The organism is Corynebacterium intestinale, from assembly GCF_023574125.1.
Lineage (GTDB): Bacteria > Actinomycetota > Actinomycetes > Mycobacteriales > Mycobacteriaceae > Corynebacterium > Corynebacterium hesseae.
The window spans coordinates 286,362-341,831 of the sequence record NZ_JAMKFF010000002.1 but is presented as its reverse complement, the minus strand read 5'-3'; the positions used below and the strand labels follow the sequence as shown (position 1 = coordinate 341,831).

Below are 55,470 nucleotides of genomic sequence, written 5' to 3'. Positions count from 1 at the left end.
CAGTGTTCGGATCAACCTTCACACCATCCGGAGCATTCTCACCCGGGGCGAACTTCGTGCCCTCAGGAGCCTTGGTCTCCTTGCCGTCCTTGTCCTTAAACGTCGGCGCCGGAACCTTCACATTATCGCCCGGCTTACCAGAACCATCCTCGTACTTAGGATCGAAGTTCTCATTGTCCTTAGTTGCAGCAGGCGCAGCCAGGTTGAACTTCGCCGGTACTTCGCGGGTAACCGGGTTAGCACCCCCGGCAGGCGTCCACGTGACCTTTACGAGCGCCGAGGTTTCACCTTCAACCTGCTTATCTTTAGGCCAGGTGATTGCGCCGGTCTTAGGATCAATGTCCAGGCCCAGGGCCTTAGCGGCAGCAGGATCAGCGAACTCGAAGGTTGCGCCTTCCGGCATCTTCTCTTCGGCATCAGTATTCGAGTTGTCGAAGGAAGGCTTTACTACAAGGTCCTTCTCCTTGGCTGTGCCCTTGGTCTCGTCGTACTTAACGACGGTCGGGTCTGCCAAGAAGGAGTCGGCCAAAAGGAGCGTGCCGGTTGGCTTACCCGAAGCATCGGCAGCGAATACCTGAGAAGAGTACACGGTTGGCTTAGAGAGCTTTTCTGGGACGGTGAAGTCACAGGACTCCAGCTCTCCAAGCTTGTTAGCGGTAACGGTGCAGAACTTACCAGTGGATTCACCGTCGGCAAACCACTCAATTGCGTATTGCTGGTTCGGAACGAGGCCGGTCGTCTTCGACTTGGCGGTATCACCAGGGGCAGCAATAGCTGAGGCGTTATCGTAGTTGATAACGTCGTGAATCGGGCGCGGAGTCAGCAACGCGAAGTTCTGGACAGAAATGTTTGCTGACTCAAGCTCAATACCGAGATTTCCACCATGGGGGGGCTGGAACATGTTGTCCTGGTAGTTACCCATCCACAGATCACGGTTGTCGCCAACTACCGGATACAGGTACATGTAGTCCGTGTTGATGTGGCGATGACGCTGGCCCAGTGTGCCGTTCCACTGCATCAGCTTACCGTGCTCTTCGTCCTTGGCGGAGACGAGCGTGCCCCACTCTTTGTCAGTGGTTTTATTGCCCTTGTCGTTGCGGCTAATTCCATACAAGCCAGCAAAGGGGAGATAGAAGGAACCGTCATCCTTTACATAAGCTACGCGAGACTCTGCGATGTGGGAGCCTGCGCCGTGCTCAGCCTGATATTTGTCGACGATTTCTTTCTGGGCGACGCGGAACTGTTCGCGGCTGTAGTTTTTGTTTGCTTTCTTCCAGGCGTCAAACTCGCGTGCTACTTCATCGTTCACATAAGAGCCTACGACCTTAACATCAGTAGCGGCACGATCTGAAGATTTCTTGAAGTATTGGTTGGCGAGTGAGCCCTTGACCTCATTGTTTTCCCACCAAACATCGCCTCGTGCGGTACCATAATCACCACCGTCTGGCCACTTCTTATCAGCAGTCGGTGCCTCGGTCCACTCAGCTTCGGGCTTGGCAAGCCAACCGTCAATGTTTGGGCGCTCCTGGAATACAACCTTGCCGTCCACGATGCGGTTAATGCCGGCAGTGAAATCCCAGCTCTCCCACTTACGGGTAAGTCGGTCGTGGAATCGACCACTGTACATGTCGCCACCAGCTGCCAAGGTGTACTTTGCCGGATCTGGGTTTTCAGCCCACGTACGAACCTGGAACTTGTCATCACCAGCCAGTTTGAACTCGATTGGGTTGCCCAGGCCGTCCTTCGGTGCCTTGGACAGGTCAAAGACGAACTTACCTTCAGAGTCCGAGGTGGTGTAGTAGATCGGCGACACCTGTCCCTTGCCGTTGACGTACTGCAAGAAGACTTTGACACCGGACATAGATTCGTCAGCTTCATTCTGAGCCTCCGGACCTGAATCACGATCGAGATAGACCGTGCCTTCGTAGCCCTTCTTCTGACCCCAAGTGCCGTCTGCCTTAATGGCAGTGGCCTCCGAGGTGCCTCGGGTATCTACACTGCGATCCTGACCGGCTGCTGCCTCCTGAGCGATAGCAGCCGGCGAAGAAGCCGGGCTGACTACCGGGTGGACGAAGGGCGCAACCATAGCGACGGAAAGAGCGGCGGCTGCAATCGTCGTGCCGCGGCGACGAGCAGAACCGTTGAAACTCTTCATATCCATGAAGAATCCTTTCATAAGAACGATTAGGGAATCGGTCAACAGCTGCCCTAGGTCAGATTCTGAAGCATCTTGAGCGTTCCTGAAGGCAAACTGGACTCAAGCCGAGACGCTACTTCCCTCCGCTACTCTCCGCAAGGGCAAAACTCACCCCTGGCTAACGGTGTCCGTGCACGTCATGGCCATTCCGTTGATAAGAAATTCTAAATATGCAGCTCACAGCCAGTCTCAATGTTCATGATATTCACAGGGTTCTTTATGTCTGTAACTCTGGCCTCAAATAAAATACCCCGCCACTACCCTGTTTAAGGGGGGGCAGTGACGGGGGTAACGGAAAGACAGCCTTATTGGCTAACTTCGGCGAGCCTCACGCGGCTTTACACCTAGAAGGTGTAGTCCTCCTCCAGCGGGACAGAAGCACCGGTGAACTCACCGAAGCCATCGTCGCCGTAGATGGAATCGCCGTAAGTCGGGATGGAGTACGCAGCATTGCGTGCGGCCTCAGTCGGCTTCACGCTGATGTTGCGGTAGCGGGAAATACCCGTACCGGCCGGAATCAGCTTACCGATGATGACGTTCTCCTTCAGACCAATGAGCTGATCCGAGCGCTTGTTGATGGCGGCGTCGGTAAGCACGCGCGTGGTCTCCTGGAAGGAGGCCGCGGAGAGCCAGGACTCCGTAGCCAGGGAGGCCTTGGTGATACCCATGATCTCACTGCGCAGCTGTGCCGGCTGGCCACCCTCAGCAACCTGAGCGGCGTTAACCTGCTTGGCCTCAGAGAGGTCAATGAGGTTGCCCGGCAGCAGGTCGGTGGTACCGGCGTCGATGACGGTACCGCGACGCAGCATCTGGCGGATGATGATCTCGATGTGCTTGTCGTGGATGGCCACACCCTGTGCACGGTAAACGGCCTGAACCTCGTCGATGAGGTGCTTCTCCACACCGCGGCGGCCGAGGACCTCCAGCACGTCGTGCGGGTCAGCCGCACCGCGCATGAGGCGGTCACCGGTGGTGACGTGGTCGCCGTCGCGAAGCGAGCGCTCAATCATTGCGTCCGGGTTGGACTCCATCGGGCGGCGGACCTGAGCCAGGCCCTGGCGCTTCGACAGCTTCTCGTAGACCACGTTGTCGGAACCGTCATCCGGGGTGATGGTCAGCGTCCAGAAGTTGCCCTCATCGGACAGGGACACGGTGCCGTCGACGGAAGCGATAGGAGCGCGGTTCTTCGGGTTACGGGCCTCGAAGAGCTCCTGAACACGCGGCAGACCGCCGGTAATATCGCCACCGACACCACCCTGGTGGAAGGTACGCATGGTCAGCTGGGTACCCGGCTCACCAATGGACTGTGCGGCCACGATGCCGACTGCCTCGCCGATATCAACCAGCTTGCCGGAGGCCATGGACTTGCCGTAGCACTTCGCGCAAACACCGGCCGGGGTCTGGCAGGTCAGCACGGAGCGGACCTTGATCTCCAGAACGCCAGCGTTGACGATCTTGCGGCTGAGCTCCTCGGTCAGGTCGGCGCCTGCCTCAGCGATGACCTCGCCGTTGGCGTCCTTGACGTCGTTAGCCACGACGCGGCCGGATGCGGAGGTCTCCCACAGCTCGTGCAGGTCGTAGGAACCTTCGGCGATCTCGACGCCGAGCGGTACGCGCACGCCCTGACGGGTGCCACAGTCCTCCTCGCGAACGATGACGTCCTGCGCCACGTCCACCAGACGACGGGTGAGGTAGCCGGAGTCAGCGGTACGCAGAGCGGTATCCGCCAGGCCCTTACGGGAACCGTGCGAGTTGTTGAAGTACTCCAGAACCGACAGGCCTTCACGGAAGGAGGTCTTAATCGGACGGGTGATGTAGTCACCCTTGGAGTTCACAACCATGCCCTTCATGCCGGCCAGGGTCCAGATCTGACGCATGTTACCGGCAGCACCGGACTTCACGATCATCGGAATCGGGTTGTCGTCGGGGTACAGCTCCTCGACGGCGTTACCCACGGTGTCCGTGGCGTCCTTCCACAGCTCAACCAGGCGGTCGTAGCGCTCGCGCTCGGTCAGAGCACCCTGCTCCCAGTACTTGCGCTCGATGCGCTCGGCTTCCTTCTCGTAGGACTCGAGCACCTCGTGCTTGTTCGGGAGGACCAGCACGTCGTGCATGGTGATGGTCACGCCGGAACGGGTGGCCCAGTAGAAGCCAGCGTCCTTCATCTTGTCCAGAACCTGGGCAACGGTGATCATCGGGTACTTCGCGGCGAGGTCATTAATGACGTCACCGAGCAGCATCTTGTTGCCGGCGCCGCCCTTACGGACCATGACGCCCTCGAGGTACGGGTAGTTCCACGGCAGCAGGTCGTTGAACATGATGCGGCCCAGGGTGGTCTCAGCGAGCCATGCCTGGCCCTTCTGCCAACCATCGGGGAAGTGCTCTGCCTCGATGTCTGCCGGCGGGCGCAGGTGGGAGATGCGGACCTTGATCGGGGCCTGCAGGCCAAGAACGCCGCGGTCGCGGGCCATGATGGCCTCCGCGTAGGAGGAGTACACGCCCTGCTCCGGACGATCCTCCGTGGCGGGGCGGTAACGGCCCTCGCCGCCGATCTCGTCCTCACCCTTGTCCATGGTGAGGTAGTACAGGCCGGTAACCATATCCAGACGCGGCATAGCCAGCGGCTTACCGGAGGCCGGGGACAGAATGTTGTTGGAAGCCAGCATAAGGACACGTGCCTCAGCCTGTGCCTCGGCGGACAGAGGCAGGTGAACTGCCATCTGGTCACCGTCGAAGTCGGCGTTGAAAGCCTCACAAGCCAGCGGGTGCAGCTGGATGGCCTTACCCTCGACGAGCTTCGGCTCGAAGGCCTGGATACCCAAGCGGTGCAGGGTCGGTGCACGGTTCAGCATCACCGGGTGCTCGGAAATGGCCTCTTCGAGGACGTCCCACACCTCGGGGCGCTGGCGCTCCACCATGCGCTTGGCGGACTTGATGTTCTGCGCGTAGTCGTTTTCTACCAGGCGCTTCATGACGAAGGGCTTGAACAGCTCCAGAGCCATGAGCTTCGGCAGACCACACTCGTGCAGCTTGAGCTGCGGGCCGACGATAATCACGGAACGGCCGGAGTAGTCCACGCGCTTACCCAGTAGGTTCTGGCGGAAGCGGCCCTGCTTACCCTTGAGCAGGTCAGACAGGGACTTCAGCGGGCGGTTGCCCGGGCCGGTGACCGGACGGCCGCGGCGGCCGTTGTCGAAGAGGGCGTCGACGGACTCCTGCAGCATGCGCTTCTCGTTGTTCACGATGATCTCGGGAGCACCGAGGTCGATCATGCGCTTGAGGCGGTTGTTGCGGTTGATCACGCGACGGTAGAGGTCGTTGAGGTCGGAGGTGGCGAAGCGGCCACCGTCCAGCTGCACCATCGGGCGCAGCTCCGGCGGGATCACCGGGATGGCATCGAGCACCATGCCGGCCGGATCATTGCCCGAACGCAGGAAGGCCGCGACGACCTTCAGGCGCTTGAGGGCACGCATCTTCTTCTGGCCCTTGCCGTTGTTGATGATCTCCTTGAGAACCTCAGCCTCGGCCTCGAGGTCGAAGTTGCGGATGAGGGTCTGGATGGCCTCAGCACCCATGCCGCCGGTGAAGTAATCCTCGTAGCGGTCAACGAGCTCTTCGTAGATGGTCTCATCGATGATCATCTGCTTCGGAGCCAGCTTGATGAAGGTGTTCCAGATTTCGTCGAGGCGAGCAACCTCGCGCTCACCGCGCTCGCGGATGTGCTGCATTTCCTTGTCGGCAGCGTTCTGGACCTTGCGGCGGGCGTCGGCCTTGGCGCCGGCGGCCTCCAGCTCGGCCAGATCCTGCTCGAGCTTGGCAGCGCGCTCAGCGATCTCTGCCTCGACGTCATCCTCAACGTCCTTCTTCTCCAGAAGCATCTCTGCTTCCAGAGTGGACTGGTCATTGTGGCGAGCTTCCTCGTCGACAGAGGTAATGATGTTGGCAGCGAAGTAGATGATGCGCTCAAGGTCCTTCGGAGCCAGGTCCAGCAGGTAGCCCAGGCGGGAAGGAACGCCCTTGAAGTACCAGATGTGGGTAACCGGCGCGGCCAGCTCGATGTGGCCCATGCGCTCACGGCGCACCTTGGACTTGGTCACCTCGACGCCACAGCGCTCACAGATGATGCCCTTGTAGCGCACGCGCTTGTACTTACCGCAGGAGCACTCCCAGTCACGGGTCGGGCCGAAGATGCGCTCACAGAAGAGGCCGTCCTTCTCCGGCTTGAGGGTGCGGTAGTTAATGGTCTCGGGTTTCTTGACCTCGCCCTTGGACCAGCGACGGATGTCCTCGGCCGTGGCCAGCCCGATGCGGAGCTCGTCGAAGAGATTTACGTCAAACACGTAATGTCTCCCTTTCATCCCCCGTCAGGGGGAAGTTGATGGCTTTGTATGTAGGTGGTGTTTCGTTATGCCCGCCGCCAGTAAATGCGGCGGACCAAGAAGCTAGGCGATGTCTGCGTCGGAGCGCTCGTCGCGGGACAGGTTAATGCCCAGGGACGGAGCGCCGTCCATGTCATCATCGTCGGAGCCGGACAGTTCCATCGGGGTGCCGTCGGTGGAGAGAACCTCCACGTTCAGGCAGAGGGACTGCAGCTCCTTGAGGAGGACCTTGAAGGACTCCGGAATACCCGGATCCGGGATGTTGTCACCCTTGACAATGGCCTCGTAGACCTTGACGCGGCCGACCACGTCATCGGACTTGATGGTCAGGAGCTCCTGCAGGGTGTAGGCAGCGCCGTATGCCTGCATTGCCCACACCTCCATCTCGCCGAAGCGCTGGCCACCGAACTGTGCCTTACCACCCAGCGGCTGCTGGGTAATCATGGAGTACGGGCCGGTGGAGCGGGCGTGGATCTTCTCGTCAACGAGGTGGTGCAGCTTGAGCATGTACATGTAGCCGACGGAAACCGGGTACATGTACGGCTCGCCGGAGCGGCCGTCGAAGAGGCGGGCCTTACCGTGCTCATCCACCATGACGTCACCATCGCGGTTCGGCTTGGAGGAAGCCAGCAGTCGGGAGATCTCCTCGTTGGTGGCACCGTCGAAGACCGGGGTTGCGGTCAGGGACTCCGGCGGGACGTCGTAAAGCTCTTCCGGAAGGGTCTTGAGCAGCTCGGCGTTGGCCGGGTCCTCGGTGTCGATCTTCCAACCGGCGTGTGCCAGCCAGCCGAGGTGAACCTCGAGCACCTGGCCGATGTTCATACGACGCGGCACACCGTGGGTGTTCAGGATGATGTCCACCGGGGTGCCATCCTCCATGAACGGCATATCTTCCGGCGGGAGGATCTTACCCACAACGCCCTTGTTGCCGTGGCGGCCGGCGAGCTTATCGCCGTCCTGGATCTTGCGCTTCTGAGCCACGTAGACGCGGATCATTTCGTTGACGCCCGGGGCCAGGTCGTCGTCATCCTCGCGGGAGAAGCGGGAGACGCCGATGACCTTACCGGTTTCACCGTGCGGCACCTTCATGGAGGTATCGCGGACCTCGCGGGCCTTCTCGCCGAAGATGGCGCGCAGGAGGCGCTCCTCCGGGGTCAGCTCGGTCTCACCCTTCGGGGTGACCTTACCGACGAGGATGTCGCCCGCGCGGACGTCGGCGCCGATGCGGACGATGCCGCGCTCGTCGAGGTCACGCAGAACGTCATCGGAGACGTTCGGGATCTCGCGGGTGATCTCCTCCGGGCCCAGCTTGGTATCGCGAGCATCGATCTCGTGCTCCTCGATGTGGATCGAGGTGAGGATGTCCTCCTCCACGATGCGCTGGTTGAGGATGATGGCGTCCTCGTAGTTGTGGCCTTCCCACGGCATGAAGGCAACCAGCAGGTTGCGGCCGAGGGACATCTCACCGTTGTGGGTACCGGGGCCGTCGGCAAGCACCTGGCCCGCCTCGACGCGCTCACCCAGGGAGACCAACGGGGTCTGGTTGTAGTTGGTGTTCTGGTTGGTGCGCTCGAACTTGCGCAGCATGTAGGTATCGCGCTGGCCCTCGTCATCCATGATGGTGATGAGGTCCGCGGTGACGTTCTCCACCACGCCCGCCTTCGGGGTGATGATGAGGTCACCAGCATCGTAGGCAGCGCGCTGCTCCATACCGGTGCCCACGTACGGGGCCTCGGAACGCACCAGCGGCACGGCCTGGCGCTGCATGTTCGCGCCCATGAGGGCACGGTTAGCGTCGTCGTGCTCGAGGAACGGAATCATGGCGGTAGCCACAGAGACCATCTGGCGCGGGGAAACGTCAACGTAGTCAACGCCGGCGGCGTCGGTCACGCCGATATCGCCGTCCTTGAGGCGGACCTCGATGCGATCGCCGGTCAGGGTGCCGTCGGCATCCTTCTCCACCTCGGCCTGCGCGATGGCGTAGCGATCCTCTTCATCGGCGGTGAGGTACTCCACCTGGTCGGTGACCTTGCCGTCCACAACCTTGCGGTACGGGGTCTCGATGAAGCCGAAAGCGTTGACGCGGGCATAGGAGGCCAGGGAACCGATCAGACCAATGTTCGGACCCTCAGGGGTCTCAATCGGGCACATGCGGCCGTAGTGCGAAGCGTGAACGTCTCGCACCTCGATGCCGGCGCGCTCACGGGACAGACCGCCCGGGCCCAGCGCGGACAGGCGGCGCTTGTGGGTCAGGCCGGACAGGGAGTTGTTCTGGTCCATGAACTGCGAGAGCTGGGAGGTACCGAAGAACTCGCGGATAGCGGCGGAGACCGGGCGGACGTTAATCAGGGAGGTCGGGGTAATCGACTCCGCGTCCTGGGTGGTCATGCGCTCGCGGACGACGCGCTCCATACGGGACAGGCCCACGCGGACCTGGTTCTGGATGAGCTCGCCGACGGTGCGCAGACGACGGTTACCAAAGTGGTCGATGTCGTCGGTGTGGATGGCGATCATCTCACCGTTCGGGGCCTTCATCTCACGCTCACCGGCGTGCAGGCGCACGAGGTACTCGAGGGTGACGGCGATGTCTTCCTCGGTCAGGGTCATCAGACCGTCGTGGTCACCGCCCAGGCCGAGCTTGCGGTTGACCTTGTAGCGGCCAACCTTGGCCAGGTCGTAGCGCTTTGCGCGGAAGAAGGAGTTATCCAGCAGGGCCTGCGCGAGGTCGCGCGTGGGCTGCTCGCCCGGGCGCTGCTTGCGGTAGATCTCCAGCAGAGCCTCGTCGGTGTTGGCCACGCCATCGGACTCGAGGGTGGACATCATGAGCTCGGAGAATCCGAAGCGCTCCTTGATCTGCTCCTCGGACCACCCCAGGGCCTTGAGCAGCACGGTGACCGGCTGGCGACGCTTGCGGTCGATGCGCACGCCAACGGTGTCGCGCTTGTCGACGTCAAACTCGAGCCACGCACCGCGGGAAGGAATAACCTTCACGGAGTGCAGCGGGCGCTCGGTGGACTTGTCGATGGTCTGGTCGAAGTACACACCCGGGGAACGCACGAGCTGCGAGACGATAACGCGCTCGGTGCCGTTGACGATGAAGGTGCCCTTCTCAGTCATCATCGGGAAATCGCCGATGAAGACGGTCTGGGACTTAATCTCCTGGGTGTCGTTGTTGATGAATTCTGCGGTGACGTACAGTGGCGCCGAGTAGTTGATGTCCTTCTCTTTGCACTCGTCCACGGTGTTCTTCACCGGCTCGAAGCGAGGCTCCGACAGGGACAGGGACATGTTGCCCGAGTAATCCTGGATCGGAGAAAGCTCCTCGAGGATATCCTCAAGGCCGCTCGTCACGCGTGCGTCTTCGCCGCGCTCTGCCTGCTCGCGCTCGCGCCACTCGGGGGTGCCGATGAGCCACGCGTAAGAATCGAGTTGTAGATCAAGGAGGCCCGGGACAGCGATAGGCTCGCTGATTTTAGCGAAGGAGTATCGCTTCGGGGCTCCAGGGATGTTGGCCACTGACTTGGTCTGGCGGGAGACTGCCAAGATGGGTCCTTCCAGTACCTCTGGCGGATTGCCTCCCCACCCTGGCCGGTGAGGTGCAAAACCGCTGGTAGATTTAGCATTCGGTCTGCTGTGGAACGACTGGGTTTAGAATGCACAAAATCACCTTGTCAAGTCGGTTTTGCCATCACCGCTCGAAAGGCTAAATGTGCACTAAAGATCCAGATTCCAGCGCAACGAAATAGCCTATAGCATAATGGCGGCCTTGTAAAGGCGAAACGTGCCGTCGGCGTGTCGCTACGCAGATCCGCACGCGCGAGCCTCTAGCACGCGCGGCTAGCGGGAGTGGCGGTTGGTGGGACGGCGAAAAGCGCCCAGCGCCCCAAGCAGCACGAGAACGGCGCCGATGCCGAGGCCACCCCAGCGCACCCACTGCCCCACAGCACTCCGCGGGAAGCGCTCAGCTTGCTGGAGCATCTCCGCGCGAGATTCCTCATCAGTTGCACCATTGAAGGCGAACTGCACCTCGCGCTCGTTGCCTTCGCGGTCTGCCCAGTAGTCCTTGATATCGACGTCCATGCCCACGACGAGTCCGGTGGCCTGGTCTACAAAAAGGTCCCGGGTTGCGGCGTGGAAGAGGTAGCCCTGCTCGGTAGAGTCGTCCTCATTACTCAGCGTGGTGGTCGTGCTACCGGCATAGAGGGTGGCCACGTTGGTGGGCTCCACTTCCTGGTGGTAGCGGTAGACCGTGCGGCCGTCGATATCGAGGGATTCCTCGAAGACGGCGTCGGCCGCCTTGCGCAGGACCGGGTCGAAGACTGGGTAGGTGGTCTGCTCAGCATCGGCGGGCAGCTTCAGCCAGTAGCCCTCGACGGGCACCTCCGCCGTGGGCGAGCCCATGGTATGGGAGAGCGCCGCCGGTCCCGTGGCCTCACCGCTAAGGCGATCGACGGGATAGTTCCACACGCGCGCAAAGCTCAAGTCCTCCACGTTGCCCGTGCCGCCGCGGATGGCGGACTCCCCCACTCGCAACGTTGCGGTGTCCTTATCCGCCGGATCCTGGATGTCCATGTTGAGCTGATAGGTCATCGGCCCCTCGTACTGCGTAACGCCCTCTGCGGACAGCGCCTGCGCGGTGGCGCTGTCATCCTGCATCGTCCACGTGGTGTTCTTGATATCCAGCGGCAGGCGCGGGCTAAAGCTCAAGAAGCTCGACGCCGCCAGGCCGGCGGCGATCAGCGCAACGCCGAGGCCGAGCAGGAGGACGGAGAAGATGCGGGACTTGGGCAGCATGGTGGCTTATCCTACCGATTCGTTTGTTCAAAACACATTTCCCAGGAGGGTGCGTTTCAGTTTTGTGCAGCTGCGGTGAGACTGCACCGACCCCGAGGTGACCGCAAGTCAACTGATTCTATGAGTGAGAGTCGACTTCTTCTTTGTGATTCCACGGAACGATGGCGCTGATATCCGTGGTCTGGCGAGCTTTCCACAGATCGTATTCCTCTTGGAGTCCGAGCCAGAACTTCGCGGAATTCCCAAAGTAGGCCGACAAACGCAAGGCCATATCGGCACTGATACCAAGCGCACCGCGGGTAATTTTGGAAACTTGGGAACGGGTGGTGCCAATGTCACTGGCCAGGCGATACTGGGTTATTCCGCAGGGCTTAAGAAATTCTAGGAGAAGAATCTCTCCGGGATGCGGAACGGGAACAACATCAACATGAGCGCGTGCTTCAGTGGTAGTCGATAAAGTCAATGTCAACAGCTCCTTCGGGTGTCCACTTGAATATGATGCGCCACTGCGAGTTGACGCGAATTGAGTAGTAGCCCTTAAACCCACGCCAATAGTGTCAACTATTGACCCTAGTGTCAAGACCTGACACGCACTGCTTAGAATCCGCCGGGCCACCGGGGTACCGACAAAACGGGCACAACCCCGCACCGCAAGAAAGCGGAACGGGGTTGTTAGCGCGCAGCGAGTGCGCTGCGCGGGAAAGCTGAGTAATTCAGGTGAATTACTTGAGCTCGACGGAAGCGCCAGCCTCTTCGAGCTTAGCCTTAGCAGCCTCAGCGTCGTCCTTGGAAGCACCCTCGAGGATAGCCTTCGGAGCGGACTCAACAAGCTCCTTAGCTTCCTTCAGGCCCAGGCCGGAGACGATCTCGCGGACAGCCTTAATAACGCCGATCTTCTTAGCGCCAGCGTCGGTCAGAACGACGTCGAACTCGGTCTTCTCTTCCTCAGCAGCACCGCCGGCAGCCGGGGCACCAGCAGCAACGGCAGCAACCGGAGCAGCGGCCTCAACGTCGAAGACCTCCTCGAATTCCTTAACGAACTCGGAGAGCTCGATGAGGGTCATTTCCTTGAAAGCTTCAATGAGCTCGTCCTTGGTGAGCTTAGCCATGATTGGCATCCTTTCTCATTGTGCCTGGCCACCCTAGGCGGCCAGAAAAGTGTGTGTGTTTAAGTTGTGCGCCTTTAGTTGGCGTCTTAAGCTTCCGCAGCCTTCTTGTCCTGCAGGGCCGCAGCGGTGCGGACCATCTTGGTTGCAGGAGCGTTGAATACGGCGGCAGCCTTTGCCATAGAACCCTTCATGGCGCCAGCCAGCTTTGCGAGAGTGGTCTCGCGGTTGTCCAGCTTGGCGATGGCCTCAACCTGGTCGGCAGACAGAGCGTCGCCGTCCATGTAGCCACCCTTGATAACGAGTGCCTTGTTGTCATCAGCAAACTTGGTGATGACCTTCGCAGCATCCACTGCCTCGCCCTTGATGAACGCAATAGCGGTCGGGCCAGTCAGCTGCTCGTCAAGACCCTCGATGCCAGCTTCGTTGGCAGCGATCTTGAAAAGGGTGTTCTTGGCGACGGAGTACTCAACGTCAAAGCCGAGGTTGTTACGCAGCTCCTGGAGCTGACCCACGGTCAGGCCACGGTACTCGGTGAGCACGATGGAGTTAGCGCCTTCGAGCTTCTCCTTCAGCTTTGCCAGGTCTGCGGTGTTCTTCGGGTTTGCCATTTTCTACTACGCCTCCTTTCGAAACATCTCTTGTGTTTTCCGCCGGGGCCTTTCCCACCTCGGTTGTCGTTAACGACAACCGAAATAACAAAAGCCCCGTGCAAGAGCACAGGGCGCGCGCGGAAATCCGCGGTAATTCGCAAAGTGTCTCCTGCGTGGGCCGCCCTCTAGAGCGAGGGACCTTCGATCCGACATTCCGGATGACCGACGGTCTTCGGTGAACTTTGACTCGACCACTTCGGGGCCGTTCAAACTTCGCTAGACACTCTACAGCCCCCACGGGCCAACTCCAAATCGCGGCCCTGAGAGCTTTGCCCTAGCGCCCTTTAGTTCTTGAGCACACCGCGCGGAACGATGACGGGGGCATCGCTGCGAGGATCCTCCCAGATGTCCACATCGATGCCATAGGCCGCCGCCAGCACCTCTTTCGTCAACGCCTGCTGCGGCGTGCCCCGCGCGATGACCTCGCCGTTGTTCATGACCACCATGGTGTCTGAGAACTGCCCAGCCAGCATGAGGTCGTGCAGCACGACGACGACCGTCTTCCCAGCGCGCGCTTGCTTGCGGACGAGCTCCAACACACCCATCGCGTGGGCGGGATCGAGGAAGGTCGTGGGCTCGTCGAGAAGCAGCACCGGCGCGTCCTGAGCTAAAGCCAACGCGAGCCACACCCGCTGACGCTGGCCGCCCGACAGCGCCGCGATATCGCGGTCGATGAAATCGGTGATGCCTGTCTCCACGCAGGCCTGCGCGATGATCTCGTGGTCCTGCGCTGACAGTCCCCTTCCCCACCCAAGGTGCGCGTACCGCCCGCGGGCAACGAGCTCGCCGACGCGCAGCCCATCCGGCGCCATCGGGTGCTGGGGCAGCAAGGCCACGTGGGCCGCCGCTTCCTTCGGGCTCATGGAATGCACATCCAACTCGCCAATGCGCACGCTTCCCTGCCGGGGGCGAAGAATCTTCGACAAGGTCTTCAGCAACGTCGATTTCCCGCAGCCATTGGGGCCGATGAGCGTGGTGACCTCCCCTGGTTGGGCCGCGAGGTCAACCCCGGAGAGAATATCTTTCCCGCCTTGATAACCGGCATGGATGCCTTGGGCCTTCAGCTCGCAACTGTTCATGGTTTTCATCCTTTCCGCCTTGCGGCATTCCACACCACGATGACCAGGGCGGTGCCGCCGATCACTGAGGACACAGCACCCACCGGCGCGTCCATCGGGAGCGCCCCGGCCACCACGGCACAGGCGCTTAAGAGGGCCGCACCAGCAGCGCACGACACCACCGGCGAAGGAGTGGGTGTTCGGGCGATCATGCGTCCGAGGTGTGGGGCCAGCAGCGCGATAAAGCCGATGGGCCCCGCCACGGATACGGTCACCGCGCATATTCCGGTGGCCGCAATGAGGAGCGCGGTGCGCGTCCGCGTGATGTCCACGCCTAAGGAGAGTGCCGAGAGATCATCATGGGCTAGCAGCGGCAGCTCCCGGGCACGCCACGACCCAAGCAACACGAAAGGCGCCAGTCCCACGAGAAGCGGAACAATGACGTCCATCCGCACAAAGCCCGTGGTTCCCGCCAGCCACAGCTGGGACTGTGCTGCACGGAGGAGCTCCGCAGCGCGCAAGAGATAGGCCACCATGGCTTGGAACAGCAGTGATAGCGCGATGCCGACGATGACGATGCGGTTGCTCGTACCGAGCCCACCAAGCGCCACCAGCAAGATGGCCGCCAACACCGCTCCCAGCAGCGCGAGCCCCGCCCGCCACCAGAACACGGAGACACCCTCTGCGAGGAGTGGCCGGGACATCACCGTTCCGATGACCACCATCACCGAAGCCCCACCGGTCACACCAAGGATGTCGGGGGAGGCCAGCGGATTGCGCGACATCGACTGAGTCCACGACCCCGCCAGTCCGAGCGCGGCGCCCACGATGAGGGTTGCTAGCGCTACGGGCATGCGCAGATCCCACACAACGCGGATTTCACTTCGGCTTCCCCCGCCGTTGAGGATCTCCAGAACCCGCCCCGGACTCAGCCCCACGGGGCCTTGCCCGAGCATCAGGACGTAAGAGACTGCCGCGACCAGCACAAAGAAGCAGGTGGCTGACCATATCCATATCTGGCGCTGCCGCTGTTGGGAACGCAGGCGCTTGGCGACGTCCCCCTTCACCCCATCGCTCATAGCTTCTGCTCCCCTCGGCGCACGGCCCAGATGAGGAAAGGTGCGCCCACGAACGCCAGGACAATGGACATCTCCAACTCGGAGGGGCCAGCGATAAGCCGGCCTAAGATATCCGCGGCCAGCACGGAACAACCGCCCAGCAGCGCCGCAGGGGCAATCATGGCGGCAACCGCCGGACCTGTACACCGCCGGAGGAGGTGGGGGACGGCAAAGCCCACGAAAGCGATGGGGCCTGCCGCGGCGGTAGCGCATCCGGCCAAGACAACGATGCTTAAGGCCGCGCCACGGCGCGCCAGTGCCGGCGAGCTCCCCAAGGCAACCGAAGACTCCTCACCCATGGCCAACAGATCAAGCGGGCGCGCCACACTCGCAGCAATGATGAGCCCGACGAGCAGACCACCGGCTGCAATCGCAACCTCTCCGGGGCCGCGCCCAAAGGTGGAGCCGATGGTCCAGCGGCGCATGCTGTCGAGCACATCCGTGGAATACAAGCCGATCAGCATGGCGCCAGAGCTTAAGGCAGCCGATACTCCTGCACCCACGAGAAGCAGCGTCAGGGAATCAGGAAACCGCCGGGAAACACCCAGAACCACTACCGTGGCCAAACCGGCTCCCACCAGCGCGAGCGCCGTCCGCATCCCCAGCGAGGTGGCAAGCCCCAACGCCGTCCCGAGCGCAACAAGGAAGGAAGCTCCCGCAGTGATACCAATGAAGCCGGGATCGGCCAAGGGGTTCTTGGTCCACGTCTGGGCGATGACACCGGAGACCGCAATGGCTGCACCCGCGAAGTACGCCAAGAACGTGCGCGGCATACGCAAGTCCCACACGATATTTTCTATCTCCGGCTGGCTTTCATGGAGGAAGGCGGGAAGGAGCTCGGACAAGGCGATGGACCGCGAGCCCACCATCAGCGAGCAAACGAGGAGAAGCAGTGAAACTACAACCAGAGCGCTGGTGAGGAGCACGCGTCCCCTCCCCCGCGAATCTAGCTCGCCGCGGGTGGCCCCGGCGTTTCTCGGTAGTACGAGCACTTAGAGTTGCTCTTCGAACTTATCGACAGCCCAAGGAATGGTGAGCGGGTTCGGCATGCTCATGGCGTTGCCGGTATCCGTTTCTAGGTAGCGGACGCGGCCATCCTTGACCACGTCCAGGCCCTGGAACGTCGAATCCTTCTTCAGCTCGTCGACTGCACCGTTGTAATCCAAGACGAACAGGTAGTCCACGTTGTTGAGCTGGGAGTAGTTCTCTGGGGCGTAGTCCACGAAGAAGCTCGAGCCATCCCCCTCCAGCTCCTGCGGAATCTCAAAGCCAAGGTCTTCGATGAATTGACCGCGGCCATCATCGGAAGTGTAGAGGCCCAGCTTTCCGTCATAGGGCATGACGATGGCCGCGCGTTTGCCGTTAAGCTCCGGGTGAGATTCCTTGAATTTATCGAAGGCGCCTTGCGCCTTGTCAATAAGCTTGTCACCCTCCTCTTCCTTCTCAACGGCAGAGGCGATGGTCTTAACCTGCTCTTCCCAGGGGACCTGCCAGTCTTCGAAGCCCTCCGGCTTCATGGTCAGCGGCGCGATCTCCTCGAGGGACTTCTGCGCTTCCTGGTCCACTGCCTGATTGACAGCAATGATCTGCGTGGGGTCCGAAGCCGTGACCTGCTCAAGAACATCGGCCGTGAACCCAGAAGCGGTGTTATAGATAACCTCAGGCTGGGCATCTCCCAGAAGTTCTTTCGCCCATGGGCCCACACCGGAGGGATCACCATCACCCTGCGCTCCCCAGGGCGCTACGGCAACGGGGGTGATTCCGAGCGCGAGGACAGTATCGGCGTCGCCAAGCCCCAGGCTGGCAACCCGCACCTCCTCAGCGCTGCCTGCACCCGCACTGTCCTCACCGCTTCCGCGCGAGCACCCCGTCAGAGCAATCGCTGTCGCCGAGACAATCGCGAGCACGGCTTTCGCGCGCCGGTGGATAGCAACCATGGAATTAACCTTTCCTTCGATGGGAACGAGCACACAAGCCGTCACGCCCCTAATCCATTTGAGGCAAGCCTAACCTCTGCTTTATGATGGATTCAAATTTCCCTTATACCTAGGACCAATTCCTTTGACGCATCACCGCTTATTACCCGTCACCCTCACGGGGAATACCCGCCTGAAGCCGCGGCTGCACCGCCTTACTTTTCACTCGCCTGCCTTCGGCTCCTACCCCCTCGCCGGGCCTGATGAGTATTTTGGGCTCCTCATGCCCCAGGACGGGCAGGAGTTTTCGCCCTTCCCAGTTGAGGATGCCAATGTGCGCGCCGCCGTCACTGGCTTGCCTGACGACGTTCGCCCGGCGTTGCGGTGGTACACAATTCGCAGGCTCGACCACGAGGCCTGCACCATCGATGTCGATGTGGTGACCCATGGCGATAATGGCCCGGGCTCGCGGTGGATCCTTAAGGCCCAACCCGGGGATACCGCCGGAATCTATACGGGGCAAGCACGGTGGCAGGCACCCAAGAAATCACAGCTGTTGCTCGCGGACGCCTCCGCTCTCCCCGCACTGTGGCACATCCTGGAGCACTACGAAACGTTCTCACCGCAATCCTTGAGTGGCGTCGACGTCGTTGCACTGATTGCAGACGACTCCGAAGTTGAAGATGGCTTTGAGAAGACCTGGCGCGGCAAGGTTCGTTCACTCACCATGGTCGCCGCCCCGCACGAGGAACACAGCGCACGCGCCGTTCAACTTCTTAGTTCTCGTTTCTCCGCGGATACAGCGCCGGATTCAGTGTGGGTATCCGGCGAAGGAGACCTGGCCAAAGAAGTGCGCTCATTGGCGGTGCACGACTGGAGAGTGCCGCGCGAGGACGTCATCTGGTCCGTGTACTGGATGAACGGCAAGCCGCGGCCCTAAATCCTTCGCACGCATCTAATCCTTTTAACCGGCAGTGGGTCTCGGTGCGCTTCCACATGGTTCCCATCAGAAGGTTCCCGTCAAGAGGTTTCAGTCAGAAGGTTCACTTGCCCCCAAACGAACCTTCTTCGCTCCCCCAGATGGTTTGTTTGCCCCCAAGAGAACCTTGTGACTAGAACCATCCACATCCAGCGCCCGCGTTTGCCCCAGGCCTGATGCATCCCCGCTTAAGCCCATGTCCCGAATCCAAGGCGGGGAGCACCTGGCTTGGGGCACACACAACACAACGCGGGCCCCGGATAATTCCGGAACCCGCGTTGCAAGGGGTCTTGACTATCAGGCGGTTTCTCACGCCGCCCGCCCTGCAAGACTCAGGGTGTTCTCTCTATCTCTCATGCGCCTCTCTCAAACGCACAAGGATTATTATGCGATACATTCCTTGAAAGCCCATCGAACCTGCCTGTGTTTTACCTGTCAGTGATTTTTAGCCCTCTGACCTGTACAAATAGTTTGACACGCAAGGAAAATGGCAATAAAAAAATCCCGGCTCGTAAATGAGCCGGGACCTTTACGCCGTTAACACAGACATCAATTAGTCGGTGTAGTTCTTCTCCACGGAAGCGTCGACCGGGATGCCCGGGCCGGAGGTGGTGGAGATGGTGATCTTCTTGGCGTAGATGCCCTTAGCGGAGGACGGCTTCAGACGCAGGATCTCGTCGTACAGCGCGCCGTAGTTCTCAGCCAGCTTCTCAGCGTCGAAGGAAGCCTTGCCGATGATGGCGTGCAGGTTGGAAGCCTTGTCAACGCGGAAGGAAATCTTACCGCCCTTGACGTCGGCCACAGCCTTGGTCACGTCAGCGGTCACGGTGCCGGTCTTCGGGTTCGGCATGAGACCACGCGGGCCCAGGACGCGAGCAACGCGGCCAACCTTGGCCATCTGATCCGGGGTGGCGATAGCAACGTCGAAGTCGATGTTGCCCTCGTTGATGGCAGCGATCAGCTCTTCGGTGCCCACGATGTCGGCGCCAGCAGCCTTAGCGGCCTCAGCCTTGTCGCCCTCGGCAAAGACGGCCACGCGGACGTCCTTACCAGTGCCGTGCGGCAGGGAAACGGTGCCGCGAACCAGCTGATCAGCCTTACGCGGGTCAACGCCGAGGCGGAAGACAACGTCGACAGTAGCGTCGAAGTTCTTGGAGGAGGTCTCCTTGGCCAGCTTGGCGGCCTCGATCGGACGGTACTGGCGGGAGCGGTCTACCAGCTCAGCGGCAGCCTTGTATGCCTTGGACTTGGTGCTCATAAGTGCAATTCCTTTTCTTGGATTGATGTGGTGATAGCGGGCCGAAGCTGGCCCTGCCACGCGCGATACAGAACGTATCGCGCATTAAATTGAATTATTACTTAGCCGGGATTCCGTCAACGGTGATGCCCATGGAGCGAGCGGTACCAGCGATGATGCGGGCGCCGTTCTCGATGTCACGAGCGTTGAGGTCCTCGAACTTGGTCTGTGCAATCTCCTTGCACTGGTCCCAGGTCACGGAACCGACCTTGTCGGTGTGCGGAACGCCGGAGCCCTTCTTGATGCCAGCGGCCTTGAGCAGGAGCTTCGCTGCCGGCGGGGTCTTCAGCTTGAAGTCGAAGGAGCGGTCCTCGTAAACGGTGATTTCTACCGGCACGACGTTGCCGCGCTGGGACTCGGTCGCAGCGTTGTAGGCCTTGCAGAACTCCATGATGTTGACGCCGTGGGCACCGAGTGCCGGGCCGACCGGCGGAGCCGGGTTAGCGGCGCCTGCCTCGATCTGGAGCTTGATCAGGCCAGTGACCTTCTTCTTGGGAGCCATCGAATTACCTCTTTCCTGTGGTACCGGAGTGCCGCCACGATGAATAACAGCGCCCCGTCCGGATGCTCACGCATTGTGGGCCACCGGAGGATGAACGTTTCAAGATGCGCAAAAGCGCACGGCGTTCAAGTTTAGAACACCGTGCGCCCAGCTCAAAATCGCTTTTTAGGAGATGCGCTCGATCTCCGTCGGGGAAAGCTCCACCGGGGTCTCGCGGCCGAAGATGGACACCAGGCCCTGCATCTTGCCGGTCTCCGGATCGATTTCGGAGATGGTGGCGGACACGGAAGCCAGCGGGCCGGACAGGATGGTGACGGCCTCGCCCACCTCGAAGTCGTGAGCATAAGCCTTCGCGGCCTCCTTTTCCGGCATGGCAACAACCTGCTCGCCCTCGGAGTCGGCGGCGGAGGCCTCCGGGGAAACCGTCGTGTCATTCGGCATGAGGAACTTGGCCACGTCGCGGATTTTCACCGGAGTAGCGTTGCCCTCGTTACCCACGAAGGAGGTCACACCCGGGGTATCGCGGACGACGGACCAGGCAGCGTCGTTAAGCTCCATGCGCACCAGCACGTAGCCCGGAAGCAGCTTGCGCTTAACAACCTTCTTCTTACCGTCCTTCTTCTCCAGAACCTGCTCGACCGGCACGACGACCTCAAAGATGGAATCCTCCACCTCGAGGGTCTGGGCGCGCATGTCCAGGTTGGTCTTCACCTTGTTCTCGTAGCCGGAGTAGCACTGGATGATGTACCACTTGCCCGGCTGCTTCTTCAGTTCGCGGGTGAATGCGCGCAGGCGGGTCTTGTACTCGGCGTCGGCGGCAGCGGCGGATGCTTCGGCGCTTGGCGACGTCTCCCCCGCTCCCTCAGTCTCAGCCTCGTCCGAGCCGCCGCCGAGGGCGGCCTCCGCGGCCTTGGTAGCAGCTTCCTTCTCGGCGGCTTCCTTCTCCTCAGCAGAAAGCTCCTCCTGCGGCTGCTGGGTTTCCTCAGTAGCCTCGACCGCTTCCGCGGCCTGTTCCTGGACGTTATCAATCATGGCCTGCTCGAGGGAGGTGCCAGTGTTTTCTTCGCTCATTGTCTGCTACTCCAAAATTGTGTTCATTCTTCTAGTCCCCAACCAGGTTACCCGGCGGGACTAGGGCAAAAAGTATCCCGCCGTTTCCCCTAGTCGAGCTAGCGGGAAGGCGGCGGGATGAAAGTATGAAATTAGTTTACTAAGGCGCGAGGATTGCTTCAACTCCGAGGCCGGTCAGCGTGTCCACGCCCCACACCAAGGCGGTGAGGACGATGAGGAAGGCGAAGGTCACGAGGACGTACTGAAGCATTTCCTTGCCGGTAGGCCAGACGACCTTCTTCATCTCAGAGACGACCTCGCCCGGGAAGGACCCGACGGAACCGCCGAAGGAATCTTCCTTCTTATCCTCGACGCGCACGACGCGCTTGTCGGTGTAGGAATCGGTAGAGGTGGTCGCTGCGCCAGAGAGCTGACGCTTGCCGGTTGGGCGCGGAGCCCCGGTGCTCGGCTGCTTTTCATCGCTCACGGCGATTCCCTCCTTGAAGTGATGTGGCAGGGGCGACAGGACTCGAACCTGCAACCTACGGTTTTGGAGACCGTTGCGCTACCAATTGCGCCACGCCCCTTTGCGTGCCCTTTTGGGACAACGCACAACCCTACCAGAACGGTGATTCCCCATGGAAACCACGTGCCGTATAAGGCTGGGAGTCGGTAATGAAAAAGCGCCCGTGTGCGGGCGCTTTTCTTTCCCGGTAGCGATGGCGAGAATTGAACTCGCGACACAGCGATTATGAGTCGCTTGCTCTACCACTGAGCTACACCGCCATATTCACCTTCTGGGACCTTCCAGAAACATGAATGGAGCCCCCTGACAGAATCGAACTGTCGACCTTTTCCTTACCATGGAAACGCTCTGCCGACTGAGCTAAGGGGGCACAGCCTCTTTGAGTAACGGACTTTCATCCGCTGTGCTCTCGTTGAAGCCTTGAAAAGATTAACCCGAAACACTTAAACAACACAAATCGCCAGGATGGGACGCATTTTTAGGGCTTTTAAGCGCCCCAAGAACACACCAGAGCAAACACCGTGCCGAGCAGACGACAACTAAGCCGGGTACACGACCGTTCAATCGACGGAGCGACATTTCGATCAAATAGCGTCCCAATTCCTCGGTGCTCGGGCCCCTTATTTGATCGAAATGACCCTTACCCCGCTTAGCCCTGGCGCCTATGCCGGGGATCGAAAAATCCCGCAGACACATCTTTGCGTCTGCGGGATTCATTCTGTGCCAGGTAGAAGATTCGAACTTCTGAAGGCAATGCCGGCGGATTTACAGTCCGCTCCCTTTGGCCGCTCGGGCAACCTGGCATGCACTCTTGAGTGCGGTTATGTACTTTACTACGAAGTCCCGCCCGACATGCAAATCGCCTGGCAGGAGCACCTATTAGCCCACGCGCTGGACCGTGTAGTCCGCCAACTGGCGCAGGGCCTCACTAGCCGTGCATTCGGGCAGAAGTGATAGCTGGTCCTCGACCACGCGCAGGTATGCGTTGACGTCGGCAAGCGCCTTGTCCCGGCCACCCGACTTCCACAGCAGGTCGATGGCGCGCTTCACGGAGGCGTCGTCGGTCAGCGGGCCCGTCAGGAGTGCGCGCAGCTCGTCGCCGACCTCACCCTCCTCCTCCAGGGCATAGAGCACCGGCAGGGTGAACACGCCCTCGCGCAGATCCGTGCCCGGGGTCTTTCCCGACTCCTCGGGATCGGAGAAGATGTCGATGACATCGTCGACGATCTGGAAAATCATGCCCACGGCCGCACCGATTTGGCGCAGGGCCTCGCACTGCTCCGGGCCGGCGCCAGCGTGGTAAGCACCTAGGTAGCCGGCGGAGGCGATGAGCACCGCGGTCTTTTCCCGGATGACCGCCGTGTAATGCTCCACGGCGTTAGCTTCGCCGGCACCGATGGTTTCGCGCATCTGGCCGGTGACGAGCTCCTCAAAGGTCTCCGCGAAGTGCTCCACCGTGTGGGTATCCAGCTGGCTCATCAACCGCGAAGCGTGCGCCAAGAGGGCATCGCCCGCCAAAATCGCCACCGAGTTAGTCCAGCGGAAATTCGCAGAATCCACACCGCGGCGGCGCTCCGCTTCATCCATGACATCGTCGTGATAGAGCGTGGCCACGTGGACCATTTCCACCACGGTCGCCGCCTTAATCACCTCAGGCGATTGCGAGCGTTCACCAAACTCGGAAGCCAGCAACGCCATCATCGGGCGGAAACGCTTGCCCCCAGCCAGGGAGAGGTGGCGCACCTTGTCTTTGATGAAGTCCTGCCCGCGGTCGAGCTCCGTATTCAGCAGGTCCTCTACAGCAGCCATCCCGGCGTTGATACGCTCGGTGAGCTGCGCATCCCCCAAGTCCACGTGCTTGGCGTGAGTTTGGCCGTGTGACATTAAACGTGTTCCTTTAAGCTCAAAAATCCTAGTGTTTACCTACCGTAGCCCATGGCACGGCCCTCAACACACTTGTGGCCACTATCCCGTGCAATGATAGTCCCCATGTCGGAGCAGATCGATTCCACCCTTGTTGACGTCGCCATCGTCGGTGCCGGGCCCGCCGGCGCTGCCGCCGCTATCCACGCCGCGCGCGCTGGCCATGACACGCTGCTTGTCGACGCCTCCCCCTTCCCCCGCGACAAGACCTGCGGCGATGGGCTGACTCCTCGTGCCATGCACCAGTTGGAGCTCCTCGGCATCGAGGTCAACGCTTCCTACCGCAACCGCGGGCTCAAGCTGCACGGCTTCGGCGGCACCGTAACCGCCCCGTGGCCGTCGACATACCCCTCGCAGGTGGGAACGGCTCTGCCGCGCTATGAATTCGATGCGCTGCTCGTTGAGGCCGCCCAAGAAGCCGGCGCGCAACTTTTCACCGGCACGGCGACGGCCCCGCAGCTCGAGGGCAACCGGCTGGTGGAGTTCTCCGTGGGCAAGCGCCGCGTGCGCGCGCGGTGGGTCATCGTGGCCGATGGCGTGCGCTCGACCTTTGGCAAGCAGCTGGGCCGCACCTGGCACCGCGAGGAGGTCTACGGCATCGCCGCGCGCGCCTACGCCGATTCGCCCCACGACGGCGAGGAGTGGATGCACTCCCACGTGGAGCTCAAGGACCCCGAGGGGGTCGTACAACCCGGATATGGCTGGATCTTCCCGCTGGGACAGGGGGTCAACATCGGTTTGGGTGCGCTCTCCACTGCCGCCCGCCCGGCTCGTCTCAACACCAAGAAGGCGCTTGATTTCTACGCTGAGCAGCAGCGTTCGGAGTGGGGCTTGGGCGAGCTGCGCAACGTCACCTCGGCGATGCTGCCCATGGGTGGCGCGGTGTCCGGGGTGGCCGGCGCGAACTGGATGCTCATCGGTGACGCCGCCGCCTGCGTCAACCCGCTCAACGGCGAGGGCATCGATTATGGCTTGGAGACGGCAGCACTAGCCGTAGAGATGCTCGGCACTAAGGACCTGACCTTGGCGTGGCCGGAGCGTCTGCGCGCCGAGTACGGCGAGGCCTTCCTGCTCGCCCGCACGGCCGCGCGCCTGCTGACTTATCCGCAGTTCCTGCCGCTGGCCGGACCTGTGGCCATGCGCGGCCCCATCGGCCGCATGCTCATGCCGGCCGCCGCACGCCTCATGGGCAACCTCATCACCGAAGAAGACAAAGACCTGCTTGCCCGTGCCTGGCGGCTGGCGGGCGGGGCGGTCTCCACGCTGCGCCGCGATACGCCTCTCTGGGCTTAAGCCCTTTGGGTTTTACCTTTCGGCCTAAGCCCATTGGGCTTAGGCCCCTAGGCAGGCTTCACCGCGGAGTGCAGAGCCACGATGCCGCACGTGAGGTTGCGCCAGCCTGCTTGCTCCCAGCCATTGCGGTTGATGGCGGCGGCTAGCTCGTGCTGTTCCGGCCACGCGCGGATGGATTCTGCGAGGTAGATATAGGCCTCCGGGTTGGAGGAGACCACCTTGGCAATCGGCGGCAGCAGGCGGGTTAAGTACTCCTTGTAGACGGTGCCGAAGACCGGGATGACTGGCTTGGAAAACTCCGCCACAGCCAGCCGCCCACCGGGCTTGGTCACGCGCGCCATCTCCCGCAGGCCCAGCTCAAAGTCGTGGATATTGCGCAGACCATAGGAGATGGTCACCGCATCGAAGGTGTTATCCGCAAAAGGCAGGCGCATTCCATCTCCAGCCACCTTGGGCACATCGCGCTCCGCGCCAGCCGCAAGCATGCCGAGTGAAAAGTCACAGGCCACGCACCACGCGCCGGATTTGGACAGCTCCTCCGTGGAAACAGCCGTTCCGGCGGCCAGGTCGAGGACCTTCTCCCCCGGCTTCAGGTTGAGCCGCTCGCGCGTCAAACGGCGCCAGCGCGCGTCCTGACCAAAGGACAGCACCGTGTTGGTGATGTCGTACTTCTTGCCCACCGCGTCAAACATGCGCGCAACATCGAAGGGCTTCTTATCCAGATCTGCCTTAGACACAAGCGCCTAGTCTAGGCCACGCGCGCCCCCAGGGCGCGAGCGGCCCAGCGCGGCAGCTCCGGACGCTGGCCCAAAATGGTCAGCGGCACCTCACGGACATTCTCCAAAACTTCCTCGTAATAGCCCAGCAGCTGCTCGCACAGCGCCGGCCACGTCTTGGAAGCAATCGACTGCCTAGCGTTCTCCCGCAGCTCTTCGTGGATCTCCGGGTTGAGCAGCGCATCGACGGCGTTGGGGAGGTCCTCGACGAACGTTGGGACGTCGAGAAGCAGCCCGTTATAGCCCTCCTCAATGAGGTCCACCGGGCCGCCCGCGCGCGGGCCGATGGTGGGCACGCCCGAGGCCTGCGCCTCCTGGATGGCCTGGCAGAAGGTCTCGAACTCGCCCGCGTGGACGAAGATGTCCAGGGAGGCATAGGCCGCGGCTAGCTCCTCGCCGCCCAGAGCACCGGTGAACACCGCGTCCGGCAGCTGGGCCTCCAGCAGCGGGCGCTCGGGGCCATCACCAACGATGACGAGTTGGATGTCCTCGCGTCCGTTAAGCGCGGACAGGCGGTGCACTCCCTTCTCTGCGGCCAGGCGGCCGACGAAGCCAACGATCTTCTTCTTCCCCGTGGGATCCCAGCTCCGGCGCAGCGCCGCCGAGCGCTTCGAGGGGTGGAAGCGCTCCGAGTCCACGCCGCGGCCCCAGTGACGCACGTTCTTGATGTGGTGCTTCTCCAAATCGGAGATGGTGAGCGAGGACGGCGCGAGAGTCATCTGGCAGGCGTTGTGGATGGTGCGCAGCCACTCCCACACCCCATAGGCCAGCGCGGAAGCGTGGTACTTGGTGGCGAAACCCGCAACGTCCGTCTGGTACAGCGCCACGGCCGGAATGCGTAGCTGACGTGCGGAGAAGGCACCCGCAGCTCCGAGGACGAAGGGGCTGGCCAGGTGGATGATGTCCGGCTTAAACTCACGCAGCGCCTCGTCCACCGCGGACGTAGGAACGCCGACCGGGAGCGAATCCACCAGCGGCACACGCACGGTGGGCACGCGCACGATGGTGAACCCGAGGTAATCGGGGATCTCCTCCTGCCCGTCCCGGGCGCCGGGGGCGATGACAATGGCCTCGTGGCCGTGCTCGTGGAGGTGTTCGAGGACACGCAGCACGGAGTTGGTCACTCCGTTGACGTTAGGCAAGAAGGATTCCGCGACGATGGCTACACGCATGCGCCCCATCATTCCTTTTCTGAGTGCTCGGTTGGTAACGCACGTACTAAATTCCGGTTAATTTTCCCGCTCCCCCACCAGCACGCGCCGGCAATCAGGGTAGCCACGGCCGCGGAGGACAGCGCCGGGATGATCGACAGCGTCCATTCTCGGCCCTCTACCTTGACCAGGTCCGGGTTGCTCTTGGCGTAGAGCACCCACACCTGCTGGCCTTCTCCCAGCCCAGTGGGATAGAGCAGGCCGGTGGGCGGGGTGTGATAGATCCCTTCGGAATCCTGGAAATCCACGAAAGTACGCAAGGTGCCGACATCCGTCACCGTGGCCAGGGCGCGCCCGGGGTTGGCTCCTATGGTGCGGTCATTGAGAAAAGGGCCGATCACCATCCCCGCCATGCCCACTAGCGCAGCGGCATAGAGCACCAGGATCAGCTGGCGCACCCGGCGCCGCGGCATTTACTGACCCACCTTGGCGTTCAGAGTCTCCTGCAGCGCGCGGCGCGAGGACCGGGTGGTGTGCGCCTCCACCACGGTGATCCCGGTGGAGTACTCCTTGAGTTCCGCCAAAACGTCGAGAAGCTCCTGCGCCGAGCTCACCTCGCGGTGCTCAGCGCCGCAGGCTTCCGCCAGCTTGGCGACGCCCACCCCATGCGGCGTCCCAAAGGCCCTCTCGAAGGAGGGGCGCAGGGGCTCACGGCCTTGTTCAAGCACCTCGAAGATGCCGCCGCCGTCGTCGTTTGAGACGACGATGGTGAGGTTCTCTGGGCGCGGGTTGTCCTCGGGGAGAATGAGGGAGGTGGCGTCGTGGAGGAAGGTGACATCCCCCATGAGCGCCACGGTGCGCGGGGCGCGGGGCGCGTCGGCCTCGCGGGACTGGGTGGCCAGTGCGATGCCGATGGCCTGCGCGATGGTGCCATCGATGCCTGCGGCCCCGCGCGGCGAGTAGGTTTCCACGCCGTCGAAAGGCAGGCCGATGAAGGAGGCATCCCGCACCGCGTTGGAGGCACCCAGCACGAGCGTGTCACCGACGGCGAGGGTATCCCCCACCGCGGCGGCGACGTGGAGGCCGGTAAAGCCGATCTCGGGCTTGGTGGCGTCCTCGCCTGTGGCCTCCGCGAGGACCTCGCGCACACCCTCGGCCGCCATCTGTGCGGCGCCTTCGCAGATCTTCATCCACTCGCGCGTGGGCTCGCCGCTGGTCTTGACGGTGGTGCCCAGCTGCGCAGCCTCACCGCGCGGGTTGGTGAAGTCCTCCGTGCGGGACAGGCAGATGAGGTCGATGTCGGGATCACTGAGCAGCGCCAGGACGCCGCGGTGCAGGGTGGGATGGCCCACGACGATGACCTGCTCCACCTTGGTGTTGACCACGTAGTCATTGGCGGAGACTTGGGCGCGGCGGAAGAGGTGTGCCGCGGCCGGATGCACCGGGTGATAAGGGGCGGGTGCGGTGGGCTCGGCAATGGTCGGGATGTCCTCCAGCCCCTCGACCTCCCAGGCCTCATCGCCCGCGATGACAAGGGTGTTGCGGCTGAGATCGACGGCCACCTCGCCGTGATTAGACCAGCGCGGGGTGCGCGCGCGGTGCTGCGTGTAATCCGTCGGGGTGTTCGGCAGCTCCTCCCCCACGAGTGGGGCATCGAAGGCCACGTTGATGTGCACCTGGCGATCATTCAAAAAGCGCTCGGCAATGAGCGGAACATCACTAGTGCTCTCCACCTGGGTGGTCTCTGCGTAGACCCCGAAGATGCCTGGCTGCTCGATAGTCTGGGATGCTCCCGTGCCCGCCAAGCGGGCCGGGCGGTCCGCGCTGATAACCGCCAGCGGGGTGTGCGAATAGTGCGCCTCCACCATCGCGGGCAGCGTATTGGCCACCGCGGTGCCGGAGGTCATGACGATGCCGACGTGCCGGCGCTGGACGCGGGCCAAACCTAAGGCGGCGAATGCGGCCGAGCGCTCATCAATGCGGGTATGCACGCGAATATCGCTGCGCGCAAGCAGGGCCAAAGACAACGGCGCATTGCGCGAGCCGGGGCAGAGGACGACGTCAGTCAGGTGACGCGAAAGCTGGGCTGCCAGGGCTTCGGCCAGCTGCATCGACTCCGGTTGTGAGGCTGCAGAGTTCTCAGCATGCGGCTCGGTATTAGGCATTGTCTGCACCACCCGCACCGGGTTCGCCGTTGCCCGAATCTAGTTGCTCGAAGAGATCATTGAGCAATCCATCCAGATCGGATTCCCCCTGGTCCAGTTGATCCTGGATCTCCGGCGGCAGATCCGTTGGAATCTCCGGTGCGATCTCCGTGGGAATGTCGGTGGGAAGGTTATCCCGCGGCGAATTCTTAGTGGTGGTCACCGTGGTGGGAACCTCGGTGGTCACGGTCTCGGTAACCGGCTCCGGGGCGGGCTTATCGGCATCCGCTGCCGCACCGCGCCACAGGAAGAACAGCACACCGGCAATAACGACGGCGATGGCGGCAATGGCAGCGAAGACATAGGCCAGGGCTCCCCCGCCTTTCTTCGGCTGCTCCACCTGGTAGCTCGACGGGACGGGGTCGTACTGCGGCTGCTGATAATCCTGGTCATAGCCCTGCTGATAGGGCTGGCCAAAGGACTGCGTGCCCTGGGAACCGGGCTCCGGGAAGTGCTGCTGGGGGCGCTGCGGCGGCTGCTGCTGCGGCGCGCCGAACTGGCGGGTTTCATTCTCACCGGTGACGCGGCCGAACTGCCGCGTCTCGTTGTCACCGTTGTTGTGGGTCATGGGATTTACCTTATCGTGCACCCTTGCCACTTAGCACCCGGCCGGTGGGGGTTAGTCCCGCGGCGACCTCGCCCGGCGTGCCATCCGCCACGATCTTTCCGCCCTCCGTGCCAGAGCCCGGGCCCATCTCAATGACTCGGTCCGCGCCAGCGATGAGGTGGCGGTCGTGGTCTGCCACCACGACGGTGTGGGAGGCATCCACCAGCGAGTGCAGCTCAGAAATAAGAAGGTCGATATCGGCCGGGTGCAAACCGACGGTCGGCTCATCCAACAGATAGACGGTATGGCCCCGGCGCGAATTGCGAGAGCGCTGCAGCTCCGTGGCGAGCTTGATGCGCTGGGCTTCACCGCCGGAAAGCTCCGGGGCGCCCTGGCCTAAGCGCAGGTAGCCCAGACCCACCGCTTCCAGTGTTTGGAGCGCGTGGAGGATCGGTGCTTCATCCGCAAAGACTTCCAGGGCTTCTTCCACCGTGAGGTCGAGGATGTCCGCGATGGTCCTACCCTGCCAGCGGATAGACAAGGTGTCATCGTTATAGCGCTGCCCTTGGCAATCCGGGCATTGGGTATAGGAGCCGGGCAGGAAAACCAGCTCAACCTCGATCTGGCCGGCGCCGCCGCAGGTGTGACATTGGCCCTGCTTAACGTTGTAGGAAAAGCGCGAAACCGTCCATTTCTTCTTCTTGGCCTCCGGGGTGGCGGCGAAGAGCTTGCGCACGTTGTCGAAGAGATTGGTGTACGTCGCCACCGTGGAGCGCGGGGTTCGGCCAATTGGCTTTTGGGTAATGGAGACCACGCGCTTTACCTGCTCCGGGCAGTCCGGGCCAGTGAGCGTGTCCTGGAGCGCGGCCAGCAGTGTGGATTTGCCGGAACCCGACAGCCCAGTAATGGCCGTGAACTGGCCCAGCCCGAAGTCCACATCAAGGCCGTCGATGGTGTGCGAGCGCACCTGGCGCAGCGCGATATCCCCGTGTGCCGGGCGCGCATCGGCCTTGGGCGTGGGGCGCGGGCGGGCCAAGGCACGCGCGGTCGGGGTATCGGCGGAGTCCGCGGCCGCAATGTAATCGGCAACAGGGCCCGAATACACCACCTGGCCGCCGCGCTCACCGGCGAGCGGGCCGACGTCCACGATCCAATCGGCGTGCTTAACTAGCTCCATGTCGTGCTCCACCAGCAGCACTGAGTTACCCTCCGCGATGAAGCGCCGGCACATGTCGAGCACCGCGCCCCTCTCCACTGGGTGCAGGCCCGCCGACGGCTCATCCAGGACATAGGTCACGCCATAGAGCCCGGAGCGCAGCTGCGCAGCCAGGCGCAGGCGTTGGACCTCACCGCCGGAGAGCGTCTCCGTCGGCCTATCCAAGCTAAGGTGCCCAAGGCCGAGTTCCAGGGCCGATTCAAAGGCGGGGAGAAGTGCTTTAAGCAGCAGATCTTCCGCGTCATTCGGTTGCGGCTTTTGGGCTTTGAGGAGCTCGAAGGCTTCGCTGAGCGGGAGGGCATTGAAACGGTCGATCGGCAGCCCGGCATAGGTAACCTTGAGCGCCTTGACCGTCAGCCGGCGCCCGTCACAGGTATCGCAGCGGCGGGTTTCCATGAAACTCAAGACGCGCGCACGAAGTGTGTCCGACTTCGTCTCCGCATAGGTCTTGGTCAGGTAGCTGGCCACGGAGCGCCACGTGCCCTCATAGTTGCGCTGGATCTGATCCGCCCCGCGGCGCGGCTTGACGGTCACCACCGGGCGTTCCTCGGTGAAGAGGATCCACTCGCGGTCCTTCTTCGGCAGCTGCTCCCACGGCGAGTCCAGGTCATAGCCCAACTCCTGGAGGATGTCGTGGAAATTCTTGCCCGCCCAGGCTCCCGGCCACGCAGCAATCGCCCCATCCTCGATGCTCAAGCTGGGGTCCGGCACCATGGAGGCCTCCGTGGGTTCATGCACCACGCCGGTGCCCTGACACTTCGGGCACATGCCCTCCGGGGTATTCGGAGAGAAGGAATCGGAGTACAGGCCCTCCGGGTTGTCACCGCAGCGCGAGTAAAGCAGGCGCACGGAATTGGACATGGCGGAGATCGTGCCCACCGTGGAGCGCGCACTGCTTGCCGACGCCGACTGCTGCAACGCCACCGTCGGCGGCAGCCCCTCGATGCGGCCGACCTGCGGGTCCACCGCAGAGGCAATGAGGCGGCGGGCGAAAGGCGCGACGGACTCGAGGTAGCGACGCTGCCCTTCGCCATGAATGGTGCCGAAGGCCAGAGAAGACTTACCGGAGCCGGACACCCCGGTCACGGCCACGAGCTGGCCGCGCGGGAGGTCCACGTCGACGTTGCGAAGGTTGTGCAGGTGCGCGTCTCTCACGGAAATGGTCATGCCCGCCAGCCTACGCTGCACCCCGGACATGGACCGTGAGCTGTATTTTTAAAGGTGTGGCCAGCACTGACGCACGCGCTCGAACCACCAGTCGCGGCGCGCAGCCGATGCCGCCAGCTCAGTCAGGCGATCCGGGTCGGGGGCGAGGGATTCGGCGCGCAAGAAACCGTCGACAAGCTCGCGCGGCTCCGTCACGTCCTCCAGGAACAGCGACCCCGTGGCCAGCCCCGCGGCGGCCGGGGTGACGTCGATGTCCTCGTCGTCATAGATCTGCGGCAGCGCGGCCACGGCGGCCAGCCCCATGGAAATTCCCACCGAGGTATCCAGGGCGGAGGCCACCGTGATGTCCATGTGGCGCTCGCGCAGGTGGGAGGCCACCTCGAGCACCTTGCACACCCCGCCCAGCGGCGCGGGCTTGACCACGGCGACGTCCGCCGCCTGCAATTCCGCCACGCGGTAGGGGTCGCTGGCCTTGCGGATGGATTCATCTGCCGCCACACGCACGAAAATCCCGGCGCGCATGAGCTGGGTGCGCACCTCCTTGAGTTCCTCCACGGTCTGGCATGGCTGCTCCATATAGTCCAGCGGCATCATTTCCTTTGCCGCGGTGACGGCCTCTTCGACGCTCCAGCCGCAGTTGGCGTCGACACGCAGCACCGGCACGCGGCCCTGCGCCTCGATGTGGGCGCGGACGGCGTGAACGCGGGCGATGTCATCCTCCAGGCTCTGTCCCTTTTCCGCCACCTTGATCTTGAAGGTGCGGCAGCCGGGGTAGCGCGCCATTACCTCGGGCACCTGCTCGGCGGGGACTGCGGGAATGGTGCCGTTGACCTCGACCCACTCGCGCACGGGTTCCGGGAAGCCCTCGTAGGCCGCCTCCAACCCGGCGGCGAGCCAGCGCGCGGATTCCTCCGCCCCGTACTCCAGGAAGGGGGCAAACTCGCCCCAGCCAGCGGGGCCGTCGATAAGCAATGCTTCCCGGGTGGTAATGCCGCGGAACTTTACGGCGAGCGGAAGGGATACCACGTGGGCGCGGTCGAGGACGTCATCAATATGCATGGGGTTCATCGTACGTGTGGGGGTTCAACGCGACACCTGTCATAGCCGGTGTTAGGTTATAACGGTAAGTGGATATAACCAGAAGAAGGAACCACAGATGCTCTATCTTCTCATCGCGCTGCTGGCCATCGCCGCAGTTGTCTATCTCATCTATAAGAAAGTCCACGCCGCGGCCTCCATCTTTGCCGTTGGCGTAATCCTGCTCATGCTCGCCGCGCTCACCGGGCGCGCGGATTTCCGCACCACCGAAATCGAAGCCAGCGGCAATGCCTTCTACGACCAGCTGCTGGTTGTGGATGCACTGTTCAAGGCACGCTTCTCCGGTATCGGTATGGCGATTATGGTGCTCTTCGGCTTCGTGTCCTACATGCGGCACATCGGCGCCGATGCCAAGACGGTCGTGGTGCTCTCCTCGCCACTCAAGCGCTTCAAAGGCTCCTACTGGCTGGTTCCGGTGGGCTTCATTTTGGGTACGCTCCTGTCCTTGGTGATTCCTTCGGCCGCGGCATTGTCTCTGCTGCTTGTGGCAACACTCCTGCCAGCACTCATCGCTGCGGGCCTGACGCCCCTGACCGTGGGCGCTATCGTGGTGACCTCCTCCACCATCGTTCCCACCCCGCTGGAGGCAGGCCTCATTCAGGGCGCCGACCTCACCAACATGACTCCGACGGAATTCGTCTACGGCGCCGTCGCCTACGCCACGGTTCCCACGCTGCTCATCACCGCCTTTGTTCACATGTGGTGGCAGCACCGCTGTGATAAGGCGGATGCCCGCAAGGCCTTGGCTTCCGGTGAAGTCACCGCTGACTCGATGAGCGATAAAGCCACTGAGGAAGCCATCGCCCGCGCCGCTTCCCTGCCGGGCTACTACGCCGTGCTCCCGCTCATGCCGCTGCTGCTCATCATCATCTCCGCCATCCTCAACCGCATGGGCGTTATCCCCTTTGAGGGCGGCATCCTCCCGGTGACCGTGGTGTCCCTGTTCATCGCGATGATCATCGAGTCCATCCGCAAGCGCACCGTCACGGGTGCCGTGGATTCCATCTCTAGCTTCTTCAAGGGCATGGGCGAAGGTGCTGCGGGCGTCGTGGCCCTGCTGGTTGCCGCCGCCGTCCTGGTGGAAGGTATTACGCAGATGGGCGTCATTGACATGCTTATCGACGCCGCCGAAGGCTCCTCCGGCGCCGCCGTCCTCATCGTCCTCATCTTCGTCGCCGCCACCGCCGCGATGGCAGCACTCACCGGCTCCGGCACCGCGCCTTACTTCGCCTTCTCTGAGGTAGTGCCCAACCTGGCCTCGCAGACCTCCATCCACGCCCCGCAGATGCTCACCGCCATTTGGGGAACGTCCAACCTCATGCGCCAGGTCTCCCCGGTCAACGCCGCGGTGCTCATTGTTGCCGGCGCCATCAAGGTCAACCCCATCCAGCTGGTCAAGCGCACCTCCGTGCCCATGATTGTGGCGACGGTGCTCAACACGCTGTTTGCGTTCATGTTTATTGGGTAACACTCCCCGGCTGTGGCCTTAGCGCCCCTTTAAACCACCATGCGGGGCGCTAGGCTACAACTCATGCGAAAACTCTCTACTCTCTCTTTACTCGTTGCCGCCGGAATTGCATTGAGCGCCTGCGGCGATACTTCTGACTCCTCTACACCTGCTAGTGAGGCTTCTGCCGACAGCCAATTAACCTCCGTTGTGGCCCCAGTGACTGCCTCCACTTCCGAGGCCCCCGAGGACAGCGGCCCCGCGCCGACTCTTAACGATGCCCCGAGCGGCACTCCCGCCGCGGACGACAACGCCAACCCCAACCCGGGCGGCCACAACATCAACGTCGGACAAGTCGGCGGTGCATGCGGCTATACCAATCAAGGAGACAAGATCCACGCAGGAGAAAACACCTCCTGTGAGTTCGCCGCCGCTATGTTTGATGAGGCCATCAAGCACACCTTCACCTGGTCGCAGCGCAGTTCTACCGTGAATGGCTCCTACAACACCCGCATTTCTGTAGCGAGCCCGGCGACAAAGCAGAGCTACGACCTGTATTGCGCCATGGGCTCTGACACTCGAACTTTCTACTGCGGCATCGACGGCGACAATTCTGTCTACGCCAGCTTTGAAGAGGCCAATCGCCAGACGTGGACTAACCGGCTGTCTACCGAAGGCCAGCCGTAGCGAGCAACCAAACATGACGTACACAACGATCAAATAAGGCCCCAGATCATCGAAGTTTTCGGCCGCTATTTGTTAGAAGTGTCACGCCGCCAATGCGAAGCCTCCTGCCTGCCGTACAATTGCACAGACAATCAATCCCATTAAGGGTTAAAGGAGGAACCATGCTACTTGCTGAAGCCTTGGCCGAACGCGCCCAGGCGCAGGAGCGCCTCAACTCGCTGAGTGACCGACTCGCGGCAACCGTCCGCATCCAGGAAGGCGATGAACCGGATGAGAACCCGACGGATCTCCTCCGTGAGCTGGAGGGCGTAACCAAGCGCATCGATGAGCTCGTCATCGCGATCAACGCCACGAACACGGCTACCGCGTTCGACGATGAGATCACGCTGATGGAGGCACTCGCACTTCGTGATGGACTGCTGCGCAAGCGCCGCATCTACCAGGGGTTGGCAGAGCGCGCGGGTGCGCGCCACGACCGCTACTCCCGCTCGGAGATCAAGTTCGTGGCCACCGTGCCCGTGCCGAAGCTGCGCGAGCGCGCCGATGATCTGGCCCGCCAGTACCGCGAGCTCGATACCCGCATCCAGCAGCTGAACTGGAATACGGAACTGATAATTAAATAGCGACTGCCGCTAGTTGTGCCGCATTCTTGCGGCACGTAGTCATGTCGTTCGACATGTAGTCACGTCGCGCGCCTCATGCGCGCGACGGTAGCCCACACTCTTCGCAGCGAGCGCAACCCTTACTGGGCAGGGAAAAGTCCAGTGCTTCTCAGGCGCCTTCGTAGCGCAAGAAGGCAGGGAGGTTCGATTCCGTCCCACTGTATGGTGTACCGCGCTGGTACGGAGTACACGTGCACATTGACGGGGATAATCCCGCAGTATTGTTTATTGTTTATCACCGCCGCGCTGGGCGGAGAGTGTGGGTGAGGGTTGGGAATGGGGACTATACTTCCGGCGCACTGCTTTCCAATTAAGCTGGTGTGCCATGAGCGAGCAGAAGAATTACAGCACCGATAATCCGTTCAAACCGGAACTCTGGCGCCCCGTCGAGGGCTTTGAGGCCCTGACGGATATCACCTATCACCGGCTCATCAGCGACGGCCCAAAGCCACAGCGCAAGGACGGCATCGTCCGCATCGCCTTCGACCGCCCCGAGGTGCGCAATGCGTTTCGCCCGCACACGGTGGATGAGCTCTACCGCGCGCTGGACCACGCGCGCCGCACGCCAGATGTTGGCACGGTGTTGCTGACCGGCAACGGGCCCTCCCAAAAGGACGGCGGCTGGGCGTTTTGCTCCGGCGGTGACCAGCGCATTCGCGGCCGCTCCGGGTACCGCTACGCCACCGAGCACGCGCACGATGACGCGACTGCCGACGAATCCACCGTCGACACCGCCCGCGAAAAAGTTGAGGGCGGCCGCCTGCACATCCTGGAGGTCCAGCGCCTCATCCGCACCATGCCCAAGGTGGTCATCGCCGTGGTTAACGGCTGGGCCGCCGGCGGCGGGCACTCCCTGCACGTGGTGTGCGATATGACCATTGCCTCCCGCCAGGAAGCCCGCTTCAAGCAGACCGACGCCGACGTCGGCTCTTTCGACGCCGGCTATGGCTCGGCCTACCTGGCCAAGATGGTGGGCCAGAAGTACGCCCGCGAGATCTTTTTCTTGGGACGCACCTACGACGCGCAGCGCATGTACGAGATGGGTGCCGTCAACGAGGTAGTTAACCACGCCGAGCTGGAGGACGCCGCCATCCAGATGGGACGCGAGATCAACATGAAGTCCCCCACCGCCCAGCGCATGCTCAAGTTCGCCTTCAACCTCACCGATGATGGCCTCATGGGCCAGCAGGTCTTCGCCGGCGAAGCCACCCGCTTGGCTTATATGACCGACGAAGCCGTCGAGGGCAAGGAATCCTTCCTGGAAAAGCGCGAGCCCAACTGGGATGACTTCCCGTACTACTACTAGTTCCCCCAAGGAGAGCCTGACGTGCTTTATTTTTCCATTGCCCTCGCGGCCATCGCGCTCGTTGCCGTCATCGGTTCCCGCGTGTGGATGCTGCGCCACATCCAGCAGGCCCAAAAGGATGGTGAGCGCCCCTTCGACCAGGAGGACGAACTCATCAATCCCTACGAGCACCACGGTTAACTAGCGCTTTATGCCCACACGTGGGCACCCATACCCACTTGAGTTCAATGCATTGAACTTTTTATTCCATCGCGCTACTCTCTTTTTGATGCATCGTTGAAAATCAATCACTTCGATCTCTAAGGAGAGACCCCCTCGTGTCCAATCATCGCCACCCCCAACGTGCCGCCCTTCTCACTCTTGTTGGTGCCACCGCCGTGGCCATGACAGCCTGCAGCACGTCCGCTGACTCTGCTAAGGATTCTTCCAGCGCTGCTGAATCCGACACCATCACGGCCGTCGCCACCACCACCCAAATCTGCGACTACCTCACACACATCGCAGAAGGCGGCCTCACCCTGGAAAAGACGGATGCCCAAGGAGAGAAAACCACCACCGGCAACGGTGACACCACGCTGGAGCTAACCTGCTTGCTCGCCCCGAATGCCAGCGCCCACGAGCACGAGATGACTCCGAATCAGATGCAGGCGCTCGCCCAAGCGGACTACCTCTTTACCAACGGCGTTGACCTCGAGCACTTCTTGGATCAAGCCATTGCTTCCTCCGGGTTCCACGGCACTATGGCTGTGACCTCCGGTGTGAAAAACTCCGGTGACACCCCCGAAGGCATCAAGGTGAAGGAAGGCTCCCACCGCATCGACGTCAAGCCGTGGCCGTTTGCTGGCGAAGACGGCGAAGAGCCGGAATTCAGCCACGATCCGCACGTGTGGACTTCCCCGAAGCAGGCCAAAATCCAGGTAGAGAACATCGTCGAAGAGCTGGCCACTAAGGCTCCATCTGTTAAGGAAGCCGGTGCAAGCTACGAAAAGCAGCTAGAGGATCTAGACGCCTGGGCGGCCAAGTCCCTAGGCGCCATCCCGCGTGAGGATCGCGTTTTGTTCACATCACACGATGCCTTCGGCTACTTTGCCAACGCCTACGATGTCACCTTCATCGGTTCTGCATTGAGTGATTTCAACAACCAGCAAGACGCCACCGCCTCCCACATCGATGAGGCAGCACGCACCGTGCGCGAATCCGGCGCCAAGGCCATCTTCGCGGAGAACTCCAATAACTCGAAGTCCATCGAGGCTATCGCGCGCGCCGCTGGCGTGAAGGCCATTACCGCTGAGGACGCCCTCTACGGAGACTCCTTGGGTATTCCAGGCAGCGCGGGCGAGACCTACATTGGCTCCCTCATCCACAACGTTTCCACCCTGGTCACCGCCTGGGGAGGAAAGCCGGCTGAACTGCCAGAATCCCTATCCGAGTTCGACTCCGCTCTCGCCCACTAATGGATTCTATACTGCGGCTTCACAACGCCTCCTGTTCTTATGGCTCTGTCCAGATCCTCAGCGAGGTCAACCTCGACGTAAAGAAGGGGCAGGCAGTTGCGCTCCTAGGCTCCAATGGCGCAGGAAAATCCACCCTGTTTAAATCCATCGTCGGCCTAGCCTCACTCCATGGACTTGAAACTCCTCGCCCGCGTTTGGGTTATGTGCCTCAACACCAAGACACCGATCCCACCTTCCCCGTCACCGCGTATCACGTGGTAGAGATGGGGATGCTCAGAAACGCTACTTGGTGGCAGCGCACGCTATCGATGCGCAGCTTCCGACCCCGCATCATAGAAGCACTCGAGGAGGTCGGCCTAGCGGATATCGCAACCACGCGTTTTGGTGAGCTCTCCGGCGGTCAGCGCCAGCGCGTCCTCATCGCTCGCGCGCTGGTATCAGATCCGCAGCTGCTGCTTTTGGACGAACCTTTCAACGGCCTCGACCAGACCAGCCGCCAGGTTTTGCTCGACACCATCACGAGGTTGAAAAAGCGCGGCGTAGCCTTGCTCATTTCCACGCACGATCCTATTTTGGCCCAGCGCACCTGCGACTGGGCTGGGCTCATTGCTGATGGCACGCTCACCCGCATGAATACCGAGGACGCCGTGGAGCGCTATGCCCAGGCCACGTCCTTCCTGCGCGAGGAGATACGGCCATGATGCTGTTGCTCACCGCTCCTTATATCCAGCGTGCACTCGTCTTCCTCCTTATCTTGGCGATCGCAGGTGCAGTGGTCAGTGCGGTGGTCAACCTGCGCCGTATGGAGTTCACTGTCGAGGCCACCGTCCACTCGGTCTTCCCCGGAATCGTCGTCGGCCTTGCCGTCGGCGGTATTGCCGGTATTCTGCCTGGTGCGGCGCTAGTGGGAGCGATAACCGTGGCCGTTTTTGTGGCATTGAATGCGCGTCAGCGTGGTACCTCCGATGCCGGCACAGCGGTAGTGTTGACATCCATGTATGGGCTCGGCGTGGTGATCAGCCTGCGCCATGGTGATACATCGGGGCAACTCGAGGCCCTCATGTTTGGCCGCTTGCTCGACCTCACTGCGGCCCGCCTCTACCCCGCTGCGGCCTTTTGTATTCTTGCCGCAGTGGTTCTGACAGTGACGTGGCGCTACCAGGTCGCCGTGGCCTTCGACCCCGTTGCGGCCTCCGCGCACGGCATTCCGGTCACCGCGGTCACGGTGACAGCACACGCGGCCGTGGCCATGGTGGTGGTCGCGGCGTCGGCAGCCGTTGGCGTCTTGCTGGTCTTAAGTTTCCTCGTTGTTCCCGGTCTTGCAGCGCGGCTTATGGCCCGCGGCCCCGGCAGCATGTGCCTAGCCGCTGCCGTGCTCTCAGTTGTAGCGGTGCTAGCCGGCTTTATAGCGATGCTCACGCAGACTTCCCACCAGCTCTCACCGCAGGCCATGGTGAGCCTCGCTCTAACGCTCACGCTGATTCCTGCGCTGATTATGCAGAGGAGGGTGCGATGAAACTAGCAGATCCCAGCATCCTCGTATTACCTGCAGCCGAAGCCATCGCCGTGGGTATGTTGGCTGGGCTTGTGGGCGCCTTCGTAGTGCTCAGTCGCCGAGTATTTTTCGCCGAGAGTCTCTCGCACGGCATCTTTCCCGGCGCGGTACTGGGCGTCGTGGGCGCTACTGCCTGTGGAATACACGCCACCTCCGGCCTGATGGTGGGTGCTGCGCTGGGGTGTATCCCACTCATTGTGCTTACCCGCTTCCTGGGCGGGGTGCGCGGGGTCAGTTCCTCCGCCGCAGCGGGTGTCACGTTGACCGTGGGCTATGCCTTGGGCATTGTCTTACTTCGGTGGTTCCAGCCACTGCCTATCCGCGTAGATACCTTCTTGGTCGGTTCTCTGACCACGGTGGATTCCCGCGATGTCACAGTGGCAGTAGCGCTGCTCATTGCCTGCCTAGTCATTCTGGTGCCGTTGCGGCGCCAGCTCATCGCCACCGCCTTCGACAGGGACTCGTTCCGTGCTTCGGGCGGGCCAACGCAGCTGTGCGAATACCTCGTACTCGGTACGGCTACGGCGACCATGGTAGCGCTCGTCCCCGCGGTGGGAACCATTTTGTCCCTCGCGCTGCTCGTGGCACCGGCTGCCGGCTTGCGCTGCTGGGTTGCCAGCCCAGGACACCTCCTTGCAGGCTCGGCACTGGTGGGAGTTGTTCTCGCTACGGGTGGTTTGGCAGCGGCAGTCATCTTCGATCTTTCCGCCGGCGGCACCATCGCCGTATTGGCGGGTGTGTTCTACGTGGGAAGTACCGTGTGCCGGGCGCTACGCTAACTACCTGTGACTCACATCCTCTCTCCGTTACCCGTAGATCCGCGTGACCCCGCTGCCATACTCGAAGATTTGGAGGCGGCTATCGCGGGGCAAGCAACCTTATTGCCACTTCCGGCGGATGACTTAACCCGCGCGCAGCTACTGCGTAACCACATGCGGGCGGGCGAGGCCATCGATTCCTCCATCGCGCTCGTCGTGGCAACCTCTGGGTCCACGGGCACGCCCAAAGGCGCACAACTCACAGCTGCCAACCTGGTCTCGAGTGCGGACGCTACGCATCGCGCACTAGGTGGCACCGGCCAGTGGCTGCTGGCCATGCCGGCTTCTCACATCGCGGGTATCCAAGTTCTCGTGCGCTCGCTCGTCGCGGGGGTGGAACCGCTGTGCTTGGACCTCTCACACGGCTTTAATATCGGTGATTTCTCCTCTGCTGCACACGAGCTTCATGCGACTGGGGATCGCTCCTACACTGCGCTGACCCCGATGCAGCTGGCCAAGGCCATGGATACGTTGGCGGGCATCAAGGCCCTGCGCACCTTTGATGCCATCCTCGTTGGGGGTGCTGCCACCCACCCGCAGCTGCTGGACTCGGCGAGGAAGCTGCGCATCAACATTGTCACCACCTACGGGTCTTCGGAGACGTCCGGGGGCTGCGTCTACAACGGCTCTCCTCTTCCCGGCGCGCAGGTGCGCATCGGCGAGAATGGCCGAATCTACCTGGGTGGGCCCATGATTGCGCAGGGCTACCGAAATGTGGATTCCTCTGCATTTAACGTTGATGAATCCGGAACCTCCTGGTTCGCTACCTCGGACGCCGGCGCGCTTATCGACGGCCACCTCACCGTCACCGGGCGCCTCGACGCCATCATCAACACCGGTGGGCTCAAGCTCCACCCGGAGCAGCTAGAACAACATATTCTGCACGTGCCCGGCGTAGAGGCAGCCTGCGTGGTGGGTATCCCAGACCCGCGACTGGGCCAGATGGTGGTCGCGGCCTATAGCGGCTGGGCCTCGCGTACCGACATTCTTGAGGCTCTCGATGACCTCCCTCGCTGGCAGGTGCCGAAGGACCTGCTGCGTGTGGACTCACTGCCCACTATTGGACCGGGCAAAGTGGACCGCCTGGCTGTGGCCGAGTTGTTTGCCTAAGCCGGGTGTGCCGGGCGGACGGTGACGTCCCGTGCGGCAACCTCCGCGAGGGAAAACTCATCAGCGCCGTGGCGGACTTCCACCAAGCCCGCGATGCGCGCGATAACGACGACCTCATCGCCCACGCCGACACCGCAGCGATCGAGGTAGCGCAGAAGTTCAGAGTCCTCATCGCAGACGCGCTGGATGATCAGGGGGACGTCGACAGGCGCACTATCAAGGGTGCCGCCCTCCAACACGTCGATGACGCCCTGTGCATCCGGAATAGGATCGCCGTGCGGATCGCGGGTAGGTGAACCTAGGTGTGCGTCGAGGCGCTCTATGAAGAGATCGGAGCACGCATGCTCCAGCAGGTCGGCGTCCGCGTGAACCTCATCCCAGGTATAGCCCAACTCCTGCACGAGGAAGGTCTCGAGCAGGCGGTGACGGCGAACCATCCCCATGGCCAGGGTCTTGCCTTCTTTGGTCAGGCTTACCCCGGCGTAGCGCTCGTGATTGACCAGCCCCTGGGCGGCAAGGCGCTTAATAGCTTCGGAGGCAGTGGGCACCTTCTGGCCCGTGCGCTGTGCAATCTGCTTGAGCGGAACCGCCTGCCCACCTAGGTGCTCGGAAAGATCCCACACCACCTTGAGGTAGTCCTGGGTCCGTTCAGGCAGGTCGTGGAGATGCATGGCCACCATTCTATCCGGCCCCTGAAACCGCGTGGCACAATACTAGCTATGCCGAATTCTGCCTACACTGCCACTCCTGCTGATTGGCTCCAGGGCGCGCGCCCGCACACCTGGGCCAACGCCTTCGCCCCCGTGATTGCTGGTACCGGTGCCGCCGCGGCGGCCCACGGTCTGCACTGGGGCCGAGCATTGCTGGCGCTCATCGTGGCCTGGGCGCTCATCATCGGCGTGAACTACGCCAACGACTACTCCGATGGCATCCGCGGCACCGACGATGACCGCACCGGCCCCCAGCGCCTGACCGGCGGCGGGCTGGCCAAGCCGCAGCACGTCAAGTTCGCGGCCTTCGCCTCCTTTGGCGTGGCGGCTATCGCCGGCATCTCCCTGTCATTGGCCGCAAATGCTGCCTGGTTCGTCCTCGTCGGCGCCGTGTGCATCGCCGGTGCGTGGTTCTACACCGGCGGCAAGAACCCCTACGGCTACCGCGGGTTCGGCGAAATCGCCGTCTTCGTTTTCTTCGGCCTCGTCGCAGTCCTCGGCACCGAGTACACGCAGGCCGGCCGCATCACATGGACGGGCCTTGCCTTGGCCGTGGGAATTGGCGGCATGAGCTCCGCGGTGAACTTGGCCAATAACATCCGGGACATCCCCTCCGATCAGGCCACCGGAAAAATCACTCTGGCCGTGCGCCTGGGTGATAAGAAGTCCCGCACGCTATTCATGACCCTGTTGCTGCTGCCGGTACTACTCACCATCGGCCTAGCCTTCGATTCCTGGGCAGCGCTCGCTTCGCTGCTCTACTTCCCCCTCGCGCTGGGCGCCATCCGCACCGTCAACCGCGGTGCGCGCGGGCCCAAACTCATCCCGGTGCTCGGAATGACTGGCCGCGCGATGCTGGTGTGGGCGGTTATCAACGCAGTAGCGCTGGCTCTGGTTTAGCCTCTGATTTAGCGGCCAGCCAGCTCCTCCTGGACCCACTTCTTGTGGGCCTTGCGCTGTGCGGAGTACTCCGCCAAGGTCTGGGTTGCTTCCACCCGCCACCTGGAGAAGATCAGCATGGACAGCGGCAGCGCCACGAACAGGGCCAGCAGCGCGGAAACCAGCAGCGGAAAAGTCTGGAGCACCGCCATCGCCAGTAGCTGAATCACCACGGTCAACACGATAAACAGCACCACGCGGGCCGCGCCATACTTCCACAAAGCGACGCGGGAGCGGCGCTTGAGCGCGGGGTCCGGCTGGGGCGGCTCGGGGTTCTGGGAGGCGTTGGTGGTGTTTTCTGTCTGGCTCATAATTCTCACTTTTGCTTCGCGGGCATTCCGTAGAATACAACGCATGGGTCGATTGATACTACTACTCTTGTTTGTCCTCGCGGCAGTCCTCGTCTGGAAGGCTTTTGGTCCGTCGAGTTGGAATAAGAACGTGCAGCAGGCGCAGCAGCCGCAGCGCCCGGCAATCAAGGGCCCCGATGATGACGAGGAATTCTTGTGGAACCTGGAGAAGCAGCGCTTCAAAGAGCGCCGCGCCAAGGAGCGGGAGGCCCAGCGCAAAGAGGAAGAGCGCCGGCGGCGCTCACAGGGCCAGCAGGAACCCAAGGCCCCCGAGGACAAGGACATTGAAGGCAAAGACTCTAAGGGGAAAGAGGCCTAGTCCTTCGGCACAAAAGCCACCTCGAGGCCGAGGGCCTCGGCCACCGCAACGACCTTTTCCCAGCGCACGCCGGAGCCACCGTGCTCAATGGTGTGCAGCGTGGAGCGCGAAATCCCGGCCTTTTCAGCCAGATCCTGCTGCAGGATGCCCAGCTCGCGACGGCGGTGCGCGAAGCCCTCACCGAGAGCAATGAGCTGCGGGTTATCGCCCGCCGGCTTGCCCGGCTTATGCCGCGGCTTAGGGGTATCCGCCATTTAGTTCAGCCCCGCGTAGGAGTGCAGGCCGGAGACAACCATGTTGATGAAGAACAGGTTGAACACCATGAGCAGCATCGCCGCGATGTTGATGTACGGCGCGGCCTTGCGAAAAGCCGGCGTCGCGCGGGCGTGCAGGTAGGCGGCGTAGAGGATCCAGGTGGCGAAGGACACGGTCTCCTTCGGATCCCAGCCCCAGTAGCGGCCCCACGCGGACTCCGCCCAAATAGCGCCCAGCACAATGCCTAGGCCCAAGGTCGGCAGCGCCACGACGCCCAAGCGATAAGCCAAGCGGTCGAGCTTCTTAGCCGAAGGAAGCGGGCGAGCAATCACGCCAAAGAAACCAGACTCATTGCCCTTCGGCTGGAATTCACGCAGCACGCTGAGCAGAGAGGCAATACCGGAAACGACGCCGATGGACGCGCCCAACGAGACCACGGTGACGTGAATCGGCAGCCAGTGAGACTGCAGTGCCGGAACCACTGGAGCGGATTCCGCATAGAGTTTGGTGGAGCCATAGAACATCAGCGCCAGGATCGGAGTAAGCAGCCACGGCCACAGGGTGCGCCACTCCTTGCGCTGCATGGCGATGGTCGCCACCACCATGGCGCCGGCGGTCACCATGAGCACGTACTCGTAGAGGTTGCCAAACGGGAAGCGTCCCGTTGCCAGACCGCGCAGCACGATGGCAGCCAGGTGCAGGGCGATGCCCAGCCACAGCAGCATCTGAGTCATGCCGCCGAGTTTGTCGGCGTTCTCCTGCTTCTTCGCCAGATCCGCATCTAGTTCAGCATCGGGGCCAGCGCTGGCGGTCGGGGGGACGTCGCCAAGCACGGCGCCATCTGCCGAAGCCCCCACGGTGGCGAGCTCACGCTGCTGCGGTGCAGCTGCGGTGCGGGCGCGCATGGCCTCAATGATGCTCTGCATCCGGCCGTAGTACACCAGGGACAGCACCAAGGCGAGCGCATAGACGACGAACGCGGTTTGCACCGCGATGTCTGAGAAGTTGGACAGATTCTGATCAACCTGCATGAGTGGGAAACCTTGCCTTCACAATCGTGCCTACCCCGTGCGCCACGCACGAGGCTGCATGAACGGAGAGATTTATGGTGTCCATAAGGCTACCCCCTTTTCCCAGCTGTATCCAACTTTTGAAGGATACGGTCCGCGCCTTTAGTCGGCGGAGTAGAGTTCGTCTTCCTCCAAGTCATCGGGATCCGGCAATTCCAAAAGCTCGCGGTGTAACTTGTGGAACTCCTCAGACCAGCCCGCGCGGTCGGTGCGGGCAAGCCCGCCCATCTCAACGTCGGTGCCGCCGTTGGCACCCGGGCGGATGCGTACCCAGACGCGGCGGCGCTTGATCACCAGGGAGCCGACCAGGGATACCAGCATGACCAGCGCGGACACCAGAACCCAGCTTTGGAAGGGATCATAGGAAACCTGGTAGTTCGCAAACTCGGAGGCACCGTCGAAGGTGACCTTGGTGCCGTCGTCCAGCGTGACCGATTCGCCCTGGGTCAGGTTGACGCGGTCGATCTTTTGCAGCTGCCCCGAGTGGACCAGGCTGGAATCGAGGGAAAAGAAGGACTGCGGCTTGCCCGTGTCCAGGCCGGCATCGCCGCGGTAGATATCGATAGCCACCGCCGGATCCAGCATCGCCGGGTAGGAGGATTGCAAGAGCTTACCGTTCTCACCGGACCACTCGGCGGTCGGCGCAAACAGGCCCTGGATGGCGATCTGGTTCTGGCGGCGCTCAAACAGGTCCGGGTACATGCCCGACGGCGGATCGAAACGCATCACGCCCGAGGAGAGAAAGAACGTGGTGTCATTGGGCTGGAACTGGATGGTCTGCGTGCGCTTTTCACCGTTGGGCCACTCCACCGTCATCGTCGGCGCAAAACCATGGCCCTGCAGGTAGACGCGGTTGCTCTCAATACGCAGCGGGTGGTTGACCTGCAGCTTGTAATCCTCCCAGGTCTCCGGGTCCGTGAAGATATCATCGCCGGCGGCATAGGACACATCGGAGGTGAACATCTCCGCCTGGCCATTGGGCAGGTAGTCCGCGGTGAAGTCGTGGGCCTTAAAGCAGAAGGGGTGCAGACCCGTGCCGTCGAAAAGCGGGCCTGCGCGGAAGGAGTCATAGACGGAGGTTGAGGTATTACAGAACTCCGTGGACTGCGGCTGCTCTTGGGTCTGGCCCTGGGAGTTCTTTTCCGTCACCACGATGACCTGGCCCTCATAATGCACCAAGCGCCCGGCTGCCATGGTGAGCAGGATGGCCACGAGCGCGATGTGGAAGATGAGGTTGCACAGCTCGCGGGCATAGCCGCGCTCCGCCGAGAAGGACTGAGCGCCCGCGCGGTCCTTCTCCGGGGAAACCTCGCTCACGCGCCACTTCTTCAGCATCGCCTTGGTGGCCGCGGCAATCTCCTCCGGGGGCTTCTCCGAATGCCCGGTGGCGTTCAGCGGCATCTTTTCCAGGTACTTCGGCGCGCGCGTCGGCGGGGTGCGGTAGGCCTTGTAATGATCCCAGGAGCGCGGGATGATGCAGCCCACCAGAGAAATCATGAGCAGGACGTAGATGGCCTGGAACCAGACGGAGGAGAAGACGTCGAAAAGCTGCAGCTTATCGTAGATTTCCGCAACCTTGCCGTTGGTCTCAATGAAGTCATTGACATTGGACTCGTTGAGCGAGCGCTGCGGCAGAAGCGAACCCGGAATGGCTGCAATGGCCAGCAGGAAGAGCAGCGCCAGCGCGGTGCGCATGCTGGTCAGCCAGTGCCAGGCCTTGCGGATATATCTCACGAAAATTCTCCTTTACAGCAGCGTCGCGCCATAGGACACGGTCCACTGGCGGATGGCGTTGATGAAATCTCCCCACAGTCCGGTCAGCAGCGCCAGGCCGACGAGGATCATGGCGATGCCCCCGAGAATCTGGATGGTTCGGGAGTGCGTGCGCATCCAGGACACGGTGCGCATGGCCTTAACCGAGCCCAGTGCCACGAGCAGGAAGGGCAGGCCGAGGCCCAGGCAATAGCCGATGATGAGGATGGTGCCGCGCAGCGCGGTGGTTCCTTCGGTTCCGACGGAGACGGACATGATGGCGGCCAGCGTGGGGCCCAGGCACGGGGTCCAGCCCAGGGCGAAAACCCCGCCGAGCAGCGGCGCGCCCAGCCACGTGGTCCAGCGCCGCGGCGCCATGCGCGTGTCCTTTTGCAGCACCGGTACCACGCCCATGAACACCACACCCATGAGGATGGTGATGACGCCGCCGGCGCGCATGAGGGTGTCCGCGTTGAGAGTCAGCGCCGAAATGGCGCCGAAAACTGACACGGTGGCTAGGACGAAGACGACGGTAAAGCCCAACACGAAGAGTGCTGCGGCACCGACGACGGCCCAACGCCGGCGCTTGCCGACGCCCACCCCCAACTCCTCGTCATAGCTCACCTCACCGCCGACCACGGAGGCGAGGTAAGAGATATAGCCAGGAACCAGTGGAACCACACACGGTGAGGCGAAAGAAACCAATCCGGCCACGGCCGCGGCGAACACTCCGAGAAGGAGCGGGCCGGACACGGCGGCATCGGCAAAGTTTTGTCCCACACCGTCAGCGGCAAGGATCACTGTTCTTTCTCCAGTTCGTCGACGACCTCGAGGACATCCTTCTCCGTGATCTCGGTCAGGAAGACCGCGGCGGGGCGGTGCTGCTTATCCAGAACGATGGTGGTGGGCACCACGGAGGTAGGAACGCCGCCGAGCGCCGCGGCCGTCTTGAAGGGCGGATCGTAGATGGAGGGGTACTCCAGCCCGTTATCGGCCATAAAGTCCCGGGAGATCTCCGGGTTGAAGTCCTTGACGTTGATGCCTAGCACGGTGCCGACCTTGCGCTTTTGCAGCTCCGCGTGGATGGCCTGGAGGTCATCTGATTCGGAGCGGCACGGCGCGCACCACTGGCCCCAGGAGTTGAGGACGACGATCTGGTCCTTGAAATCCGAGAGCTTGATCGTCATGGACTCATCCCACAGGTCCTCGCCGGAGAAATCCTTGAGCGGCTTGCGGTCTTTTTCCGCATAGCGGATGGTGGTCTGCCCGCCGGGCGAGATGAACTGGAAGGTACCGCCGGAAGCCACGGCGTTCTGTGCGTTGTCCTCGCTTTGCGCACAGCCAGCCAATGCCAACACAGCGACAGCGCTGGCCACCGCAGCGCGAATAGTTCTGCGTCCCATTAGATGTCCTGTGCCGGTTCGGAGTAGAAGATATCGATGATTTCGCGGTCGCGGTAGACCAGTGACGTCACCGAGGCCAGCGCGCACTCGCGGTTCCACGGCGCGTGGGCCAGGCGCTTGCCCAACACGGTGCGCTGCACCATGACGATGGGTAGCTGATGGGACACCACGATGGCCTCGTGTCCCTCGGCCTTGGAGCGGGCACGCTCGGCGGCGTCCATCATGCGCGCGGCGATCTCCTCGAAAGGCTCGCCCCACGAGGGCTCAAGCGGGTTGACCATGAGCGGCCAGCGCTGCGGGTTCCACAGCTGCGAGTTCCAGCCCTTGGTGCGCAGGCCCTCGAAGCGGTTTCCGGACTCGATGACGCCCTTGTCGACGTCCACCTCCAAGCCCGTTACCTGTGCAATCGGCAGCGCGGTTTCCTGCGCGCGCTGCAGCGGCGAGGCCGCCAGGTACGTCACGTCATGGCCTTCGAAGGCTTTCGCCGTGCGCGCGGCCATCGAATGCCCACGGGAGGACAAGTGATAGCCCGGGATGCGCCCGTAGAGGATCTTATCCGGGTTATAAACCTCGCCGTGGCGGACGAAGTGGACGATGGTGGTGGACATATACCTGTGTCTATCCCCTCAAATGGTTGGTTTACTGCGGGCGCTGCGCGCTGGCGGCGGCCTGGGCGGCAGGCTTGAGAGCTGCCTCGATTACCTCAAAATCATTGTCCGTGAGCGCATCAGACACAAACCAGGTCTCGAAGGCTGACGGCGGGACGTACACGCCGCCCTCCAGCAGTGCGTGGAAGAAGGGTGCGAAGCGCCAGGTATCGGCGGCCTGCATATCGGCGAAGTTGCGGCCCTGGCCCTCGGCGAAGCGGATGGAGAACATCGTCTCCGCGCGCTGGATGTGGTGTGCTACTCCGGCGGCATCAAGCGCCTCGGTGATGAGACCGGTCAGGCGATCCGCATTGGAGTGCAGGCGCGGGTACAGCTCTTCGTTGGCCAGCTCCAGAGAGGCCAGACCGGAGGCCATCGCCACCGGGTTACCGGACAGCGTGCCCGCCTGGTAGACGGGGCCAGCGGGGGCGAGGGAAGCCATGACGTCGGCGCGGCCGCCGAAGGCAGCAGCGGGCAGGCCACCGGAGACCACCTTGCCGAAGGTCACCAGGTCACCCGCTACCCCATCGACACCGAACCAGCCCTTGTAGGAGGTGCGGAAACCGGTCATGACCTCATCGAGGATGAGCAGGGCGCCGTCGGCATGCGCGATCTCCTTGAGTGCCGCATTGAAACCCTCCTCTGGGGCCACGGTGCCCATGTTGCCGGCGGCTGCTTCGGCGATGATGCAGGCGATCTCTCCCGGATGCGCGGCGAAGGCCTCGCGGACGGCGTCGAGATTGTTGTACGGGACGACGATGGTGTCCGCAGCCGAGGCACCCGTGACGCCCGGGGAATCCGGCAGCGCGAAGGTGGCCACGCCGGAGCCAGCCGACGCCAACAGCGCATCCACGTGGCCGTGGTAGCAGCCCTCAAACTTCAGGACCTTGGCGCGGCCGGTGAAACCGCGGGCCAGCCGCACGGCGGACATGGTGGCCTCGGTACCGGAATTGACCAGGCGCACCTGCTCCACCGCGGTGCGCTTGACGATGTGCTCCGCCAGCAACGTCTCGCCCTCGGTGGGCGCGCCGAAGGAGAGGCCATCGGCAGCCGCCTTCTGGACTGCCTCCACGATGGCCGGGTGGGCGTTGCCGTGGATCATCGGGCCATAGGAACTAACCAGGTCGACGTACTCGTTGCCGTCGATGTCCCAGAGGCGCGAGCCCTCGCCACGGGCGATGACGCGGGCTTGGCCACCCACGGATCCGAAGGCGCGGACCGGGGAATTCACGCCACCCGGGGTGACCTTCGTGGCGCGCTCGAACCACTCGGCGGACTGGGACGTATTCTGCTGATTTCGCTGGCTGGAGTTAGGCATAGCCCACATTGTATCGGTTTTAGCCCTATACAAAAGTTTGAGTCCCCTTGTGTCCTTCCGTCCTCCCTCCACTGCCTCCTAAGCGGCAGCAATCGCTCGCGCTGCGCGCCCGCTACTGTGGCGCTATGCTGGCAGCACACTGTTGATTCTGCCTTTCCTTATTTAAGCGCTGGGGTGCGCTGTGGAGAGGCACTACTTAAGGGGGATTCCCATGGCATCGCGCCGTTTTCTTGTCATTCTTGCCTGCCTTCCACTGTCTGCCTGCGCTGCCACTCAGGCAGAAACCGCTCCGCGAACCGAACCCAGCCCTACCACCTCGGCCCAACCAACGTCCTGGCAGCCGAATGCCCTGCCCCAGCCGGTCAACCGCTTTGGCGACACCACCTCTATCTCGCCCGCCCCGGCCGAACCGGAATCTGAAACCGAGGCGCCCGCGCCCGCACCCACGACCGTCGAGGCCCCCGCGCCACGCATCGAAGTAGAAACCGTCACCCTCCCCGCCCCGGCGCCCGCACCCCGTCCGGCCCCACCGCAGCGGCCCAAGCCCAAGCTGGAACTGCCCGAGCCCCCGCGGGTGCCCACGTCCATCCCCATCCCGCCAGAAGTCCAAGCCGGCCTCGACCGCATACCGACACTTCCCCCGCTGCCGCGCGCGGAGGATATACGCATCGATGTGCCCTTCTAAAAGGCGGATACCAAGTACGTTTCGATCAAATAGTGGCAGAAAAACGCCCATTTTCGGACCCTTAGTTGATCGAAACGTCGCCAATCCTCATGGCCTCACACCATCTAAGGGTAGACCCTGATCTACCTCCTATATTCCCCCGCTGTACATGACAGGAAGCATAGCCGGGAGTTAAGCTGAACCCGATTTTCAATGACGGCGTTTACCTGACAGTAAGGGACTCATGAACAAGAAAGCTCTCGGCATCACCGCCGGCGCTATCGCTGCGGTTCTCCTCGCAGGCGGTGGTGGAATGTACGCACTAACCAGCGGCTCCTCCGACATTCAGCTCACCGCTAGCGATGTCACGACAACCGCCAAGGAAGACCTCATCAGTTCCGTCTCCGCCACCGGCACCGTCTCCGCCGAGCGCGAGATTTCTCTGACGAGCTCACTGACCGGACCCATCCAGTCCCTAGACGCGAAGGTGGGTGACCGCGTCGAGGCCCAACAGCTGCTCGGCCGCATGGACACCACCGAAACCGAGCGCGAGCTCGAAGCCCAGCGCACCTCCCAAGAGGCAGGCAAGCTCGAGGCCGTCCACCAGATCGAGGACGCCCAGCTTCAGCTGCGCCAGCTTCAGGATTCCCTCGACCAGGGCCTCAACCCGGAGGTCAATAGCGCCCAGTCCGCCGTGAATTCGGCGCAGACCGAGTACGCCGAGGCGCAGCGCAAGCTCGACGATGCCCTCGCTACCAAGGGCGACCGCCCCGAGGTTGCCGAAGCCCGCGCGGCCGTCGAGCAGGCGCGCTCCGGGGTGCGCGATGCCGAGTCCAAGTCCTTCCAGTCCGCGCTGGCCTCCATCGGCACCGCCACCGAGGACCCTTCCGGCATCAACACCGCCAGCGCTTTCTTAAGCTACCTGGACTCCGATGAAGCTGTGCAAGACTCCGAGCGCCAATTGAAGGAATCCGAGGAATCCTATGGCCGCCTCCTCCGTGGCATCGACCGCGAGCTCGGCGAACAGCAGCGCGCCACCGCCGCTTCCTACCAGGCCGTCTCCGATGCCGAGCGTGCACTGCAGGCCAGCAACCTGGCCATCGAACACCAAATCGCCTCCCAGTCCCAAGCGGTGAACCATGCGGTGGAGACGGCGGCGTCGGCAAGCGCCAGCAACGCCAAGGAGAATGGGCCTCTGGAGTACACGCTCTCCCAGGCCGACCTGCGCTCCCCTCTGGCGGGAGTTGTCACCTCCGTCAGTGGTGAAGCCGGCATGCCCGCCGAAGGCCCCATCCTCACGGTGGCGGATGATTCCTCGCTGTTGGTGAAGTCCACGGTCAAGGAGGGTGACATCGCCCGCATCAAGGTCGGCGATGAAGTCACGTTCACCTCGCCGTCGAGCCCCGGCAAGGAGTACAAAGGCAAGGTCACCTTCATCTCCCCCACGGCCGAACAACCTGAGGTAGAAGCCGGTGCAGGTGGCGGCTCCGGCAAACCATCTGGTTCCACCAAGCCTGAGTTCCCCGTGCACATCCGCGTCGATGGCAACCGCGAGGGCCTGCGCCTTGGTTCCACCACGAAGGTGAAGATCATTACGGAGAAGGACAAGAACGCCATCACCGTGCCGCTCTCCGCCATCTATGAAGAAGGCGGCAAGAAGAACGTCCTGGTCATCGACAACGGCACGATCCAGGCGCGCGAGGTGAAGATCGCCAGCGAATCTGATTTCTCCGCCGCCATCGCCTCCGGCCTCAAGGAAGGCGAGACCGTCATCAGCCAGGCGGATACGCATAAGGACATGATCGGCATGTCCGCCTCCGTCGATGGCTCCGATGATGCGGAAGAGAACGCATGAGCCGCCTCATTGAGATGCGGGGAATTGTCAAACGCTTCAACGAGGGCCTCGACAGCGAGCTGACCGTCATCCCCGGCCTCGACTTCAGCGTGGAGGAAGGCGAGTTCGTGGCCGTCGTGGGCCAGTCCGGCTCCGGCAAGTCCACGCTCATGAATATCATCGGCTTGCTCGACCGCCCCACCGCTGGTGAGTACCAGCTGGCTGGGGTGGATGCGCTGGCGCTTGGCGACGACAAACTAGCCTCCTTCCGCGGCCAAAAAATCGGTTTCATCTTCCAGAATTTCAACCTGATCGGCCGCATGTCCGCGCTGAAGAACGTGGAGATGCCCATGGTTTATGCGGGTGTTTCAGCCCACGAGCGCACCCAGCGCGCGGAAGAGCTTTTGGAGATGGTCGGCATGTCCGACCGCATGAATCACCTGCCCAACGAGCTATCCGGCGGTCAGAAGCAGCGCGTGGCGGTAGCCCGCGCACTGGCCAACCAGCCGGATATTCTGCTGGCGGACGAGCCCACCGGCGCACTGGATTCCCAGACCGGCCGCATGGTCATGGACCTCTTCCACGAACTGCACCGCACGCATGGAAAAACCATCTTGTTCATCACCCACAACCCGGAATTGGCTGATGAATGCAGCCGCACCGTCACGATGAAGGACGGGGTGTTGTCATGAATTTCGCTGAATCCACCAAGATGGCGCTGACCAGCCTGCGCACCAACAAGATGCGCTCGGCGCTGACTCTCTTGGGCGTCATTATCGGCATCGCCGCGGTCATCGCCATCGTCACGCTCGGCCACTCCTTGCAGTCCTCCGTGCAGAAGGACTTAGACAAGGTCGGCGCGAACAACTTCACCGTCCAGGTCAAGGAGCGTCCTGAGGAGGGCGAAGAAGAAGAGGCTGATGATCCTTTCATGGGCGGTGGCTTCGTCGAAGACGAATCCTCCATGCTCACCCCTGACATGCTGGACCGCGCCAAGGAGGTCTTGGGAGATCAGATCGCCGGCATCAATATCGGCGAATACAGCTCTTATTCCGGCGCCCTCGTGGTCGAGGGCGAATCCGGGGAGGAGACCGCCAACCTCCTGGTCCGCCCCACCAACCCGGACTATGTCTCAGGCTCGTCCTATTCCATCGTGGCCGGGCGCTTCCTCAGCGAAGACGATATCGATTCCAGCCGGGCAGTGACCATGCTGGATAAGGAAACCGCCACCAAGCTTTTCGGCGCTCCTGAAGACGCCATTGGCCAATACGTGAGCTTTGAAAGCCAGGAGGCCTCCCCGATCGAGCTCGCCGTCATCGGTGTTTTTGAGGAACCGCAAACCGGGCCTTTGGTGGGCGGTGGCCCCAGCCAAACCGCCTTCGTTCCCTACCCGCTCGAGGCCGAGTTCTCCGATTCCCCGGGTGCTGGCACCGCCTTCAGCGAGGTCACCGTTCGCGGCAACCCGGACTTGGATAAGGCCGCGGTAGCCAGCAACCTGCAGCGCGTCTTCGATAGCTACTACAAAGACAACCCCGACTACATGGTCAAGGTATCTGACTTCAGCGATGACCTCGCGTCCTTGAACCAGATCTTCACCACGATGAGCCTGGTACTCGCGGCCATCGGCGGCATCTCGCTGCTCGTCGGCGGCATCGGCGTGATGAACATTATGCTCATCACCGTTACCGAGCGCACCCGCGAGATTGGCATCCGCAAGGCGCTTGGCGCACGCCGCCGTGATATCCGCATCCAGTTCATCACGGAGGCCATCGTGGTCTGCCTCATCGGTGGTCTCATCGGCATCGCCATCGGCACCGCCGCTGGCATGGCGGGCGCGGCCGCCATCGGCTCACTCGTAGCGCCGCCGCTGTGGGCGGTCATCCTCTCGCTGCTCTTCTCGCTGGCTATTGGCCTCTTCTTTGGCTACTACCCCGCAGGCAAGGCCGCGAAGCTGGACCCGATTGAGGCGCTGCGCTACGAATAGCGACGCGTTCAACCGAACCGGAACAAAAAGATAGCCCCAGCATCGCTGGGGCTAGAGCTTATTTGCCTTGCGGCTTGATATCCAGAAGCCTACTACGTAAGTACACAGGCGTCCACCCACCGATATGATGATTCTTCTTCGTCGTCGTTTCAAACGACGACGCCTCCTAATGCACCACCTTCAGGCCCACGATCCCACCAATGATCATGGCGAGGAACAGCACCTTCCAGACGGTT

At 62.3% G+C, this 55,470-nt stretch carries 52 protein-coding genes and 4 tRNA genes (1 of these 56 cut by a window edge); 18 read left to right on the top strand and 38 right to left on the bottom strand.

Features of this window, described 5'->3' with window-relative positions; genetic code table 11:
• The 12 genes from M5J06_RS04570 to M5J06_RS04515 all read right to left on the bottom strand — a co-directional run.
• Nucleotides 1-2,161: YPDG domain-containing protein (locus tag M5J06_RS04570; RefSeq protein WP_250224081.1), on the bottom strand; the 2,161-nt coding region annotated here is incomplete at its 3' end.
• Nucleotides 2,162-2,541: 380 nt separating this feature from the next.
• Complete coding sequence (locus tag M5J06_RS04565; protein WP_070596756.1) at nt 2,542-6,537, bottom strand: DNA-directed RNA polymerase subunit beta'; 3,996 nt, start codon at nt 6,535-6,537, stop codon at nt 2,542-2,544.
• A gap of 102 nt (nt 6,538-6,639) precedes the next feature.
• Nucleotides 6,640-10,119, bottom strand: coding sequence for a DNA-directed RNA polymerase subunit beta (gene rpoB / locus M5J06_RS04560; protein ID WP_250224080.1), 3,480 nt, complete (start codon nt 10,117-10,119; stop codon nt 6,640-6,642).
• A 294-nt stretch (nt 10,120-10,413) separates the two neighbouring features.
• Nucleotides 10,414-11,370, bottom strand: coding sequence for a cell envelope lipid trafficking protein PgfA (gene pgfA / locus M5J06_RS04555; RefSeq protein ID WP_250224079.1), 957 nt, complete (start codon nt 11,368-11,370; stop codon nt 10,414-10,416).
• A gap of 118 nt (nt 11,371-11,488) precedes the next feature.
• Nucleotides 11,489-11,833 (bottom strand): HigA family addiction module antitoxin, encoded by a 345-nt coding sequence (locus M5J06_RS04550; RefSeq protein ID WP_232755570.1) that lies wholly within the window; start codon nt 11,831-11,833, stop codon nt 11,489-11,491.
• Complete coding sequence (locus M5J06_RS04545; protein WP_250224085.1) at nt 11,811-11,867, bottom strand: hypothetical protein; 57 nt, start codon at nt 11,865-11,867, stop codon at nt 11,811-11,813. The genes M5J06_RS04550 and M5J06_RS04545 overlap by 23 nt, the downstream gene beginning before the upstream one ends.
• Before the next feature lie 225 nt (nt 11,868-12,092).
• Complete coding sequence (gene rplL / locus M5J06_RS04540; protein WP_070520955.1) at nt 12,093-12,479, bottom strand: 50S ribosomal protein L7/L12; 387 nt, start codon at nt 12,477-12,479, stop codon at nt 12,093-12,095.
• An 86-nt stretch (nt 12,480-12,565) separates the two neighbouring features.
• On the bottom strand, nt 12,566-13,087 hold the full coding sequence (gene rplJ, locus M5J06_RS04535) for a 50S ribosomal protein L10 (RefSeq protein ID WP_070533886.1): 522 nt from the start codon (nt 13,085-13,087) through the stop codon (nt 12,566-12,568).
• A 326-nt stretch (nt 13,088-13,413) separates the two neighbouring features.
• Nucleotides 13,414-14,208: an ABC transporter ATP-binding protein gene (locus tag M5J06_RS04530; RefSeq protein ID WP_144015166.1), complete on the bottom strand. Its 795-nt coding sequence runs from the start codon at nt 14,206-14,208 to the stop codon at nt 13,414-13,416.
• A gap of 5 nt (nt 14,209-14,213) precedes the next feature.
• Entirely contained in the window at nt 14,214-15,266 is a 1,053-nt protein-coding gene (locus tag M5J06_RS04525; protein ID WP_250224078.1) for a FecCD family ABC transporter permease, read from the bottom strand.
• Nucleotides 15,263-16,231: a FecCD family ABC transporter permease gene (locus tag M5J06_RS04520; RefSeq protein ID WP_250224077.1), complete on the bottom strand. Its 969-nt coding sequence runs from the start codon at nt 16,229-16,231 to the stop codon at nt 15,263-15,265. The genes M5J06_RS04525 and M5J06_RS04520 overlap by 4 nt, the downstream gene beginning before the upstream one ends.
• Before the next feature lie 66 nt (nt 16,232-16,297).
• Nucleotides 16,298-17,242 carry an ABC transporter substrate-binding protein gene (locus tag M5J06_RS04515; RefSeq protein ID WP_250224076.1) on the bottom strand — a complete coding sequence of 315 codons (945 nt, stop codon included), beginning with the start codon at nt 17,240-17,242 and terminating at the stop codon, nt 16,298-16,300.
• Nucleotides 17,243-17,366: 124 nt separating this feature from the next.
• On the opposite strand from M5J06_RS04515, the gene M5J06_RS04510 reads away from it, so the two are divergent.
• The gene (locus M5J06_RS04510) at nt 17,367-18,161 is read left to right on the top strand and encodes a siderophore-interacting protein (protein WP_250224075.1); all 795 of its coding nucleotides are present in this window, start codon (nt 17,367-17,369) and stop codon (nt 18,159-18,161) included.
• 592 nt (nt 18,162-18,753) lie between these two features.
• On the opposite strand, the gene rplA is transcribed toward M5J06_RS04510, so the two are convergent.
• The 9 genes from rplA to M5J06_RS04465 form a co-directional block, all read right to left on the bottom strand.
• Nucleotides 18,754-19,458: a 50S ribosomal protein L1 gene (gene rplA / locus M5J06_RS04505; protein ID WP_070520973.1), complete on the bottom strand. Its 705-nt coding sequence runs from the start codon at nt 19,456-19,458 to the stop codon at nt 18,754-18,756.
• Nucleotides 19,459-19,555: 97 nt separating this feature from the next.
• Nucleotides 19,556-19,999, bottom strand: coding sequence for a 50S ribosomal protein L11 (gene rplK / locus M5J06_RS04500; RefSeq protein ID WP_070520976.1), 444 nt, complete (start codon nt 19,997-19,999; stop codon nt 19,556-19,558).
• Between the two features lie 165 nt (nt 20,000-20,164).
• Nucleotides 20,165-21,070 (bottom strand): transcription termination/antitermination protein NusG, encoded by a 906-nt coding sequence (nusG, locus tag M5J06_RS04495; RefSeq protein ID WP_250224074.1) that lies wholly within the window; start codon nt 21,068-21,070, stop codon nt 20,165-20,167.
• A 139-nt stretch (nt 21,071-21,209) separates the two neighbouring features.
• Entirely contained in the window at nt 21,210-21,536 is a 327-nt protein-coding gene (gene secE, locus M5J06_RS04490; protein WP_070520982.1) for a preprotein translocase subunit SecE, read from the bottom strand.
• A 24-nt stretch (nt 21,537-21,560) separates the two neighbouring features.
• Nucleotides 21,561-21,636, bottom strand: a tRNA-Trp gene (locus tag M5J06_RS04485).
• 127 nt (nt 21,637-21,763) lie between these two features.
• A tRNA-Met gene (locus M5J06_RS04480) sits at nt 21,764-21,835 on the bottom strand.
• A gap of 34 nt (nt 21,836-21,869) precedes the next feature.
• A tRNA-Thr gene (locus tag M5J06_RS04475) sits at nt 21,870-21,945 on the bottom strand.
• 351 nt (nt 21,946-22,296) lie between these two features.
• Nucleotides 22,297-22,378: transfer RNA gene (locus M5J06_RS04470), tRNA-Tyr, on the bottom strand.
• 76 nt (nt 22,379-22,454) lie between these two features.
• Complete coding sequence (locus M5J06_RS04465; protein WP_070520985.1) at nt 22,455-23,459, bottom strand: polyprenyl synthetase family protein; 1,005 nt, start codon at nt 23,457-23,459, stop codon at nt 22,455-22,457.
• Between the two features lie 93 nt (nt 23,460-23,552).
• On the opposite strand from M5J06_RS04465, the gene M5J06_RS04460 reads away from it, so the two are divergent.
• Nucleotides 23,553-24,791, top strand: a complete 1,239-nt coding sequence (locus M5J06_RS04460) for a geranylgeranyl reductase family protein (protein WP_250224073.1) — start codon at nt 23,553-23,555, stop codon at nt 24,789-24,791.
• Nucleotides 24,792-24,838: 47 nt separating this feature from the next.
• On the opposite strand, the gene M5J06_RS04455 is transcribed toward M5J06_RS04460, so the two are convergent.
• The 7 genes from M5J06_RS04455 to M5J06_RS04425 are packed head-to-tail and all read right to left on the bottom strand — an operon-like array spanning nt 24,839 to nt 32,920.
• Complete coding sequence (locus M5J06_RS04455; RefSeq protein WP_143335269.1) at nt 24,839-25,528, bottom strand: demethylmenaquinone methyltransferase; 690 nt, start codon at nt 25,526-25,528, stop codon at nt 24,839-24,841.
• A gap of 11 nt (nt 25,529-25,539) precedes the next feature.
• Nucleotides 25,540-26,739 (bottom strand): glycosyltransferase family 4 protein, encoded by a 1,200-nt coding sequence (locus M5J06_RS04450; RefSeq protein ID WP_070624595.1) that lies wholly within the window; start codon nt 26,737-26,739, stop codon nt 25,540-25,542.
• Nucleotides 26,740-26,747: 8 nt separating this feature from the next.
• Nucleotides 26,748-27,191, bottom strand: a complete 444-nt coding sequence (locus tag M5J06_RS04445) for a DUF3592 domain-containing protein (protein WP_143335268.1) — start codon at nt 27,189-27,191, stop codon at nt 26,748-26,750.
• Complete coding sequence (gene menD / locus M5J06_RS04440; RefSeq protein WP_250224072.1) at nt 27,192-28,883, bottom strand: 2-succinyl-5-enolpyruvyl-6-hydroxy-3-cyclohexene-1-carboxylic-acid synthase; 1,692 nt, start codon at nt 28,881-28,883, stop codon at nt 27,192-27,194.
• Nucleotides 28,876-29,490 (bottom strand): hypothetical protein, encoded by a 615-nt coding sequence (locus tag M5J06_RS04435; protein ID WP_101735796.1) that lies wholly within the window; start codon nt 29,488-29,490, stop codon nt 28,876-28,878. The genes menD and M5J06_RS04435 overlap by 8 nt, the downstream gene beginning before the upstream one ends.
• Nucleotides 29,491-29,500: 10 nt before the next feature.
• Nucleotides 29,501-31,852: an ATP-binding cassette domain-containing protein gene (locus tag M5J06_RS04430; RefSeq protein ID WP_250224071.1), complete on the bottom strand. Its 2,352-nt coding sequence runs from the start codon at nt 31,850-31,852 to the stop codon at nt 29,501-29,503.
• Between the two features lie 48 nt (nt 31,853-31,900).
• Nucleotides 31,901-32,920: an o-succinylbenzoate synthase gene (locus M5J06_RS04425; RefSeq protein WP_250224070.1), complete on the bottom strand. Its 1,020-nt coding sequence runs from the start codon at nt 32,918-32,920 to the stop codon at nt 31,901-31,903.
• 88 nt (nt 32,921-33,008) lie between these two features.
• Between M5J06_RS04425 and dcuC the strand changes: the two genes are divergently transcribed.
• From dcuC to menE, 10 genes are all read left to right on the top strand, one after another.
• Nucleotides 33,009-34,418: a C4-dicarboxylate transporter DcuC gene (gene dcuC, locus M5J06_RS04420; protein WP_101735794.1), complete on the top strand. Its 1,410-nt coding sequence runs from the start codon at nt 33,009-33,011 to the stop codon at nt 34,416-34,418.
• Between the two features lie 63 nt (nt 34,419-34,481).
• On the top strand, nt 34,482-35,084 hold the full coding sequence (locus tag M5J06_RS04415) for a hypothetical protein (RefSeq protein ID WP_250224069.1): 603 nt from the start codon (nt 34,482-34,484) through the stop codon (nt 35,082-35,084).
• A gap of 161 nt (nt 35,085-35,245) precedes the next feature.
• The gene (locus M5J06_RS04410) at nt 35,246-35,707 is read left to right on the top strand and encodes a DIP1984 family protein (protein ID WP_070596766.1); all 462 of its coding nucleotides are present in this window, start codon (nt 35,246-35,248) and stop codon (nt 35,705-35,707) included.
• 364 nt (nt 35,708-36,071) lie between these two features.
• On the top strand, nt 36,072-37,052 hold the full coding sequence (locus tag M5J06_RS04405; protein ID WP_070596767.1) for a 1,4-dihydroxy-2-naphthoyl-CoA synthase: 981 nt from the start codon (nt 36,072-36,074) through the stop codon (nt 37,050-37,052).
• Nucleotides 37,053-37,073: 21 nt separating this feature from the next.
• Nucleotides 37,074-37,232, top strand: coding sequence for a hypothetical protein (locus tag M5J06_RS04400; RefSeq protein ID WP_250224068.1), 159 nt, complete (start codon nt 37,074-37,076; stop codon nt 37,230-37,232).
• A 203-nt stretch (nt 37,233-37,435) separates the two neighbouring features.
• Nucleotides 37,436-38,506: a metal ABC transporter substrate-binding protein gene (locus tag M5J06_RS04395; RefSeq protein ID WP_250224084.1), complete on the top strand. Its 1,071-nt coding sequence runs from the start codon at nt 37,436-37,438 to the stop codon at nt 38,504-38,506.
• Nucleotides 38,506-39,207: a metal ABC transporter ATP-binding protein gene (locus M5J06_RS04390; protein WP_250224067.1), complete on the top strand. Its 702-nt coding sequence runs from the start codon at nt 38,506-38,508 to the stop codon at nt 39,205-39,207. The genes M5J06_RS04395 and M5J06_RS04390 overlap by 1 nt, the downstream gene beginning before the upstream one ends.
• The gene (locus tag M5J06_RS04385) at nt 39,204-40,022 is read left to right on the top strand and encodes a metal ABC transporter permease (RefSeq protein WP_250224066.1); all 819 of its coding nucleotides are present in this window, start codon (nt 39,204-39,206) and stop codon (nt 40,020-40,022) included. Before M5J06_RS04390 ends, M5J06_RS04385 begins: the two co-directional genes overlap by 4 nt.
• Complete coding sequence (locus tag M5J06_RS04380) at nt 40,019-40,840, top strand: metal ABC transporter permease (RefSeq protein ID WP_250224065.1); 822 nt, start codon at nt 40,019-40,021, stop codon at nt 40,838-40,840. Before M5J06_RS04385 ends, M5J06_RS04380 begins: the two co-directional genes overlap by 4 nt.
• 6 nt (nt 40,841-40,846) lie before the next feature.
• Complete coding sequence (menE, locus tag M5J06_RS04375) at nt 40,847-41,989, top strand: o-succinylbenzoate--CoA ligase (RefSeq protein WP_250224064.1); 1,143 nt, start codon at nt 40,847-40,849, stop codon at nt 41,987-41,989.
• Here the strand turns inward: menE and M5J06_RS04370 are convergent.
• Nucleotides 41,986-42,660 (bottom strand): metal-dependent transcriptional regulator, encoded by a 675-nt coding sequence (locus M5J06_RS04370; RefSeq protein WP_250224063.1) that lies wholly within the window; start codon nt 42,658-42,660, stop codon nt 41,986-41,988. The genes menE and M5J06_RS04370 overlap by 4 nt on opposite strands.
• Nucleotides 42,661-42,708: 48 nt before the next feature.
• On the opposite strand from M5J06_RS04370, the gene M5J06_RS04365 reads away from it, so the two are divergent.
• Entirely contained in the window at nt 42,709-43,599 is an 891-nt protein-coding gene (locus tag M5J06_RS04365) for a 1,4-dihydroxy-2-naphthoate polyprenyltransferase (protein ID WP_250224062.1), read from the top strand.
• An 8-nt stretch (nt 43,600-43,607) separates the two neighbouring features.
• On the opposite strand, the gene M5J06_RS04360 is transcribed toward M5J06_RS04365, so the two are convergent.
• Nucleotides 43,608-43,949, bottom strand: a complete 342-nt coding sequence (locus M5J06_RS04360) for a DUF4229 domain-containing protein (RefSeq protein WP_250224061.1) — start codon at nt 43,947-43,949, stop codon at nt 43,608-43,610.
• A gap of 43 nt (nt 43,950-43,992) precedes the next feature.
• Here M5J06_RS04360 and M5J06_RS04355 point away from each other — a divergent pair, with 43 nt between their 5' ends.
• Entirely contained in the window at nt 43,993-44,307 is a 315-nt protein-coding gene (locus M5J06_RS04355; protein ID WP_250224060.1) for a hypothetical protein, read from the top strand.
• On the opposite strand, the gene M5J06_RS04350 is transcribed toward M5J06_RS04355, so the two are convergent.
• From M5J06_RS04350 to hemL, 7 genes are all read right to left on the bottom strand, one after another.
• Nucleotides 44,304-44,561, bottom strand: a complete 258-nt coding sequence (locus tag M5J06_RS04350; protein WP_250224059.1) for a helix-turn-helix domain-containing protein — start codon at nt 44,559-44,561, stop codon at nt 44,304-44,306. The two genes, M5J06_RS04355 and M5J06_RS04350, sit on opposite strands and share 4 nt — an antisense overlap.
• Nucleotides 44,562-45,593 carry a c-type cytochrome biogenesis protein CcsB gene (gene ccsB / locus M5J06_RS04345; protein ID WP_250224058.1) on the bottom strand — a complete coding sequence of 344 codons (1,032 nt, stop codon included), beginning with the start codon at nt 45,591-45,593 and terminating at the stop codon, nt 44,562-44,564.
• Between the two features lie 141 nt (nt 45,594-45,734).
• Nucleotides 45,735-47,366 carry a cytochrome c biogenesis protein ResB gene (locus M5J06_RS04340; protein ID WP_250224057.1) on the bottom strand — a complete coding sequence of 544 codons (1,632 nt, stop codon included), beginning with the start codon at nt 47,364-47,366 and terminating at the stop codon, nt 45,735-45,737.
• Nucleotides 47,367-47,378: 12 nt separating this feature from the next.
• A complete protein-coding gene (locus tag M5J06_RS04335; RefSeq protein WP_250224056.1) occupies nt 47,379-48,185 on the bottom strand; it encodes a cytochrome c biogenesis CcdA family protein in 807 nt (268 codons plus the stop codon).
• Nucleotides 48,182-48,787, bottom strand: a complete 606-nt coding sequence (locus M5J06_RS04330; protein WP_250224055.1) for a TlpA disulfide reductase family protein — start codon at nt 48,785-48,787, stop codon at nt 48,182-48,184. The genes M5J06_RS04335 and M5J06_RS04330 overlap by 4 nt, the downstream gene beginning before the upstream one ends.
• Nucleotides 48,787-49,395: a histidine phosphatase family protein gene (locus M5J06_RS04325; protein WP_250224054.1), complete on the bottom strand. Its 609-nt coding sequence runs from the start codon at nt 49,393-49,395 to the stop codon at nt 48,787-48,789. The genes M5J06_RS04330 and M5J06_RS04325 overlap by 1 nt, the downstream gene beginning before the upstream one ends.
• Before the next feature lie 31 nt (nt 49,396-49,426).
• Nucleotides 49,427-50,761 carry a glutamate-1-semialdehyde 2,1-aminomutase gene (gene hemL / locus M5J06_RS04320; RefSeq protein WP_250224053.1) on the bottom strand — a complete coding sequence of 445 codons (1,335 nt, stop codon included), beginning with the start codon at nt 50,759-50,761 and terminating at the stop codon, nt 49,427-49,429.
• A 202-nt stretch (nt 50,762-50,963) separates the two neighbouring features.
• On the opposite strand from hemL, the gene M5J06_RS04315 reads away from it, so the two are divergent.
• The 4 genes from M5J06_RS04315 (at nt 50,964) to M5J06_RS04300 (ending at nt 55,234) form a co-directional block, all read left to right on the top strand.
• Nucleotides 50,964-51,437 carry a hypothetical protein gene (locus M5J06_RS04315; RefSeq protein ID WP_070521052.1) on the top strand — a complete coding sequence of 158 codons (474 nt, stop codon included), beginning with the start codon at nt 50,964-50,966 and terminating at the stop codon, nt 51,435-51,437.
• Between the two features lie 223 nt (nt 51,438-51,660).
• The gene (locus tag M5J06_RS04310) at nt 51,661-53,271 is read left to right on the top strand and encodes a permuted SH3 domain-containing protein (protein ID WP_250224052.1); all 1,611 of its coding nucleotides are present in this window, start codon (nt 51,661-51,663) and stop codon (nt 53,269-53,271) included.
• On the top strand, nt 53,268-53,942 hold the full coding sequence (locus tag M5J06_RS04305) for an ABC transporter ATP-binding protein (protein WP_070821651.1): 675 nt from the start codon (nt 53,268-53,270) through the stop codon (nt 53,940-53,942). Before M5J06_RS04310 ends, M5J06_RS04305 begins: the two co-directional genes overlap by 4 nt.
• Nucleotides 53,939-55,234, top strand: a complete 1,296-nt coding sequence (locus M5J06_RS04300; protein ID WP_070686622.1) for an ABC transporter permease — start codon at nt 53,939-53,941, stop codon at nt 55,232-55,234. The genes M5J06_RS04305 and M5J06_RS04300 overlap by 4 nt, the downstream gene beginning before the upstream one ends.
• A 166-nt stretch (nt 55,235-55,400) precedes the next feature.
• Here the strand turns inward: M5J06_RS04300 and M5J06_RS04295 are convergent, their stop codons facing one another.
• Nucleotides 55,401-55,470: the end of a DMT family transporter gene (locus tag M5J06_RS04295; RefSeq protein WP_046647795.1), read on the bottom strand. Its footprint extends 245 nt past the window's final position; only the last 70 of its 315 coding nucleotides appear in the window; its start codon lies beyond the right edge, outside the window; its stop codon occupies nt 55,401-55,403.

Bases quoted from the DNA above. Each gene is read 5' to 3' on its own strand.
- M5J06_RS04530 (WP_144015166.1), bottom strand. From the start codon at position 14,208: ATGAACAGTTGCGAGCTGAAGGCCCAAGGCATCCATGCCGGTTATCAA.
- M5J06_RS04350 (WP_250224059.1), bottom strand. From the start codon at position 44,561: ATGGCGGATACCCCTAAGCCGCGGCATAAGCCGGGCAAGCCGGCGGGC.
- M5J06_RS04450 (WP_070624595.1), bottom strand. From the start codon at position 26,739: ATGCGTGTAGCCATCGTCGCGGAATCCTTCTTGCCTAACGTCAACGGA.
- M5J06_RS04300 (WP_070686622.1), top strand. From the start codon at position 53,939: ATGAATTTCGCTGAATCCACCAAGATGGCGCTGACCAGCCTGCGCACC.
- hemL (WP_250224053.1), bottom strand. From the start codon at position 50,761: ATGTGGGCTATGCCTAACTCCAGCCAGCGAAATCAGCAGAATACGTCC.
- M5J06_RS04410 (WP_070596766.1), top strand. From the start codon at position 35,246: ATGCTACTTGCTGAAGCCTTGGCCGAACGCGCCCAGGCGCAGGAGCGC.
- M5J06_RS04445 (WP_143335268.1), bottom strand. From the start codon at position 27,191: ATGCCGCGGCGCCGGGTGCGCCAGCTGATCCTGGTGCTCTATGCCGCT.
- M5J06_RS04360 (WP_250224061.1), bottom strand. From the start codon at position 43,949: ATGAGCCAGACAGAAAACACCACCAACGCCTCCCAGAACCCCGAGCCG.
- M5J06_RS04370 (WP_250224063.1), bottom strand. From the start codon at position 42,660: ATGCATCTCCACGACCTGCCTGAACGGACCCAGGACTACCTCAAGGTG.
- M5J06_RS04325 (WP_250224054.1), bottom strand. From the start codon at position 49,395: ATGTCCACCACCATCGTCCACTTCGTCCGCCACGGCGAGGTTTATAAC.
- M5J06_RS04390 (WP_250224067.1), top strand. From the start codon at position 38,506: ATGGATTCTATACTGCGGCTTCACAACGCCTCCTGTTCTTATGGCTCT.
- M5J06_RS04405 (WP_070596767.1), top strand. From the start codon at position 36,072: ATGAGCGAGCAGAAGAATTACAGCACCGATAATCCGTTCAAACCGGAA.
- dcuC (WP_101735794.1), top strand. From the start codon at position 33,009: ATGCTCTATCTTCTCATCGCGCTGCTGGCCATCGCCGCAGTTGTCTAT.
- M5J06_RS04365 (WP_250224062.1), top strand. From the start codon at position 42,709: ATGCCGAATTCTGCCTACACTGCCACTCCTGCTGATTGGCTCCAGGGC.
- M5J06_RS04395 (WP_250224084.1), top strand. From the start codon at position 37,436: ATGACAGCCTGCAGCACGTCCGCTGACTCTGCTAAGGATTCTTCCAGC.
- rplL (WP_070520955.1), bottom strand. From the start codon at position 12,479: ATGGCTAAGCTCACCAAGGACGAGCTCATTGAAGCTTTCAAGGAAATG.
- M5J06_RS04435 (WP_101735796.1), bottom strand. From the start codon at position 29,490: ATGACCCACAACAACGGTGACAACGAGACGCGGCAGTTCGGCCGCGTC.
- rplA (WP_070520973.1), bottom strand. From the start codon at position 19,458: ATGAGCACCAAGTCCAAGGCATACAAGGCTGCCGCTGAGCTGGTAGAC.
- M5J06_RS04355 (WP_250224060.1), top strand. From the start codon at position 43,993: ATGGGTCGATTGATACTACTACTCTTGTTTGTCCTCGCGGCAGTCCTC.
- M5J06_RS04305 (WP_070821651.1), top strand. From the start codon at position 53,268: ATGAGCCGCCTCATTGAGATGCGGGGAATTGTCAAACGCTTCAACGAG.
- rplJ (WP_070533886.1), bottom strand. From the start codon at position 13,087: ATGGCAAACCCGAAGAACACCGCAGACCTGGCAAAGCTGAAGGAGAAG.
- ccsB (WP_250224058.1), bottom strand. From the start codon at position 45,593: ATGCAGGTTGATCAGAATCTGTCCAACTTCTCAGACATCGCGGTGCAA.
- M5J06_RS04380 (WP_250224065.1), top strand. From the start codon at position 40,019: ATGAAACTAGCAGATCCCAGCATCCTCGTATTACCTGCAGCCGAAGCC.
- M5J06_RS04515 (WP_250224076.1), bottom strand. From the start codon at position 17,242: ATGGTTGCTATCCACCGGCGCGCGAAAGCCGTGCTCGCGATTGTCTCG.
- M5J06_RS04315 (WP_070521052.1), top strand. From the start codon at position 50,964: ATGGCATCGCGCCGTTTTCTTGTCATTCTTGCCTGCCTTCCACTGTCT.
- menD (WP_250224072.1), bottom strand. From the start codon at position 28,883: ATGCCTAATACCGAGCCGCATGCTGAGAACTCTGCAGCCTCACAACCG.
- M5J06_RS04310 (WP_250224052.1), top strand. From the start codon at position 51,661: ATGAACAAGAAAGCTCTCGGCATCACCGCCGGCGCTATCGCTGCGGTT.
- M5J06_RS04425 (WP_250224070.1), bottom strand. From the start codon at position 32,920: ATGAACCCCATGCATATTGATGACGTCCTCGACCGCGCCCACGTGGTA.
- M5J06_RS04415 (WP_250224069.1), top strand. From the start codon at position 34,482: ATGCGAAAACTCTCTACTCTCTCTTTACTCGTTGCCGCCGGAATTGCA.
- M5J06_RS04385 (WP_250224066.1), top strand. From the start codon at position 39,204: ATGATGCTGTTGCTCACCGCTCCTTATATCCAGCGTGCACTCGTCTTC.
- nusG (WP_250224074.1), bottom strand. From the start codon at position 21,070: ATGAGCGAAGAAAACACTGGCACCTCCCTCGAGCAGGCCATGATTGAT.
- rplK (WP_070520976.1), bottom strand. From the start codon at position 19,999: ATGGCTCCCAAGAAGAAGGTCACTGGCCTGATCAAGCTCCAGATCGAG.
- M5J06_RS04460 (WP_250224073.1), top strand. From the start codon at position 23,553: ATGATAGTCCCCATGTCGGAGCAGATCGATTCCACCCTTGTTGACGTC.
- M5J06_RS04465 (WP_070520985.1), bottom strand. From the start codon at position 23,459: ATGTCACACGGCCAAACTCACGCCAAGCACGTGGACTTGGGGGATGCG.
- M5J06_RS04430 (WP_250224071.1), bottom strand. From the start codon at position 31,852: ATGACCATTTCCGTGAGAGACGCGCACCTGCACAACCTTCGCAACGTC.
- M5J06_RS04525 (WP_250224078.1), bottom strand. From the start codon at position 15,266: ATGAGCGATGGGGTGAAGGGGGACGTCGCCAAGCGCCTGCGTTCCCAA.
- pgfA (WP_250224079.1), bottom strand. From the start codon at position 11,370: ATGCTGCCCAAGTCCCGCATCTTCTCCGTCCTCCTGCTCGGCCTCGGC.
- M5J06_RS04330 (WP_250224055.1), bottom strand. From the start codon at position 48,787: ATGGGACGCAGAACTATTCGCGCTGCGGTGGCCAGCGCTGTCGCTGTG.